At 49.8% G+C, this 57,671-nt stretch carries 54 protein-coding genes (2 of these 54 cut by a window edge); 28 read left to right on the top strand and 26 right to left on the bottom strand.

All coding sequences use genetic code 11. The features are described from left to right. Positions 1-223 carry the end of an alpha/beta fold hydrolase gene (locus tag O4H47_RS02730; protein ID WP_269392401.1) on the top strand. The gene continues 572 nt to the left of window position 1, outside the view, so only the last 223 of its 795 coding nucleotides appear in the window; the start codon falls outside the window, past its left edge; the stop codon is at positions 221-223. A gap of 11 nt (positions 224-234) precedes the next feature. Further along, positions 235-1,329 carry a Zn-dependent alcohol dehydrogenase gene (locus tag O4H47_RS02725; protein WP_269392400.1) on the top strand — a complete coding sequence of 365 codons (1,095 nt, stop codon included), beginning with the start codon at positions 235-237 and terminating at the stop codon, positions 1,327-1,329. On the opposite strand, the gene O4H47_RS02720 is transcribed toward O4H47_RS02725, so the two are convergent. Next, positions 1,326-1,997 (bottom strand): GntR family transcriptional regulator, encoded by a 672-nt coding sequence (locus tag O4H47_RS02720; RefSeq protein WP_269392399.1) that lies wholly within the window; start codon positions 1,995-1,997, stop codon positions 1,326-1,328. The two genes, O4H47_RS02725 and O4H47_RS02720, sit on opposite strands and share 4 nt — an antisense overlap. Before the next feature lie 231 nt (positions 1,998-2,228). Between O4H47_RS02720 and O4H47_RS02715 the strand changes: the two genes are divergently transcribed. The 5 genes from O4H47_RS02715 to O4H47_RS02695 all read left to right on the top strand — a co-directional run bounded on the left by O4H47_RS02715 (position 2,229) and on the right by O4H47_RS02695 (position 8,557). Further along, complete coding sequence (locus O4H47_RS02715) at positions 2,229-3,524, top strand: glutamine synthetase family protein (protein ID WP_269392398.1); 1,296 nt, start codon at positions 2,229-2,231, stop codon at positions 3,522-3,524. A 280-nt stretch (positions 3,525-3,804) separates the two neighbouring features. Continuing rightward, positions 3,805-5,700: an ABC transporter permease subunit gene (locus tag O4H47_RS02710; protein WP_269392397.1), complete on the top strand. Its 1,896-nt coding sequence runs from the start codon at positions 3,805-3,807 to the stop codon at positions 5,698-5,700. 21 nt (positions 5,701-5,721) lie between these two features. Beyond that, positions 5,722-6,882, top strand: a complete 1,161-nt coding sequence (locus tag O4H47_RS02705) for an ABC transporter substrate-binding protein (protein WP_269392396.1) — start codon at positions 5,722-5,724, stop codon at positions 6,880-6,882. 61 nt (positions 6,883-6,943) lie between these two features. Beyond that, on the top strand, positions 6,944-7,660 hold the full coding sequence (locus O4H47_RS02700) for an ABC transporter ATP-binding protein (protein ID WP_269392395.1): 717 nt from the start codon (positions 6,944-6,946) through the stop codon (positions 7,658-7,660). Between the two features lie 9 nt (positions 7,661-7,669). After that, positions 7,670-8,557 carry a branched-chain amino acid ABC transporter permease gene (locus O4H47_RS02695; protein ID WP_269392394.1) on the top strand — a complete coding sequence of 296 codons (888 nt, stop codon included), beginning with the start codon at positions 7,670-7,672 and terminating at the stop codon, positions 8,555-8,557. Between the two features lie 243 nt (positions 8,558-8,800). Here O4H47_RS02695 and O4H47_RS02690 read toward each other — a convergent pair whose 3' ends face one another. Genes O4H47_RS02690 through O4H47_RS02665 form a run of 6 tightly spaced genes read right to left on the bottom strand, consistent with a single transcriptional unit; the run spans position 8,801 to position 14,812 of the window. Then, on the bottom strand, positions 8,801-9,250 hold the full coding sequence (locus O4H47_RS02690) for a gamma-glutamylcyclotransferase family protein (RefSeq protein WP_269392393.1): 450 nt from the start codon (positions 9,248-9,250) through the stop codon (positions 8,801-8,803). A gap of 22 nt (positions 9,251-9,272) precedes the next feature. Beyond that, the gene (locus tag O4H47_RS02685) at positions 9,273-10,322 is read right to left on the bottom strand and encodes an ABC transporter ATP-binding protein (RefSeq protein ID WP_269392392.1); all 1,050 of its coding nucleotides are present in this window, start codon (positions 10,320-10,322) and stop codon (positions 9,273-9,275) included. A gap of 2 nt (positions 10,323-10,324) precedes the next feature. After that, on the bottom strand, positions 10,325-11,191 hold the full coding sequence (locus tag O4H47_RS02680; protein WP_269392391.1) for an ABC transporter permease: 867 nt from the start codon (positions 11,189-11,191) through the stop codon (positions 10,325-10,327). Between the two features lie 9 nt (positions 11,192-11,200). Continuing rightward, on the bottom strand, positions 11,201-12,172 hold the full coding sequence (locus O4H47_RS02675) for an ABC transporter permease (protein WP_269392390.1): 972 nt from the start codon (positions 12,170-12,172) through the stop codon (positions 11,201-11,203). Beyond that, the gene (locus tag O4H47_RS02670) at positions 12,172-13,176 is read right to left on the bottom strand and encodes an ABC transporter ATP-binding protein (RefSeq protein ID WP_269392389.1); all 1,005 of its coding nucleotides are present in this window, start codon (positions 13,174-13,176) and stop codon (positions 12,172-12,174) included. The genes O4H47_RS02675 and O4H47_RS02670 overlap by 1 nt, the downstream gene beginning before the upstream one ends. Before the next feature lie 25 nt (positions 13,177-13,201). Beyond that, positions 13,202-14,812, bottom strand: a complete 1,611-nt coding sequence (locus tag O4H47_RS02665) for an ABC transporter substrate-binding protein (protein ID WP_269392388.1) — start codon at positions 14,810-14,812, stop codon at positions 13,202-13,204. 156 nt (positions 14,813-14,968) lie between these two features. Between O4H47_RS02665 and O4H47_RS02660 the strand changes: the two genes are divergently transcribed. The 4 genes from O4H47_RS02660 to O4H47_RS02645 are packed head-to-tail and all read left to right on the top strand — an operon-like array spanning position 14,969 to position 17,768. Continuing rightward, positions 14,969-15,862 (top strand): LysR substrate-binding domain-containing protein, encoded by an 894-nt coding sequence (locus O4H47_RS02660; protein ID WP_269392387.1) that lies wholly within the window; start codon positions 14,969-14,971, stop codon positions 15,860-15,862. A 36-nt stretch (positions 15,863-15,898) separates the two neighbouring features. After that, entirely contained in the window at positions 15,899-16,741 is an 843-nt protein-coding gene (locus O4H47_RS02655) for an RHS repeat-associated core domain-containing protein (protein ID WP_269392386.1), read from the top strand. 36 nt (positions 16,742-16,777) lie between these two features. After that, positions 16,778-17,104 carry a hypothetical protein gene (locus O4H47_RS02650; protein WP_269392385.1) on the top strand — a complete coding sequence of 109 codons (327 nt, stop codon included), beginning with the start codon at positions 16,778-16,780 and terminating at the stop codon, positions 17,102-17,104. A gap of 10 nt (positions 17,105-17,114) precedes the next feature. Continuing rightward, positions 17,115-17,768 carry a hypothetical protein gene (locus tag O4H47_RS02645; RefSeq protein WP_269392384.1) on the top strand — a complete coding sequence of 218 codons (654 nt, stop codon included), beginning with the start codon at positions 17,115-17,117 and terminating at the stop codon, positions 17,766-17,768. A 189-nt stretch (positions 17,769-17,957) separates the two neighbouring features. Here the strand turns inward: O4H47_RS02645 and O4H47_RS02640 are convergent, their stop codons facing one another. The 13 genes from O4H47_RS02640 to O4H47_RS02580 form a co-directional block, all read right to left on the bottom strand. Beyond that, positions 17,958-22,139: a translocation/assembly module TamB domain-containing protein gene (locus O4H47_RS02640; protein WP_269392383.1), complete on the bottom strand. Its 4,182-nt coding sequence runs from the start codon at positions 22,137-22,139 to the stop codon at positions 17,958-17,960. Between the two features lie 49 nt (positions 22,140-22,188). Beyond that, complete coding sequence (locus tag O4H47_RS02635; protein WP_269392382.1) at positions 22,189-24,075, bottom strand: autotransporter assembly complex protein TamA; 1,887 nt, start codon at positions 24,073-24,075, stop codon at positions 22,189-22,191. A gap of 133 nt (positions 24,076-24,208) precedes the next feature. Then, on the bottom strand, positions 24,209-26,029 hold the full coding sequence (gene recQ / locus O4H47_RS02630; protein WP_269392381.1) for a DNA helicase RecQ: 1,821 nt from the start codon (positions 26,027-26,029) through the stop codon (positions 24,209-24,211). Positions 26,030-26,173: 144 nt separating this feature from the next. Further along, a complete protein-coding gene (locus tag O4H47_RS02625) occupies positions 26,174-27,412 on the bottom strand; it encodes an NAD(P)/FAD-dependent oxidoreductase (protein WP_269392380.1) in 1,239 nt (412 codons plus the stop codon). A 64-nt stretch (positions 27,413-27,476) separates the two neighbouring features. Next, positions 27,477-28,547 carry a c-type cytochrome gene (locus tag O4H47_RS02620; RefSeq protein ID WP_269392379.1) on the bottom strand — a complete coding sequence of 357 codons (1,071 nt, stop codon included), beginning with the start codon at positions 28,545-28,547 and terminating at the stop codon, positions 27,477-27,479. Beyond that, on the bottom strand, positions 28,531-29,811 hold the full coding sequence (gene soxC, locus O4H47_RS02615; protein ID WP_269392820.1) for a sulfite dehydrogenase: 1,281 nt from the start codon (positions 29,809-29,811) through the stop codon (positions 28,531-28,533). The genes O4H47_RS02620 and soxC overlap by 17 nt, the downstream gene beginning before the upstream one ends. Positions 29,812-29,928: 117 nt before the next feature. After that, positions 29,929-31,623 (bottom strand): thiosulfohydrolase SoxB, encoded by a 1,695-nt coding sequence (gene soxB / locus O4H47_RS02610; RefSeq protein ID WP_269392378.1) that lies wholly within the window; start codon positions 31,621-31,623, stop codon positions 29,929-29,931. A gap of 89 nt (positions 31,624-31,712) precedes the next feature. Then, on the bottom strand, positions 31,713-32,567 hold the full coding sequence (gene soxA, locus O4H47_RS02605; protein WP_269392377.1) for a sulfur oxidation c-type cytochrome SoxA: 855 nt from the start codon (positions 32,565-32,567) through the stop codon (positions 31,713-31,715). A gap of 48 nt (positions 32,568-32,615) precedes the next feature. Then, the gene (gene soxZ / locus O4H47_RS02600) at positions 32,616-32,939 is read right to left on the bottom strand and encodes a thiosulfate oxidation carrier complex protein SoxZ (protein ID WP_269392376.1); all 324 of its coding nucleotides are present in this window, start codon (positions 32,937-32,939) and stop codon (positions 32,616-32,618) included. A 25-nt stretch (positions 32,940-32,964) separates the two neighbouring features. Then, positions 32,965-33,420 carry a thiosulfate oxidation carrier protein SoxY gene (gene soxY / locus O4H47_RS02595; RefSeq protein ID WP_269392375.1) on the bottom strand — a complete coding sequence of 152 codons (456 nt, stop codon included), beginning with the start codon at positions 33,418-33,420 and terminating at the stop codon, positions 32,965-32,967. Between the two features lie 25 nt (positions 33,421-33,445). Further along, a complete protein-coding gene (gene soxX, locus O4H47_RS02590) occupies positions 33,446-33,907 on the bottom strand; it encodes a sulfur oxidation c-type cytochrome SoxX (protein ID WP_269392374.1) in 462 nt (153 codons plus the stop codon). Positions 33,908-34,050: 143 nt separating this feature from the next. Further along, entirely contained in the window at positions 34,051-34,629 is a 579-nt protein-coding gene (locus O4H47_RS02585) for a thioredoxin family protein (protein WP_269392373.1), read from the bottom strand. Positions 34,630-34,637: 8 nt separating this feature from the next. Further along, positions 34,638-35,372 (bottom strand): cytochrome c biogenesis CcdA family protein, encoded by a 735-nt coding sequence (locus O4H47_RS02580; RefSeq protein WP_269392372.1) that lies wholly within the window; start codon positions 35,370-35,372, stop codon positions 34,638-34,640. A 119-nt stretch (positions 35,373-35,491) separates the two neighbouring features. Between O4H47_RS02580 and O4H47_RS02575 the strand changes: the two genes are divergently transcribed. From O4H47_RS02575 to O4H47_RS02565, 3 genes are all read left to right on the top strand, one after another. Further along, entirely contained in the window at positions 35,492-35,851 is a 360-nt protein-coding gene (locus O4H47_RS02575; RefSeq protein WP_269392371.1) for a transcriptional regulator, read from the top strand. Between the two features lie 58 nt (positions 35,852-35,909). Further along, positions 35,910-36,257, top strand: a complete 348-nt coding sequence (locus O4H47_RS02570; protein ID WP_269392370.1) for an ArsR/SmtB family transcription factor — start codon at positions 35,910-35,912, stop codon at positions 36,255-36,257. A 101-nt stretch (positions 36,258-36,358) separates the two neighbouring features. After that, positions 36,359-37,420, top strand: a complete 1,062-nt coding sequence (locus O4H47_RS02565) for a YeeE/YedE family protein (RefSeq protein WP_269392369.1) — start codon at positions 36,359-36,361, stop codon at positions 37,418-37,420. Between the two features lie 5 nt (positions 37,421-37,425). On the opposite strand, the gene O4H47_RS02560 is transcribed toward O4H47_RS02565, so the two are convergent. Both O4H47_RS02560 and O4H47_RS02555 read right to left on the bottom strand, forming a co-directional pair. Further along, positions 37,426-38,343 carry an MBL fold metallo-hydrolase gene (locus O4H47_RS02560; protein WP_269392368.1) on the bottom strand — a complete coding sequence of 306 codons (918 nt, stop codon included), beginning with the start codon at positions 38,341-38,343 and terminating at the stop codon, positions 37,426-37,428. 150 nt (positions 38,344-38,493) lie between these two features. After that, the gene (locus tag O4H47_RS02555) at positions 38,494-38,757 is read right to left on the bottom strand and encodes a spike base protein, RCAP_Rcc01079 family (RefSeq protein ID WP_269392367.1); all 264 of its coding nucleotides are present in this window, start codon (positions 38,755-38,757) and stop codon (positions 38,494-38,496) included. 147 nt (positions 38,758-38,904) lie between these two features. Here O4H47_RS02555 and O4H47_RS02550 point away from each other — a divergent pair, with 147 nt between their 5' ends. Continuing rightward, positions 38,905-39,252 (top strand): YigZ family protein, encoded by a 348-nt coding sequence (locus O4H47_RS02550; RefSeq protein ID WP_269392366.1) that lies wholly within the window; start codon positions 38,905-38,907, stop codon positions 39,250-39,252. A gap of 2 nt (positions 39,253-39,254) precedes the next feature. Here O4H47_RS02550 and O4H47_RS02545 read toward each other — a convergent pair whose 3' ends face one another. Both O4H47_RS02545 and O4H47_RS02540 read right to left on the bottom strand, forming a co-directional pair. Next, complete coding sequence (locus O4H47_RS02545; RefSeq protein WP_269392365.1) at positions 39,255-40,760, bottom strand: ATP-binding protein; 1,506 nt, start codon at positions 40,758-40,760, stop codon at positions 39,255-39,257. After that, positions 40,753-41,490, bottom strand: a complete 738-nt coding sequence (locus O4H47_RS02540; protein ID WP_269392364.1) for a response regulator transcription factor — start codon at positions 41,488-41,490, stop codon at positions 40,753-40,755. Before O4H47_RS02540 ends, O4H47_RS02545 begins: the two co-directional genes overlap by 8 nt. Positions 41,491-41,717: 227 nt before the next feature. On the opposite strand from O4H47_RS02540, the gene O4H47_RS02535 reads away from it, so the two are divergent. The 8 genes from O4H47_RS02535 (at position 41,718) to O4H47_RS02500 (ending at position 50,909) form a co-directional block, all read left to right on the top strand. Further along, entirely contained in the window at positions 41,718-42,962 is a 1,245-nt protein-coding gene (locus O4H47_RS02535) for an ABC transporter substrate-binding protein (protein WP_269392363.1), read from the top strand. A 71-nt stretch (positions 42,963-43,033) separates the two neighbouring features. Continuing rightward, complete coding sequence (locus tag O4H47_RS02530; RefSeq protein ID WP_269392362.1) at positions 43,034-43,906, top strand: carbohydrate ABC transporter permease; 873 nt, start codon at positions 43,034-43,036, stop codon at positions 43,904-43,906. Position 43,907: 1 nt separating this feature from the next. Beyond that, positions 43,908-44,810: a carbohydrate ABC transporter permease gene (locus tag O4H47_RS02525; RefSeq protein WP_419719590.1), complete on the top strand. Its 903-nt coding sequence runs from the start codon at positions 43,908-43,910 to the stop codon at positions 44,808-44,810. A gap of 4 nt (positions 44,811-44,814) precedes the next feature. Then, positions 44,815-45,939, top strand: a complete 1,125-nt coding sequence (locus O4H47_RS02520) for an ABC transporter ATP-binding protein (protein WP_269392361.1) — start codon at positions 44,815-44,817, stop codon at positions 45,937-45,939. A 176-nt stretch (positions 45,940-46,115) separates the two neighbouring features. Beyond that, positions 46,116-46,835 carry an ABC transporter ATP-binding protein gene (locus O4H47_RS02515; protein ID WP_269392360.1) on the top strand — a complete coding sequence of 240 codons (720 nt, stop codon included), beginning with the start codon at positions 46,116-46,118 and terminating at the stop codon, positions 46,833-46,835. A gap of 2 nt (positions 46,836-46,837) precedes the next feature. Next, positions 46,838-49,204, top strand: coding sequence for an ABC transporter permease (locus tag O4H47_RS02510; protein ID WP_269392359.1), 2,367 nt, complete (start codon positions 46,838-46,840; stop codon positions 49,202-49,204). A 3-nt stretch (positions 49,205-49,207) separates the two neighbouring features. Continuing rightward, positions 49,208-50,431: an efflux RND transporter periplasmic adaptor subunit gene (locus O4H47_RS02505; protein ID WP_269392358.1), complete on the top strand. Its 1,224-nt coding sequence runs from the start codon at positions 49,208-49,210 to the stop codon at positions 50,429-50,431. A gap of 34 nt (positions 50,432-50,465) precedes the next feature. Then, positions 50,466-50,909 carry a YaiI/YqxD family protein gene (locus O4H47_RS02500; RefSeq protein WP_419719589.1) on the top strand — a complete coding sequence of 148 codons (444 nt, stop codon included), beginning with the start codon at positions 50,466-50,468 and terminating at the stop codon, positions 50,907-50,909. A 14-nt stretch (positions 50,910-50,923) separates the two neighbouring features. Here O4H47_RS02500 and O4H47_RS02495 read toward each other — a convergent pair whose 3' ends face one another. Both O4H47_RS02495 and O4H47_RS02490 read right to left on the bottom strand, forming a co-directional pair. After that, entirely contained in the window at positions 50,924-51,988 is a 1,065-nt protein-coding gene (locus O4H47_RS02495; RefSeq protein ID WP_269392356.1) for an ABC transporter ATP-binding protein, read from the bottom strand. A 26-nt stretch (positions 51,989-52,014) separates the two neighbouring features. Next, the gene (locus O4H47_RS02490) at positions 52,015-52,797 is read right to left on the bottom strand and encodes an IclR family transcriptional regulator (RefSeq protein ID WP_269392355.1); all 783 of its coding nucleotides are present in this window, start codon (positions 52,795-52,797) and stop codon (positions 52,015-52,017) included. Positions 52,798-52,925: 128 nt separating this feature from the next. Between O4H47_RS02490 and O4H47_RS02485 the strand changes: the two genes are divergently transcribed. The 5 genes from O4H47_RS02485 to O4H47_RS02465 all read left to right on the top strand — a co-directional run. After that, positions 52,926-54,164 carry an ABC transporter substrate-binding protein gene (locus O4H47_RS02485; RefSeq protein ID WP_269392354.1) on the top strand — a complete coding sequence of 413 codons (1,239 nt, stop codon included), beginning with the start codon at positions 52,926-52,928 and terminating at the stop codon, positions 54,162-54,164. 77 nt (positions 54,165-54,241) lie between these two features. After that, positions 54,242-55,129 (top strand): carbohydrate ABC transporter permease, encoded by an 888-nt coding sequence (locus tag O4H47_RS02480; protein WP_269392353.1) that lies wholly within the window; start codon positions 54,242-54,244, stop codon positions 55,127-55,129. Between the two features lies 1 nt (position 55,130). Then, positions 55,131-55,979, top strand: a complete 849-nt coding sequence (locus tag O4H47_RS02475) for a carbohydrate ABC transporter permease (RefSeq protein WP_269392352.1) — start codon at positions 55,131-55,133, stop codon at positions 55,977-55,979. 8 nt (positions 55,980-55,987) lie between these two features. Beyond that, positions 55,988-57,361: an alpha-glucosidase/alpha-galactosidase gene (locus O4H47_RS02470; RefSeq protein ID WP_269392351.1), complete on the top strand. Its 1,374-nt coding sequence runs from the start codon at positions 55,988-55,990 to the stop codon at positions 57,359-57,361. Beyond that, positions 57,358-57,671, top strand: the start of a protein-coding gene (locus O4H47_RS02465) for an IlvD/Edd family dehydratase (RefSeq protein WP_269392350.1). The gene runs 1,402 nt beyond the window's last position; the window shows 314 of its 1,716 coding nt (coding positions 1-314); its start codon is at positions 57,358-57,360; the stop codon falls past the right edge of the window. The genes O4H47_RS02470 and O4H47_RS02465 overlap by 4 nt, the downstream gene beginning before the upstream one ends.

Here is a 57,671-nt window from a genome sequence, read left to right as displayed (position 1 = left end):
GCACGACGCGCTAGCAAAGCTAAAGGCCATTAACGTGCCCTCGCTTGTTTTGGCAGGTGCGTTGGATGCCGAGACACCGCCGGCCTATGCCGAACGCATTGCCGCAGAGTTGCTCAACGCGCGAGCATCTATCATTCCAGACGCCGGACATATTGCCAATTTGGAGAATCCAACTGCTGTAAACGCACAACTTGAAACGTTTTGGCAAGAGCTAGAGAACTAGGGGGACACACTATGAAAGCTGCAATTTTTCGACAAGCGGGTCAGCCGTTAGAAATTGAAGAGATTACACTGTCCAATCCGGGGCATAATGAAGTGTTGGTTGAAGTTGCGGCAACAGGACTTTGCCACACAGACTTGCACTTCATGGACGGGCATTTGCCTGTGCCTGCGCCTGCTGTTCTTGGGCACGAAACCGCAGGCATTGTGCGCGCAGTAGGGGCTGGGGTGAGCTATTTGCAGCCCGGCGACCATGTTATTGGCTGTTTGTCCGCTTTTTGCGGATCTTGTCATCAGTGCCTTTCTGGACACCCTTCGATTTGTGAAGATCAAGCGTCCATCAACCGTGATGACAAAGAAGAGCCGCGCCTGATGCAGGCGGGCAGTTCTGTGCAACAGTTCATGAACCTATCAGCTTTCGCTGACCATATGTTGGTGCATGAACATGCGCTGGCCAAAATCGACAAAGCGATGCCATTAGACAAGGCCGCTTTGATTGGTTGTGGGGTCACAACGGGCATTGGTGCGGTTATGCGCACCGCAAAAGTTGAGCTTGGTTCGAGCGTTGTGGTTATTGGCTGTGGCGCGGTTGGCCTGAATGCAGTGCAAGGCGCGCGAATGGCCGGAGCACTCAATATTATCGCGATTGATATTAATGCCGATCGATTGGCGATGGCGAAGAAATTTGGCGCAACCCACGTCATAAACTCCAAAACTGCCTCGCCAGTGGATCAGGTTATACAGATAACGCTGGGCAAGGGGGCTGAATATGCATTTGAAGCCGTCGGTTCACCCCAATTGGCGCGCGACGCTTTTATGATGTTGCGCAAAAACGGCACATTGGTGTTGATCGGGCTTATGTCACAAGACGCAGAAGTGTCGTTGCCCTTCATGCAGTTTATCGCAGAGCGTCGAGTTATGGGATGCGATATGGGATCAAACCAGTTCCGAACCGATATGCAGCGGTTGGTGGCATTCTATTTGGACGGTCGTCTCAATCTTGATGATATGCTGACCGGACGGATTCCGTTGCATCAGATCAATGACGGCTTTGATGATATGCGCAAAGGGCAGGGCATCCGCACCATCATTGATTTTTCAATTGGTTAGGCCGCTTCTTCTGCCAATGCACCAAGTTGCAGATCCAGGCCGTCGTTGATATGTGCTCGCATAGCCATTTCAGCGGCGGCAGGGTCGCCAGCCTTTAGCGCATCACATAGAGCCTGGTGCTCGCCCAGAGACTTTTCCAGTTCATGTTCTTTGATCGTTGCGAACAAATGGAATGAAAACCCTCGGTTCCACATTTGGTCAAACATATCTAGCAAATAGCGATTGTTTGTTCTTTCAACAAAAGCGCGATGGATGTTTTTGTTGGCATCATAGAAATCTGCAGCTGTTTTCAAGTCGCGCGTTTCTTCAAGTGTTATTACAGCTTCAATCTGCTTAAACAGCTTTTCATCACCGCTTTCGGTCAAAAGCCGTGCTGCATATCCTTCAATAGCTGCGCGCGTGTGGTATATTTCATGTACTTCTTCAAGTTCAATCTGCCGGATTATGAAGCCGCCACGACCAGATAGCGTTAGAATGCCTTCTTGCTCTAATCGCAACAAAGCTTCGCGGATTGGTGTGCGGCTGATCTCAAGTTCTGCCGCCAGTTTTTCCTGAACCAGGCGCTGATCCGGCGAAATCTGACCCTCGTGGATGGCATTGATGATCTGTGTATACACTTCATCAGCAAGTCGAATTCTTGGAGCATTTATCTTTTTGAATGTTGCCATGTCTGCCGCCTTGCCAATTTCTTTGTATACAGTTGCCATACGACAAGCAGTTGCTCAAGACAACCGCATTCGAACCAACTTAAATTACGAATAACGAACAAAAAATAAGTTCAAATACTAATTACATGCATAAAACATAACATTATCTGTTCGAATTTGATATTATGAAACTCTTGCATACTGAATACAAAAATGCAAAATTTCTGGAAAGACAAAAGGGGAGAGAGACCTTTGGGGTTTTCAGATTATACTTTGCCAGAGGGAACGCACACTATTGTGTTGGGCGTTGGCGATGTTAACGGCTTTATGCGCGGCAAGCGCATTCCCGCAACGCAATGGGAGCGCACGTGCAACGATGGCAATGCCATTATCGCTGCGCTTTTTGCAATGGACATGACCAGTGATGTCTGGGACACGCCATATTGTAGTTTCGATAACGGCTATGTGGACATGCATATGTTCCCATCTCACGTGCCCGTGGCGTCACCTTGGGAAGAGGGCGTGGCAATTTGTATGGCGCGCGCTGAGGGGCTTGACCATAAGCCCGTGCCAATCGATCCACGCAATGCGCTTGTTGCTCAAGTCGAGCGGGCGGCCAAAATGGGCTATGAGGTTCAAGTCGGCACAGAGCTTGAGTTCTATTTGCTGGACCCAGAAACCGGGAAGCCGACATTTTCTGGCAACCAAGTCTATGGCATCAACCGCATGGCTGAAATGGAGCATGTTCTTGGTCCCATCCGCGAGCACTTGAACGCCCTTGGCATTCCTATTGAGCAGTCGAACCCAGAATATGCCGCAGGGCAAGTTGAGGTGAATATTCGGTATGGTGAGGCACTCAAAGCCGCCGATCGCGTTGTGCTTTTCCGTGCGATGGTCAAAGAACTTGCACTTAAGCATGGCTATCTTGCTACATTTATGGCCAAGCCGTACATCGATCAAAGTGGCAGCGGGTTTCATACGCACTATTCATTGTGGAGAGACGGCAAAAACCAATTCGCAACCAACAAAACGATCAACAAAACCGGTTTGGCATTCTTGGCAGGTTTGCAAACGCGAATGGCGGAAATGTCTTTGGTGACATCAATGACGCCAAACGCCTATCGTCGCCGTCAGCCCTATACATTTTGCCCCATGAACGCCAGCTGGGGATATGATAACCGCACGGTTGGATTGCGTGTGATTGATGGATCAGACACGGCAGTGCGTATTGAAAAGCGCGACGCTTCCGCCGACTGCAATCCATATTATTTGTTGGCATGTGAAATTGCGGCTGGTCTAGATGGAATTGAAGCTGGTCTGAAACCTGGTCCTCATATCGAGGGCAACGCATATGAAGATAGTGATGATGAGCCCTTGCCATTGTCCCTTGATGAGGCCGTTCGACGCGCAAAACAGTCTCAGTTTATGCAAGACGTGGTCGGCAAAGACCGGCTAGCCGTGATTGTAAAACAGGCGGAACGTGAAATTGAATTTGTGAATAAACAGGTTACGCAAGTGGAGACCGACCGCTATCTGCACAATTTCTAATGTTTTAGTTGTCAAATTCAAGCATAGAGCGATCTCAGGTATAAGTATCTGAGATCGTTTGTTTATATTTGGCAGTTCCATTGTCGCAATAGTCGGTCGGGTAAAATTAAGTTACGATACATAACAGTAAACTGCCAAAAATATCGCTTTTATTGCGACTTTCAAACAATTATCTTTGAATATGTACACAAGTGATGTGTAAACCGCCGGCCGACGTCGTTGAATGTTGGGGGCGGTGAATATTTGCATCAATTCAAACGATGCAAAGGGGGAGGATCGATTGAGCAGTATCGGTATGGCGCAAAGCGAAACTGCGCGCGCGTCGAAGTTTTCGGCGTTTTTTGACCAACGAACAAGGGTTTCTGTCTTCAGCGCAGTCTCGCTATTCTTGCTGGTGTGCGGGGTTCTAGCGCTGATTGCAGGGCTTGGCTTCGCCAGTGAACGTTTGTTGAAAATCGCCGCCATCAATATTATTGCAGGCGTTGGTCTTGGGCTGTTTTGCGGCTCAACGGGCATCCTTTCGCTTGGCCATGTCGTCTTCTTTGGCATCGGCGCCTATGTGTCCGCGTGGTTCACCATTCCATCCACGATAAAGCCAATTTTGCTACCACAGTTGCCCGCACCATTGTTAAATGTGGAATGGCCGTTGGTCGCGGCCATTGTGCCAGCTACGTGTGCTGCCGCAATTGTTGGGGTGCTAACAGGTTTTGTTATGCAGCGACTGCGCGAAACATCTGCCGTCATTGCAAGCTTTGGTTTCCTGGTCATCGCCTATTTGCTATTTATCGGCCTGAAGCCGCTTACCAACGGCAAGCAGTCACTATATGCTTTGCCAACCGAGCAGGTTACTTGGCCGCTGGTTCTTGGTTTGTTGGCGCTGGCGCTGATGATTGCGTTCGCCGTAAAATCGAGCCGCATCGGCCGCGCTGCAGAAAGTTTTAGAGAAAACGAACCAGCTGCGCGCTCAATCGGCATACGCTCGGAGCGACCAATTTTTGGTGTCTGGGTGGTTAGCGCTGCGATCATGGGGGCAGCTGGTGCATTGTTTGCCCATTCCGTTGGTGTGGTGTCGCCGTCTTCATTCTATCTCGACAAAACCTTTGCGCTTATCGTGTTGGTGATCGTTGGTGGCTATCGCTCGCTCACTGGTGCCGTTGTTGGCGCAATATTTGTTAGTTTTGCTGAAGAGATCTTCAAAAAGACTGAGGAATTCCTCAATGGGTATTCGGGCACTGAATTGGCGTTTGGCTTTATTATGCCAAACGTGTTTGGCCTAACAGCTCTGTCGTTTTCACTTTTGATCTTGCTGGTGCTCTATTATCGCCCAGAAGGGGTGGCGGGATACAAGGAGATCGCTGCGCACCAATGGTTCCAGCGTTTGTTCCCGAATGTATTTGCAGAGAAAACTGCCCATTCGAATAAGCCCAACTACCACGTTGATGAAACCGCGGTACTCACCACAACAAATCTGCAAAAATCCTATGGTGCTTTTTGTGCGATGGATAAAATCAATCTTGAAGTCAAAGCGGGCCAAATCGTTGGACTGATCGGTCCAAACGGTGCGGGGAAGAGCACATTCATTAACGTCATCACCGGCAATCTTTTTGCAACAGGTGGTTCAATTCAGCTCAACGGGAATGACGTAACGCTGGCGAGTGCCAGTGAATTGGCAAAAATTGGACTAGGCCGAACCTTTCAAAACATTAGAACGTTTGGTGCCATGAGCGCGCTTGAAAACGTCATAGCTGCGGTCAATGTTTCGCGCCCCGATATGTCTCGGGTAGAAGCAGAGCAATTGGCGCTCAATTGGTTAGCCTTTTTGGGGCTGGAAAATAAATATCAAGAGCAGGCCGATGGTTTGGCCTATGGCGATCAGCGACGTCTTGAGATCGCACGCGCTCTGGCTCTTGAACCACAGTTCCTTATTTTGGACGAGCCTGCTGCTGGCATGAACGACCAAGAAACCAAAGACCTTACAGACCTTTTGCAACAAATTGTGCAGCGCATCGGCTGCGGAATCTTGTTGGTTGAACATGACCTTCCAATGGTCATGGCGCTCTGTGATCAGATCTATGTGGTCAATAAGGGCGAACAAATTGCGAGCGGAACCCCTCAGGAGGTTCAGGCGGATCCGCACGTCATAGAAGCCTATATCGGCGAAGAAATGGACGACTAAACGTCCAAAGTGGAGGGAAGAATGATTAGGAAAATTCTATTAGCAACAGCAGTTGCTGCGCTCGGAACGATGCCTGCGATGTCAGAAGACTTTGTGATTGGTGCTGTGAACGCCAAAACCGGCTTTATGGCGTCATATGATGCGCCATTTATGCAAGGCGTTTCAATGTATCAAACTGAAGCAAATGCGCGCGGTGGGTTCTTGGGCAAATACCCAATTGAATTGATTGAGCGCGATGATGCTTCTGACGTTCAAAAATCAACCGTTTCAACCGCAGAAGTCATGGCGAGCGAAAAAATGCACGCCTTCATCACATCGGCTTTGGTGCCTTACGCGGTGTCCGCGGGCACACAAGCGTTACGCAAAGACATGTTGGCGGTTCACACGATTGCGTCTCAACCAACAATCCCCGCACGTTTGGGCGAAGGCTCGTTTCTTGTTATGATGTCCGACGCGCATATGGGGGGAGTTTACGCAAAGTTTGCCGCCCAGGATTTGAAAGCAAAAACCGCCTATCTGGTCACTTCTCAATTTGATCCTTACACAGACTACTTGCCACGTTACTTTGAGGAAAAGTTCGTCGAGGCAGGTGGTTCAGTTGTTGGGAATTCAGAGTTTGCATATGACCAACAAGAGTTCTCAACAATCATTGCATCAATTAAGGCACTTCCCGAAGAACCTGATGTGATCGTGGCCATGCCATTCGATAATGATTTTCCGGTTTTCATCAATCAACTGCGCGCCGCAGGGATCAAGTCAGCATACTTGGGGCCCGATGTGCTAGATCAACCGGCTGTTCGGGGCTTAGGTGAAGTTGTTGAAGGCGTCTACTACGTAACAATGGCCGCGCCATCTTCTAGCCCAGAAGCTGAAGCGTTTGTTGCAAATTACGCAGCAACCTATGGCAACGAGGATAGCGTTTATCCAGCAATGGTTGGCTACTCGTTTATGCGCATGCTTGAAAAAGCCATTGAGAGCGCCGGAACCATCGACCCGCTATCGGTCCGCAAAGCATTTGGTGAACTGGAAAATGTGAAAACCGAAATCGGTGAAGTCACATTCAAAGGTTTTGGGGCGCTTCCCAATCTGCCTGTGCATGTGATGCAAATCCAAGGCGGCGAGGGCGTTCACATCAAATCTATCAAATTAGAACCAAGTGAAATTCCATCACCTCGTTCATAATTTTGATTGCAAATACCGGGGTGTCGCTTTGTCAGCGTCACCCCACTTTGAAAGTGGATAGATGAAAAACACACTACTCAATGTTGATCAGTTGGAAGTGAGCTATGGGCCGGTGAAAGCCGTGCAAAACATCTCATTTCAAGTCAATGAAGGCGAGTTGGTGACCATCATTGGCGCGAATGGCGCGGGAAAAACATCCACGCTAAACGCCATTATGGGGTTAACGGACATTTCCGCTGGCAAGGTGGAATTCAATGGCAACGATTTGGCCAAATCCTCTGTAGAAGCAAAACCAAAACTGGGCATTGTCATGTCGCCTGAAGGGCGAAGGGTTTTTGCAGATTTGACAGTGAAAGAAAACCTGATCGCTGGTGGCATTACATTGCCAAAAGCTAAATGTGATGTGCGATTGGACGAAATGGTCAAACGCTTCCCTATTTTAGGCGAGCGGGTCAACCAAGAGGCTGGCACGCTCTCTGGTGGTGAGCAGCAAATGCTTGCCATAGCGCGCGCCCTAATGATTGGTCCCAAATTCCTCATACTTGATGAGCCTTCATTGGGTCTTGCACCAAAAATCGTTACCCAAGTATTCGAATTGATCAGTGAATTGCACCAAGAAGGCGTGACCATTTTGTTGGTGGAGCAAAACGTCAAAAAAAGCCTGGCGGTTGCCGACAGGGCCTATGTGATGGAACTGGGGCATATTGTGCGCGAAGGCAGAGCCGCAGACCTTTCGCAAGACAAAAAAATTCACGAAGCCTATTTGGGCGCGGCGTAGGAACTAACCATGGAACAATTAATCCAATTTGCTATATCCGTTTTGAGCCTTGGGGGAACCTACGCATTGCTGGCTTTGGGCCTTGCCACCGTATTTGGACTGCTTGGTTTTCTAAATTTTGCCCATGGCGATCTAATGACCGTTTGCGGCTATGGCTTGTTCTTTATGCTCGCGGCAGGTGTGCCATTTCCAGTAGCGGTCTTGTTCGCAGTCGCTCTAGCGGGGCTTGCGGCCGTTGCTATGGAGCGCATTGCCTTCAGGCCATTGCGTGGACGCAGCCCAATGTCGCTGCTCATCACCTCATTCGCTATCTCTTTGGCGCTGCACGTGAGTTTCCAGATTTTCATTAGCCCGAAATCCAAGCCAATTCCTATCCCTAGCTATTTTTCCGGCTACATGACCTTTGGAGATGTCTTCATTTCCAAAGCGCAAGTCATGTCCATCATCATCTCTTTTGCGACACTGTTTGGACTAAATGCATTCATCACCAAAACTCGGATTGGCATTGCGCTACGTGCTGCTGCATCGGATTTTACCGTTGCCAGATCAATGGGAATAAACGCCAATAAAATGATCATGTTGGCTTTTGGCTTGTCGGGCGTACTTGCTGGCGTCGCCGCCGTCATGTGGATTGCACAGCGCGGCGCTGTTTTTCCAGCGATGGGTCTAACCCCTATGGTCAAAGCGCTAATTGCAGTGATTATAGGTGGGTTATCTAACCCAAAGGGCGCTCTTTATGGCGGTTTCTTGCTGGGACTATTGGAAGCCAGTTTCCTCTATATTCTGCCCGATCAATATGTGATTTATCGCGACGCAGCGGTTCTGTTGACCCTGATTGCATTCTTGATGATGCGTCCAAATGGGATCATCGCAACAAATGCTGAACCAATGCGGTGATGTGGTGCGCGATCCGTTTTTTTGGAAAGTAAATTGCCAGAATTGAAAACACTCTTTGAGGAGCTCTCGTTTGGAAACAGAGCTCCTCTTCTTTTAGGTGTTTATGATATCAATCGCTTTGAAAGTGGAACCGTTCGGGCAGGGCGACTACTCTAATATTGCCACAGGCCGCCCAATCCATATTTGCGCCTGCCGCCGTGGCGACAGGCTTTTCAATTAATGTGTAGCCGCTAACTACCTATTTCAGCAAACGACTCTGTCGATCATGGCGTTCATAAATGTCTTATAGTCGATTGGAAAGTCAGCTGTTTCCAACCCTTTTAGGATTGGCGAGACGTATTTCTCTGTGGGTGCCCACTCATTCAGTTCACCTGGAATAATGTATGTGGACGAGGGCACTTTGTTGCCAGATGCATCTATCAACGTTATTGGGGTATGTACCCATTGTTTGGTCGAGACCTCGGCTGCATCGTCCATTTTGGCCATATCTTCGTCGGTCAATTCATATTGAATGCCATAGGTAACCGCGCCTTCTTTGGCGACGAGTGTGCAACCTGCAAGGCCTTCCCTAGAGCAATTTCCAAACGCCATTTCATAGCCGTCTAGCCGCATGTAGCCCACGTTCTTTGCGCTTGGGCACACGCCGCGCATGCTCTCTTCAACCAAAAGGGTGCCATAAGCAAAATAATGCATTTTAGTCTCTCCGTGTTTTCGATTATTCGTTTGTCTTTGTTTCGCTGAACCAAAAGTCTTGTTGGCTTAACCTGTCGCGAAAATCGTTCATCTCGTTTGCCCGATGACAGCGCACCAAGCGCTCGCCTTCTGCTTGGCCAACAGGTTCAAGGGAAGGCATGTCTTGCCAACACGCATCAATCGCCATTGGACATCGGGGGGCAAAACGACAGCCCTGAAATGGTTGTGACAGGTCAGGCGGCGCACCGGGGATGGATATGGGGTCGTGATCAAGCGTCAGGTCGGGGATCGCATATCTCAAGCCAGCGGTATAGGGATGCAATGGGGTGCGTGTGATGGACTTTGTATTCCCGGTCTCAACAATCATGCCTGCATACATCACCACAATGCGCTCGCAGCTTTCAACGACCAACGCCAAGTCGTGCGTGACCAAAACAATTGAAAAGCCTTGTTCAGCTTGTAGGCTGTAAAGGCGGTCAAAAATTTGGTCTTGGACGATCACATCCAGAGCAGTTGTTGGTTCGTCCGCCAGCACGATTTCAGGTTCAAGTGCCAGCGCCATGGCAATGACAGCACGTTGACGCATGCCGCCCGAAAACTGGTGCGGATAGTCATCCAATCGTTCCGATGACACGCCGACCAAATCGAACAATTCTTTCGCGCGTTCGCGAGCCTTTTCTTTGGGAATGTCTTTGTGTGATAGGATCGCCTCTTCAATCTGCGCGCCGATCTTGTGGACCGGATTGAGAGCATTAAGCGCGCTCTGCGTAATCATTGAGATACGCGCCCATCGTGCTTTTCGGCGCGTTTCACCGTCAGTGGTCAATAGGTCAGTTTTATCCAATAATATTTGGCCATTTGGGGTCCGCGCATTTTTGGGCAGCACCCCCATGATGGCTTTGAGCAAAGTCGATTTTCCACAGCCACTTTCTCCAACCAACCCAATTCGATCACCTTTGAAAAGATCCAAATTAATCTCTCGCAAAGCGGCAACAGGATGTTCGCCAGCGTTGTAATCTACGTCCAGGTCTTTGATGGAAAGCGCCGGGGTGAACTGATGTGTTTTGTCCATGATTAACCCGCCTGCTTTATGCGTGGATTGACAACTTCTTCATATGCGCGGCCAATGAAATAAACCGAGGTCACAAGCACCATGATGGCAATGCCGGGCGGCACCACCCACCAGGGTGCGCGATACATCATTTGCGATGCGTAGGCGTCGTAGATGATCGATCCCCAACTCACGACATTTGGATCACCAAAGCCCAAGAACCCAATGCTGGCCTCAGTAATGATTGCCCAAGCCAGTGCAAATGTGACGCCAACAAGCGCAAACGGCATGATGTTGGGGGCGATTTCTTTGTAAATAATGTCAAAATCACTCGCACCGGTGGTGCGCGCCGCCGCAATGAATTGGCGTTCGCGTAAGGAGAGCACTTCCGCCCGCACAATCCGTGCCGTTGAGCGCCACATCACAATCATCATCGCGAAAATGATGGTCCAAATGTTTTGCCCCGTTAAGGACAGCAAAACGATGATAAAGGGCAGGAATGGCAGCCCTAAGAAAATGTCAGTTATGCGCATGAGTATGCTGTCCACGCGGCCACCAAGGTAGCCCGCCAATAGCCCAACATTCACCCCAATCAGCACGGTGCCCAGAGCGGTCAAAACGCCAATGGTAAGCGCGGGGCGTGCGCCCCAAAGCATTTGGCTCATGACATCGCGGCCAAGCAAGGTTGTACCCAACCAGTGCTTCCACGTGGGCGGGGAAAGACGCACCAGCTTACCCGCTTCGTCATAGATGCGTTCGGTCGGCCCATAAGGGGCAACCAATGGCCCCAAGGTCGCAATGGCCACGCAAAGACAGAAGATGGATAAGCTGATGCGCCCAGCGGGAGAACTCCAAATAATGGCAAGGAAACGCGATATAGTGCGGAACATCTAGCTCTCCTACTTATAGGTGATACGGGGGTCTAAAATCCCGTACATGAGGTCGGCCAACAATGTGCCGCCAACTGTTAGAACAGCGATTAAAAGGAACGCGGCCTGCACCACGGGGTAGTCCGACCTCCCCACAGCTTCGACCATCAAGAGGCCGAGGCCGGGCCATGAAAAAACAGTCTCAATCACCACCGATCCAGCAACTGCCCAGCCCAATATCATTGGCAAAGTTGTGGCCAATGGCAGCATAGAATTGCGCATGGCGTGATGGTAAAGAATGCGATTTTCGGGCACGCCTTTCATGCGGGCCAACTCGATGTAATCCTCGCCAATTGTTGACAACATCGTTGAGCGCATGAGCAAAAACGGAAAGCAAAACTGGTAGGCCACATTGACCATGAACGGCAGGGCCAAGTGGTGCAGAAAATCGAGCGACAGATACATTTGCAGGTTTGCTTCAGGGAATTTTCCCGGTGAAACAATGTGCCCCACGGGGAACATATCAAGGCGGATGGAGAAAAACAGGATCGCCAACATACCCAACCAAAACACAGGCGTAGATTGTAATGCCGTTGCAAGCAGCACCAAAAAGCCTTCAACTTTGCTGCCACGTTTCCATGCAACCATGGCACCAGCAAATGCACCAATTGCGTAAGCAACAACCATAGATGGCAAGATCAAGACGAGCGTATTGATTAGTCGGTTGCCAATTTCCCCTGCGACAGGGCGCAAGGTGTGGAAGGAAATGCCAAAGTCAAAAACCAGCAAATTGCGCAGGTAAATGAAATATTGTTCGTGCAAAGGTCGATCGAGCCCGAACTGTGCTTTTAGTGCTTCTTGCGCCTTTGGGTAAAGTGCGGGGCTGATCACCGTGGCGGTTGGATCACCGGGCAGCATGCGGAACATGAAAAACATCACGCTGACCATTACAAAAAGGGTTAGAAGCGCATGCCAAATGCGCTTAATCAAAAACTGTCGCATCAACCGGCCTCCAGCGTTTGGGCATTTTCGAATGCGAAGTGGCACTCAGCACGGTGGTAGCCCCTGCAAAGACCTTCGGGAAAATCTGTAGCGCAAACCGGTTTCGCCACCGGGCAACGAGGGTGAAAACGGCAACCCGCGGGGATGGCGGCTGCGCTTGGTATCGCGCCAGAAATATTTGGCCGCTTGCGCACAACATCTGGGTTGGGATTTGGTGTGGCGGCCAATAGGGCCTGAGTGTAGGGATGCTCGGGGTTTGCAAAAACCTCACGACACGGACCGCTTTCAACAATCCGCCCTAAATACATAATCGCCAATTTGTCACAAACAGCAGGTACAGACGAGAGATCATGCGTAATATATATCAAGCCGATTTTTCGCTTTTGGACCAGCCGTTTAAGCAAACGCACTATGCCCCACTTGATCGAGACATCGAGCATGGAAATCGGCTCGTCAGCGACAATTAAATCTGGCTTGAGCACAAGCGCACGCGCAATGCACACACGTTGACGTTGCCCGCCGCTCAACTCATGCGGGAACTTCGCCAGATAGCGTTCTGGCGGCAGCAGTTCTGCCTCGCTCAACGCTTCAATTGCGCGCTCGCGTAGACCTTTTTTATCCAGCCCCGCCTTTTGATAAATCAACGGGCGGCTGACAATCTCTTCAACGGTGTGTTGTGGATTCAATGACCCATAGGGGTCTTGAAACACCATTTGCACTTGCCGGTGGAATGCGCGGCGATCGTCTTGGCGCAATTGTGCCATGTCGTCGCCACCGAACGAGATTTCGCCTTCGCTTGGCTCTTCCAGACCAACCAACAAGCGGGCAAGGGTTGATTTTCCGCAGCCACTTTCACCGACAAGGCCCAACACTTCGCCGGGCTGGACAGACAGATTTATCCCGTCTACGGCGCGAATTGATTGAGCTTGGGTCAGGCCCAAGAGCGTCGAAAGGCTCTCGCCAAGCACATAGCGCTTGGCGAGGTTTTTTACTTGAAGCATCATAATTGAACGACGATCCTAAAGGATGTTACTCAGGGAAATGCAACGCACCATCTGCGTCCCAGGTGAAACCAGCATCGGCAAGCATTTTTCGCGCTTTTTCGATGTCGTATTGTGGCAACTCAAGTGTTGCACTGTGCCAATACCCATTGATCGGAACAATTGAAGACGCGCTTCGCGTGGCGTCGCCACCAAGAACTTCCTCGATGATTTGATCATATGGAACCGCCCATGCCGCAGCTTGACGCAAGGCCTCATTCGAGAATACAGGCCCAGTTGTCTTGTAGCGCGCAGACATATAGCCGTTTGAATTTGTGCGATACAATTTGATGTTCGGCTCAGCCGCAAACTCTTCAACTACAGTTGGCACGAGGGGCTGCAAGGAAATGTCAATTTCGCCCTTTTTAAGTGCCGCACCAACAACTTCAGCCGATCCAAAAACCACATAGAGTAGGTCGGCGGCAGGCTTCATGAAATGGTCGTCACGTTTGGCCAAATAGAGCTCTTGACCCTCTTTCCAATATTTCAAACTATACGGCCCGCTGCCAACAGGATCTGTGTTGCGATATTCTTGCGGTTTGGAAATGCCTGTATCTTCAATCACACTGCCCCAAATATGTTCTGGCAACACGAACACTTGACCCAACGTATGCAAGATGAACGGCGCATAGGCCTCGGTGAGTTTGAAGCGGAGCGTGCCATCATCAAGAATGGTAACGCTCTCCAACCGTTCCAAATATTTCTTGTAGTAAGCCGCTTCCCATTCTTTGAAGTAATCATATGAGAACTTGACGTCAGCCGCGGTGACAGGCTTGCCGTCGGCAAATGTGTGCCCCTCGCGCAGTTTTACATCAATCGTTGTGTCGTCAACAACATTGTAGCTCTCTGCCAAGCGGTTGCGGGGCTTCCCATCCGCACCAAGTTCAATCAAACGATCATAGATTAAGCTGAGATTGATAAAATCTTCAGCCGTATTGGCCGCTAGCGGATTGAATGAAGCCTGGTCAATCGTTTGACCCATTTTCACAGCTTCACCTGTTTTTGACGTCATTTTGGTCAAGTTCCAAATGGAGCGTAATCCATCTGGTGCGGCTTCAAATCCTGGAATTTCTACATTCTCAGTATTAATGCCTGTGGTGGAAATTACCGCCGCAACCACCAACTCAGGTTGGGCGCGGTGCAACGCTGCCTGCAAATCATAAATCACGGCGCGGCGTTCTTCTGGATCATATAAGCCGAGCTGTTTTAGACCCAAACGATCCACTTCTGGATCAGAGAACTCGCCTACGTTCCAGTCGCCTGGGCTGGAGTTGGCAGAGTTAAACTGCGCGTTAGTGAAAAAATCCGGCTCCATGCGGTAAGGTGCGCCCGAGAGCACAGACAAAACGGCATCAAAGTCATGCTCTGAAAACCATTTGCCGAGCATTGGGTTGGGAAACGGTTGTGGGTTCAGATTAACCGTTAGTCCAAGCTCGCGCCAACCTTCTGCGACGTAATTGCTCGTTTCATAATAATGTTGATACTTGGCCGCTGGCCATGTCAGAAAATTGACGTCAGGCACTTTTTCGCCACCCGCAAGTGCGCTCAAAGATGTTGAGCAGAGCAATAGGGCAGCCAATGGTAAGAGTTGCTTTTTCATTTTTCCTCCCTTGCCGATCATTGTCGGCTGAAAAATCCCACATGCCTTTTGCTGGCGTATGGGTGAATTACAGATGGAATTTTGTGGTGAAAAAGGGCTTGTGTAAAACGAGTTAATGCGCAAACATCATTCCAAAATGGAATATAAGGGTAGAAAATGCGCCGTACGTTACCATCCATGAATTCGTTGGTTTGCTTTGAGGCAGTTTATCGTCTTGGCAGCATCACACAGGCGGCCGAAGAGTTGAACATGACGCAAAGCGCGGTGAGCCGGCGTATCCAATCTATGGAGGCACAACTTGGCCTTCAGCTTTTTAGACGCGAGCGAAAACGGCTGTTTCTTGAGCCTGCAGCAGAGCGTTATGGACAAGATATGTCGCAAATTCTCAGCGAAATCGAAGCCTCAACGGCTCGGTTTATTTCACACAATCAGTCGATCGGCTTGCTCACCGTTGCGGTGCCGCCAACCTTTGGATCACGTTGGTTGGTGCCAAAATTGAACGAGTTTATTGCCAGCCACCATGGACTGGACCTCAATCTGGTTTCAAAAATAAAGCCGTTCAATTTCGACACAGAAGATATTGATATTGCCATCCATTTTGGAATGAATGACTGGCAGGGCGCGCGGTTAGATTTCTTGATGCCTGAACATGTTATTCCCGTTTGTGCACCTAGTCTGATTGAAAAGCAGCGTCCCGCCGATATCAATGCAATTTTGGACTATCCTCTTGTTCACCACACAACCCGCCCGAAACTGTGGAATATGTGGTGCGATAACTTTGGCCTCGCCACAAATCGCATCAAATCGGGGCCTCGGTTTGAGCATTATGCCCATGTCATTCAAGCTGCGGTGAATGGGATTGGATTTGCCCTAATCCCTGATTTTTTGGTGCGCAAGGAGGTGCTGCGTGGGGACCTGGTGGTGCCCATACACGCGCGCATGAAATGTGAGGAAGCCTATTATTTTGCCTGCCCACATAAACTGCGGGGCGACAAACGAATTACAGCCTTCGCGAACTGGGTAAAGCAACAATGCGCGGTTGAGAAATAGTCTAGTTGACTTGTTTCAGGCACTTTTTGTCTGCTAATGCGGCGCAGATCGAAGTACCAACCCTTTGGTGGCATCAATGAAATCCTCGCCCAAACCTTCACCCCAGAGCGCACCAAAAGCTATATCGGTGAACGTCACGATGTTGAAACAGGTCTAACCTATCTCAATGCCCGTTACTACGACCCAGAACTGGCCCGCTTCATTCAACCCGACTGGTGGAACCCTGCTGACCCTGCGGTTGGCACCAACCGCTATGCATATTCGCTGAATGATCCGGTGAATAAGAGTGATCCGAGTGGGCATTTCTGTCAAGGTGAAGGATTTGGAGATTGTTTTAGAAATTTTGCAAATGCCATGTCGCCCGCCGCGATCGAAGCGCGTGCGATGGAGCAAGCCAGATCTGGGAACGTGTCTCAAAAACAAATGCTGGGACACGCCGGAGAGGCAATGAGGACCATTGGCACGGAATATCTAGCTAGCGGTGCGGATGTGGTGGAATTAGCAACTCCCGTAGGAGATGTGAAGGGGCTTGTAGATGCCAACTCGATTGCGGATTACGGCATCGTAGCCGCTGCGATTATGCCAGGTGGGAAGTTTGTAAAAGGAATATTGAAAAACCTACCGGTCGATCCTGACGATCTTTTGGGATTGGGGTATAAGGAGATTTCACATCCAGAGGCACGCAAACGCGGTCACAGAACTTTCGTAAATGGGAAAAATGGAGACGAATTAAGGTTTGACGCTGGCAAACCTGGAGAAAGCGGATTTGAGGGTATAGATCACTACCACCGAAAGAACCCCAATACAAAAATAAGAACGATCAATACCTTGATAAAAATGGTCGACCTTGTGCTCGCGGTTGTGGACCCTCGCATTTAATACCAGACGAATAATGGCTTGATTGAGAGGAGAAATATGTTTCACGAAGCAACAGTAGTAAAGTTTGGCATAGTTGGGCGTAAAACAACCATTCACTTGGAACTTGCAGGAAGTAGCGCCGAGGGTAACAAGTTTGTGACAATTTTTGTGTTGCAGACTTCTGAATTAAAAATTGATCAGGAAGTGCTAGAAACCGAAAATGACTTTGACCTTATGCACTTTGAAGATGGTGAGGTATTGTCATTTGAAACACGGTCTGATGGCATAGAGGTGCTGATTGAATGGAATGATTTCAATCGAAGGTGCAACACCACCCGGCTTTACAAAGTTGTGGGCTCATCTGTGGTGACCCACCTCAGTTGACCCAAGTGGCTTGGCCTATTGGAGCCAAAACTCTGAATGGGACATTCTCACCCAAAATGGGGCAGCAAGCTTTGATCAAGTACTGATCAATGGTGCGCAAAATGATGAGTTGGTTGTGCAAATGACCAACGAAACCTACACCTACACGCGTGATGCCGCAGGCCGCATTACCCGTATGGAACGGGATGTAGGTCCAGAGGATTGGACCTGCGCCTATAACGATATTGATCAACTGCTCAGCGCCACAAATGCCAAGCTGGACAAGGGCGGTTTAGACCAAAGTTTCACTTATGACTTTGGCGGCAATATGCTTTCAAACTCGGCTTTGGGCACCTACACCTATGGTGGTCAATATTGGGGCGCTGTACGGCCTCATGCTGTGCTTGAAGCGGGTCTTTACACATATACCTACGACGATAACGGCAACCAACTGACCAAGTCGGATGAAATGGGGCCAATGCGTACCATCACCTATGATGGCGAAAACCGTCCGATCTCGGTTGTTAATTACGCTGGCACGGTCAATTACACTTATGGACCAGACGGCGCTCGGTTAAAGAAAGTCGTCAATTTTGACTCAGGCATAGATACAACTTTGTATTTGGGATCACTCAGCATTTTCAGCAAAAGTTGCATGACTTTTGCGCTCGCGAAGATGCGGTGAAAAGAAGCGTGAAATTGACCCGTCTGGCACCTACACCATTCACATCCATTCAGATGCGAAACGGGTGGCCAATAGCACCTCAAGCACGCTGCAATATTTGCATCGCGATCATTTGGCGTCGGTTAAAGTGGTGCTCTTCGTGGCCACTGCAGCATGGGTCAGTGTTCTTTAGCGAGAACGGATGCGCGCCTAATAGTCTTGTTCGAAGAAAACACCGGCTTTGGTTTTGCCGTCTTCTGAAGTTTCGCCCCGCGCCGTTATATTGTCGGTGATATTTAAGTCGATTGTGACTTTGCCAGACCCTGCGCCAGCGCCTTTTTCAACATTGATGTAGGTGCGATCATTCAAATAGGCGCCAACGCCAACTGTTGTTTCACCCTTCTCATTGGTTTTGATGTCCACATCATCAAGGCCAGAAGCTGCGCGCAGCCGGTCAAGCAGTCCTGGGCCGGAGTTTGAGCCATTTAAGGTGCCAATTGCGTTGGCGAGTTGCACGAGTTGCAGCGCCGAAAGGTCGGACAGGGAGCGGCCAAAGAACAGTTTGGCGACAATCTGATCTTGGGGCAAACTCGGAGATGACCCAAAAGAGAACTCTGGTGCTGATGCAGGACCGCGCACAAATATTGAATAGGTGCTGCCACCATCGCGGGTGCTTGCCACAAAATCTAACGTTGGGTCCAATGGGCCAGCAAACACCAAACGCCCCGTGTCAAAGTCAAATCGTTTGGTCAAAATGTCCATGCGCCCTCGGCTCATGCTGATCGCACCCTTTGCAATGGGGGCGGCCGCCGTGCCTTCAATTTTGAGATTGCCACCCAATTCTGCATCCAGTCCTCTGCCGCGCACAAAAATCCTGTTGGGGGCATTCACCAAAATATTCAACGACATCGATGGACCTGCGCCACCAGTATTCGTTGGGTTGAGCGCTCTTGATTGCTCATTTATCGCTGCACTTGCATTTTTGTGCGTTACTGCCACGGGTGAAATCACATTTGGCAAGCTTTCAGGTATTGTGATGTCCGTTCGATCAACGCTGATCGTTCCCGTAATGCTGCCTGTTTCTGCCAATCGACCATTTAGTGACAAGTCCGCATCAAAAATCGTCGAAATCATGCTGCCATCATCGTACTCAGCATTTCGAACGCTAAGCGAAAGTTCGGACAATAATTTGTCAGCAGGACGCAAGGAAACATTGCCGCTGGCAGAAAGCTTGCCGTTCTTTCCCAAGCGACCGGTGAGTTGAGACAGATTGGCACTATCCCCGTTAAACATCAATGTGCCGGATAGATCTGTTACGCGAATGCGCGAAGCGATCTCTGTGAAACGCGCACCATACGTGCTGATTTGACCGTGAACATTTGGTTTTGCAAATGAACCTGTTGCTGTTGCATCGATATTTACCGAACCGCTTAACACAACACCAGACTGGGTGAGGGGGCGTGCGGCATAAGCGAAGGGAGCGACGCCTTTTACCGCAAAGTCTAAAGACTGCGCCTTTAGGTCTGTCGTGCCTGAAACTGCAATATCAAGCCCACCGCCTGAAACAGCTAGGCTGGTGCTTAGTTGGTTGTTTTTTAAATTGCCCGAGCCATTCACGTTCAGTGACACCAAGCCAGCTTCCCGAATTGGCGCACCAGAAAGGTTTCGCCCCTCAAAACGATATGCAACGTCTGGTGCAGCAATTGGTCCACTTACCTTTGCACTTGCATAAATCGTTCCGATCGGCGCAAAGCCAGTTTTGGCGATACCCTCAATCGCGGACATGGAAAGGTTGCTAACTTGCACATCCACATCAAACTGATCGGAAACCTTGCCGGAAATCGCCATTTGGCCACCCGACAGATTTATGCTCGGTGCGCTAAGAGTGGTCACTCCGCCATCAAGCATTGCAACAATAGGTTTGGACAATGAAATGGGTATCGAGCGATAATTAAGATCGAGCTGTTCGACGTTCAGCGCGAGTTTTTCATCTCGCGGGTCAACCACAGCAGAAACAGATAAAGGCTTTCCACTCAACTCAGAAGTGAGCGTTATCGGCCACACACCCAAGTTGCTTGAAACGTCGACCGCTGTATTGCTGAATGTTTCACCTGCGACGGATAAGGCACCGATTTGAACGTTGACCTTTGGCGCCATGTTGCCAAAAAGATCGCTTGCCGATGCTCGCATTTCTAAGTTCGTCAGTTTTGCGTCGTCGTAGTTCAGAGCGGGTGCGCTTATGTTTGCAACAACACCTTGTGCGCCATTTTCAACGAACAGTTCAACGCGTCCGTTTGCAGAGCCGTCTAATCCAGTCTGCAAGATCAGCGGTGCCAATTTGGCGAAATCAGAGAAACGCAAGTCCGCAAAACCCGCCATGAGCCCATTGTTGCCAACGGTAACTGCGCCCGAGATCTCGCCGCCGGGGACAACGATCTTGAGTGCGTCAATCTTGCGCGGGCCATCACTAGGCGAAACAATGTTTGCAGATGCCGTGATCGGTGCATCTTCATAAACCGCATCGAGTTGAACGGCGATAGCGTCTTGCAACGACCCACTGATCGTGCCGCTAAGCCCGTCAATTGGTCGCCCTGCAACAGCCAATTTATCCCCCAAAAGCTCTAAACTTATGCTGGGGGAACTTGTTGACCCGCTCGCGGCGGCAGTAAGTTCAAGTGCGCCAGCTAGCTCGGGGTTGAAATTGGCAAGATTTGCAAGAACCAGGTTGCCATCAAACTTAAGATCGGTTGCATTCAACGTTCCAGAGCCGCTAGCGTTCAGGTTTGCGCTTTTAACGCTGATGGCCTTTGCGTCAATTTGGCCGTCATTCGAAATACCGATTTCTGCTTCAATTATGCCTGTTTGATCGCCGAACAACTGACCCACTATTGAACTTTTATGCCCGGTGATGCTGGTTTTGCTCGCAAGCTGAGTGTTGCCGGCGGCAAGGTCGTGCCGCCCAATTGTAAGGCTTGAAAGTGCAGCGCTCTTTATGCTCAAACTTGTAATGTCGATAACTTGTTTGGCAAGCTTGACCTCACTCGCGATGGCAAGACCACCCGCGACAAGTTGATCAGCTGGTTCCGATCCTGTTGCCAGTTCGGCAACGTAAAGGTTCAGAACAGCGCCGCCGCGCATATTGGCAAGATCCAGATGCTCACTGGTCGCGTCCACGCGTGCATCAGCAAGCCTTATTTGCCCTTCCTCAAAGGACGCCATGTCACCGCTAAGGCTCAATGTGGCATCATTGACGGTCCCATTGATTTTGGATGTGAAATTGACCCGACCCAGTCGGGTGATAACGCCGGGTTGCCGCTCGAACGAAACGATTTCGCCCTCATTCCCAATTTCTATATTCGCCGTCATGTCGACACGATTTTGTGTAGGGCTGTATATCCCACGCGACTGCACTTGCGCCAACGCCGACTTGAGCGTTGCAGCATCAATCTGGATGTTGCCTGTGGCGTCTCTGCTCGCGTTCAACCTGATATCTGTGTTGCCCGCAACAAGTGGCAATATGGATTTGGGCAGAAGCGACGCCAATTGACCGCTCAATGTGGCATCGATGGATTGGCGTTCGCTTGTCAGCGCAACTATAGCTTCGCCCGAAACAACGGGCCTGTCATTAAAGGCAACGGCAAGTTTTGACGACCAGTTAGAAAGTGGTCCACTACCCGCAAGTGTGGCTTTTATCGCGGGTCGATCTGGGACGTTAAGCAAATTGGCGATCAAGCCGTCGCTATCTTCCGCAACTTCCAACGAAATGTCTGCGGCTTGTTTGGCTGGATCCACATTCCAAGTTGCTAAAACTGAACCATTGGCCGAGCTTTCTGCATTGTCTACTTGTTGGATTGCGAGGGTGCCACTGGTTCCCAGAGGAGTGTTGTTTGCCTGCGCGTGCCCACTCAATGAAAGCGTTGCCGGTTTTCCCGCTACAGCGGTTGCAAGACTGATGTTATTGATAGCGAACCCTGAAAGGTCCAACGATTTAAACGGCGCTGGCAAAAGCTGTGTTGGCCAAGCGAGCGGTTTAGATGGGGCTGAATTTTGGGGCGATAGGGGTAAGCGATCGATACTGACCGTCTCAATCCGCGCGTCGTCAACGATAATCTTGCCAAACATTAGATCAGTAAGGCGGTAATCAACTTTCAGACTGTTAGCTGTCGCCCAAACGCCGTCACGATCTGCTATTGCGAGTTGCTCGATTTCAATCCTGTTGCCTAAAACTGAGTTGAGCCCAATTATTTCGACTTTGAGGTCATTCGAACTGGCGATGCTGCCAATCAAGCCAGCCGTAATGTTCCGTCCACCACTGGTCCCCAGCAATGCGAACACAATTGCGCTGCCCAACAAAATGAGCGCAACAAGAAACAAAGCGAAACGCTTTATCATTGACAGAGATCTTTGCATTTATGGGCTATTCCGTCGTACCGCAATTGAATCAGAATGCCTGACCTATACCCAAATATAAGCCATATTGTGGTTGCCCTGGGATTTTATTTAGAGGAAACGCAATGTCTGCTCGAATAGGGCCAATGGGTGTGAGATAGCGCACACCTAGGCCGTAGCCGGTGTAAATAGACCCGCCTTGGCCGGGCATATTGGAAGTAAATGCACCGCCAGTGTCGACAAAGGCCACAACGCCGATATCATCGGTCACCTTATAGCGCGCTTCCACAGACGCCTCCATGAACGAGAGGCCACCCTGTGGTTTGCCGCCAGCGGTCAGCGGACCCGCCATTTGAAATCCGTAACCGCGAATGGACCCACTACCGCCAGAGAAAAACCGTCGATCAGTAGGCACGTTTGAAATATCGGTGCCAAATATTGTGCCAGCGCCAACACGTCCTGCCAAAACCAAGCGATTGTCTGGATCAACAGTATAGTAAGTGCTTGCATTAAAGGACGTTTTTACAAACGTCGCATGTGAGGGGTAAGCAAAGGTGGGCTCCGCCAACAAAGAGGCATACCAGCCGTTGGTCGGGTCCAATGTGCTGTCGCGTGTGTCGTAGGTCAGAGCAAATGGCGCATACAAGAAGGAGGTGTTGGTGGTGGTGATGCCATTGTCAACAACCGCATACTCAGTTGCTATGCCACCCTTTACCGTTAAGTCATCTCGCAGGTCGTTTGAAAGGCTAACTTCCAATTTGCCTGATTGCTTAGAAAACGCATTTGAGTTGATAATGTCGAATGATGTTTTGGCTTCAAAGCTTGTCGCCGGACCGATGGCGTTTGGCTTCACAAACACAAGACCCGTATGCGCATCTAAGTCGCTAATACCACCTTGCCCAATACGGCCAATAGATGCTTCAGCGCGCAAGCTTTCGGCATTGCCAAATAGGTTGCGATGTTTCCAAAAACCCTCAACACCAAATCCTTCAAAATTGCCAGCAGTAAGACCAATGCCTATTGTGCGCGGCTTGCGTTCGCTCACCTCGATATTGACTTCGACGCTGCCATCAGCGGATGGTTGTTCTGCAGTGCTGACCACCACACTGTCAAAAACGCCAACTTCTTGCAGACGGCGGGTTGCGCGCGAAACCAGATTAGGACTGTATAGCTGGCCAACCAAAATGTCAGCTTGCTCAGCAATAAAAGACGCGTTTACATCGGTGTTTCCAACAACGGTGATAGCGCCAAACGCTGCCTTATTGCCAGTTTCGAGTTGTATGGACACATCGAGCTTGTTGGTGGTGTGATCAGCCTCGATTGTACGGTCAATAATGCGCACAAAGGGGTAGCCTTCAGACTTCCACTTTTTGATCAGTTTGGCCTCAGCGCTTAGGATCAGAGACGATTTGGCCGTGGCGCCCTCAACAATGCCGAATTCAGCAAGGTCAATTGCACCTGCATTCGACTGAGCGAATGGGCGGCCAAACGTGAAGCTCGGGCCAGCTGAAACCTTGATTGCGACGTTTACAAATTTTCCTGATAGGTCGGTATCAAGCGAAATATTATCGATGTTTTGCCCGTTGACCTCGATATCAACAGTGCCCCCGTAATAAGCTTCACTGTAAAGCGCACCAAGAAGTCGTTTTTGGTCAATTCGAGCCCTTGTAACCAAACCCGTTGTGCCCGAAGCAGGTGTTGTTTGCTCCTTAATCAGGACCGAATTAGGCGTCAATAATTCATCTAGAACGGCATTGCCGGATTGGATGCTGGCCGAATAATTGACCGGATTTACCACGTCAGCAGCATTGGACGCGGTCACAGCTTCTTGCTTTTTAAATAGTCCAAAAAGGTCAAATGCTCGCGCAGGCGCAGTCGCGCAAAAGCTAATTGCGACGAGAAACGAGATACTGACCAGTTTTGAACCGTATATATGCACTGCGGTTGCTACTCCATACTTAAGCAAAATCGCGGGCCATCTTTACCCAAGTATAGCACACGACAAGTTAAGCCCCAATTAGATAATTATATCACCATGAGTTGGACATGCTAATGCAATTTTTCAACTGGTGCTATGCGCTTTGATCATGTCGCATTATGACGTCGAGCAGGGGTTTGCCGTATCGTTCCAATTTTGTTTCGCCGATACCGTTGATATTCAACATGGCCTCTAGCGAAGATGGCTTTTGTACGGCCAGTTCAATCAGCGTTTTATCGTGAAAAATCAAGTAGGCCGGCACTTTTTGCGTTTTTGCCATTTCGCCACGCGTGCTCTTAAGGTTTTCATAAAGCGCTTGATCAGTTGGCGATGCCAGAGAGGCAGGTCGTTTGCCGATGCTTTGCTTTAACCGCTCAGTCGTAAGGGTCTTTTGATGATGCCGCATTGGAAGATTTGGTTTTTCCTTGAGGAATATGCGCCCGTTGTCGGTGATCTGTAACCCGCCATGTCCTTCAGGAGTGGGCGCAAGAAGGTTGCTGGCAACAAGTTGGCGATAGATATTTTGCCATTCGGGTTTGGAGAGGTCAGTGCCTATTCCATAGGTTGAAATCTGATCATGTCGAAAATTGGCAATACGATCGTTGCTTTCGCCACGCAATACATCGATCAAATATGAAACTCCAAACATTTCGCCGGTGCGATAGACGCAAGAAATTGCCTTTTGCGCTGGAATTGACGCGTCAAAGGTTTCGGGAGGTTCTTCGCAATTATCGCAATAGTTGCAAGGTGAGCAATCGTCATCAAAATAGTTCAAAAGCACTTGCCGACGACAATTGGCCGTTTCACATAATCCCAACAAAGCGCCCAGTTTTTGGTGCTGAATTTGCTTTTGTTCCATTGGAGCGTCGGAATTATCAATCCACTGGCGCTGCATCGCGGCATCTTCCATGCCATAAATCATCAAAGCATTAGAGGGTAAACCATCGCGGCCCGCTCGGCCCGTTTCTTGATAATATGCTTCTATGTTTTTTGGGATATTCATATGCACAACAAAGCGCACATCTGGTTTGTCGATCCCCATGCCAAAAGCGATCGTGGCCACCATGACGACTTGCTCACCTTGTAGGAACTGTCGTTGGTTTTCAGCGCGCACCTCACTTGAAAGCCCCGCATGATAGGGGCGTGCATCAACACCTTGCTCGCACAGCCATGCGGCCATTTCTTCGACCTTTTTGCGCGATATACAATAGATAATGCCGGCGTCGTTTGGGTGTTTGTCCTGAATGAATTTCCAGACCTGCTTCCGCGGTGAATTGCGAAGAGCAATTGAGTAGTGAATGTTTGGTCGATCAAACCCACTAACAAATGTGCGCCCACTTTTCAGTGCCAACCGTTCCACTATGTCCTTGCGTGTCGGCGCGTCAGCTGTAGCTGTTAGCGCGATGCGCGGCACTTGTGGAAATCTGTCCGCGAGAAGACTAAGAGCTGCATAATCTGGTCGGAAATCGTGGCCCCATTGTGATACACAATGAGCTTCGTCAATCGCAAAAAGCGCTAGATTGCATTGATCAAGCAGGCGCAAAAAGTCGGGCATAAGAAGCCGCTCTGGTGCGACATAAAGCATGTCCAATTTGCCCGCTCGTGCCAGTTCACTTGTCGCGGACACCTCTGCAGCGCTCATCGTGGAGTTGATTGCGGCTGCTTTGATGTTCATGACTTCAAGGGCGGAAATCTGATCTTGCATCAAAGCAATCAGCGGAGAAACGACTATTGCCACGCCTTCTCGACACATTGCTGGGATCTGATAACAGAGGGACTTTCCGCTGCCCGTAGGCATAAGAACAAATGCATCGCCGCCGCCAATCACATGTTCAATAATTTCCTCTTGCGATCCCCTGAAGGCGTCGTAGCCATAATATTCATTCAGGATCGAAAGTGGATTTGATTGAGACATATTTGATCACATAGAGCTTGGAGGAAAGGTGATTTGGGTCCTTGTACACCAATGCCAAATTGCAATCTATTTGTTTTGGGCAACGATTACTGATGCCCATATTTGCCGCCTCTGAAACAGAGTGACTAGCAACTTTGCGCTCATCTATCCGAACATGTCTTGTGTAACCTCAGCATACCAATTCGTTGACTCATCAAACGTCGCTTTCCTGACATCGGCAGTTTCATCGTTCTGAGAAATAAAGCTTGATGTCCGTTCAATCCTTCCATCAACCGATTGATAGTCTGCGCCAACTTTTACCCCGTCATTTGGGGCGATCAGGCTCCAGCAGGTATTGCGAAACTTTGCGGGCAAGCGATCAGTGCCTAAAAGGTCTGCCCGTACGTTTGTCGCGCAAACCTTGGCTTGGCTATTTGCCGCGTAGCCTGATTTAGGCATGTCCCCAGCAATGCAGCTGTCGCCTATGACATAGATATTATTGTCAGCTTTTGATCGCATGGAGGAGGGGTCGATTTCACAAAACCCGCTCTCATTTGTCAGACCTGCAAGTTCCGCGATTTTACCAGCTTTTTGTGCTGGAATAATATTCAGCAAGTGGCCGCTAAAATCATCAAAATCGGTTTCGACTAAGCCCGCTGACGCATCAATGTTTGATATCCCGCCGTGAATATCCGGCCCTAGCCATTCAATCATTCCAGGGTAATATTGTTCCCAACCGGCTTGAAACAAGCCTTGCTTTGAAAACTTAGGCTTGGGGTCCAGAATGATAATATGGGTGTTCTTGTGGCCCTTTTGTTTGAGCAAATGCGCCATCATGGAAACCCGCTCATATGGACCAGGCGGGCATCGATAGGGATTTGTTGGGGGCACAATCAGGATTTGTTGACCGTCCTCAATTGCGTCCAATTTTGCCTTTAGCGCATGCGTTTGTTCGCCACCATGCCAAGCTGAAGGAGCGATATCCATATCTTTTGCCGTGTAGCCTGGGGTGGAAAGATAGTCAAAGTCAATGCCCGGCGAAACGACCAGCCGATCATAGGCGATAAGACCTCCTTGAGCCACACGCACAGTCCTATTGTCGCGATCCACCTCTACCGCGAAATCATGGATCATCGATATGCCATGTGATTGCGCAAGGGTTGCATAGTCAAATGTCAAAGAGTCAAAGCTGCGCAAGCCACCTAGATAGAAGTTAGAAAAGAAACAGGTCGTGTAATGCGTTTTCGGCTCAATTAATGTGACATCTATGGCACCATCTGCGTCTTGGGCAATGTGCCGGGCTGCTGTGGCACCGCCAGTGCCACCGCCAATCACAACCACCCTTGGTCGACCTATCGCTTGGACAATTGACGGCATCGCTAAGCCCGACGCCGCTGCGCCCATTAGAGCTCCAAATGTCCTCCTGCTTAAGCTCAATTCGTTGTCCTTCATTTTAAGGTTAGCTAGATCAGTTGCTTTGATCCGGCGTTACATCAAGCACTTGCGCACGCTTGGTAATTTCAACAGGGCCCGCCTTGCAGTCAACCATACATGGTTCCGCGCTTGCATTATACTGTGGCTCGTTCGCGCGATCATCCGCATAGAAATTGGCCGCATTTGGCATTTCTATTGAATTGAAGTTCTCGTTTGAAAGCTCAAACTCTTCATCCGTAACGATATCGTTCAAATAAAGCAGATACGCAGTGACTGCATAGACTTCATCGTCAGAAAGCACCGTTGCTTGGCCAAATGGCATAGCGCGCTGGACATAATCATAAACCGTTGAGAGATAAGGCCAATAAGAGCCAATGGTCTTCACTGGGCGCTCATTTTGCAGGCTGCCTTGACCGCCTGCCAGCACTGGCCAGCGCCCCGCGCCTTCGCCAAAATCACCATGACAAGATGCACAATATTCAACGTAGACCTCTTCGCCTTGCAAAACCGTTCCGCGCCCGTCAGGCAGGCCTTCACCGTCCGGTCTTACGTCGTGGTTCCATGCAGCGATTTCCGCTTCTGACGCCATGCGTCCAAGATGATAAGTCCCATGCGTCGGCAGTTCTGCATTTTTTAGGGGAGCCGCTTTTTCTACCGGCTCCGTTGTGGCGGTCTGATCGCTTGTTTCGGATGTGGTTGGCTCAGTATCACCAGTGGCAGAAAAAGTGCCAAGATAGGCGAGCAAATTGTCGATGTCTTTTTGCTTTTTTATCCCTGCAAAAGACATTTTTGTGCCTTTTACGAATGACTTTGGTTTGCTCAAGAAAGCAGCGAGACTTTCTTGGTCCCATTGGGTGCCTTCTTCACCTTTCGCAATCATTGCTTTGGAATATTTAAAGCCATCGATTGAGCCGGCAACTCGTCCAAAAAGGTCGTTCAGTTGCGGCCCAATTTTGTTTTTTGCACCTTCACCCACTGCGTGGCAGGCCTTGCACTTTTTAAACACTTTTTCGCCCTGATCCACGTCGCCGTTGGCCAGTGCAGCGCTGCCGCTCAGAGTTGCGGCGACAAGTGCCAGAGCAATGGTTTTAAGAAACTTCGACATTCTCTGTCACTCCATCTTTGGCCACATACCAGGTTTGAATGCCGTTATTGTGATAGATCGAATTCACACCGCGCACGGCGCGCAACGCATCCTTTGTGGGTTGCACATTGTTTTCCTCGTCGATTGCCCGCGATTGCAGGTAGAGCGGTTCGCCATTCCAATCGATGTCGAGGTAAAAACGATGTACTGAGCGCGTAAAACTGGGTCCGTCAATCCGCGCTGGTTGCCAGTTGCGTCCACCGTCTATCGAAACATCGACGCGGGATACTTTACCCGCACCAGACCACGCTAAACCAGAAATCACCAAGCGGCCCTTGCCATGCAGCACGGGTGCTTGCGGACTTGGGCTGGTGATCACTGATTTTACATCCATCTGCCACGTGAAGCGCCGGGCGCGCCCATCGGGCATGAGGTCAGTGTATTTTGAAGTCTCTTCGCGTTGTTGCCAAGGCATGTCGCCAACTTCAATACGGCGAAGCCACTTGATCCACATATTGCCTTCCCAGCCGGGCACAACAAGACGCATCGGATAACCTTGCTCGGGGCGCAATGCTTCACCATTCATTTTGAAGGCGATCAGACAATCGTCTAGCGCCTTTTCCATGGGGATTGATCGGGTCATCGCCGAAGCGTCACCGCCTTCGACCAGCAGCCATTTTGCGGTTGGTTTAATGCCAGCCTCGTTAAGCACGTCGCGTAGCTTGACGCCCGTATACATCACGTTGTGGATCATGCCGTGTGTAAACTGAACCCCATTGAGCTGCGCTCCGCGCCACTCCATACCCGAGTTCGCTGCGCATTCAAGAAAATGAACTCTGTTCTCGCGCGGGAAACGTTTCAAGTCTTCAAGGGTGAACACCAGTGGCGTATCCACAAGCCCGTGGATCATCAATCTGTGGGCTGCTGGGTCAATTTCTGCAATACCGCCGTGGTGTCGTTCAAAGCACACCCCGTTGGGGGTTATGATGCCGTCAAGTTCGTGCAGCGGCGTGAAGCTGACAGAACTGACTGGATCAGCGGTTAGCCATTCAACATTTCGACGAATGACATGCGCTTCATGAGAGGAGGGGGTGCCATAAGGTCGTGTGCCAACGCCGTCTCCAAGATCAGTGCGCCAGTCTTGCTTTTGCAAAATCACATCTTCGCCGCTGGCCGATGCAGGCGTTGCACTTATCGCGCCTATTGCCGCTGCTCCGCCCACCAGAACGCTGTTTTTCAGAAATGATCGCCGCCCAGCGTTCAATTGAATCTGTGCATTCGCCATCGATTTGGCTTTTGCTTTCTCATTCACCTTTGAACACCTTTCTAAATGTATATGGTTTTTCATATGTATTTGAGCAGAGGAATCCCTCAAAGTCAAAGAACAATTTAACCTGTTGAATTAGTTGCTGATTACGTTCACAGATCGATTGGGTTCAAGCGCCACTACTGGATTCTTTTTGAGATGATCTTCAACCACATCCCAAATTGCCGGCCCTTCAACATCTTCACTAATTGATGCCCATCCCGCCACTGTGTAGTTTTGCTCTGGGTTTATGCTCTCGCCGGTTTCCAACATGGTCATGTTGGAAATGCGGTTGCCGATCGTCTTGTTTGGATCAATGGTATATCCCATGCCGCCAACACGAACCATATCACCGCCTTGCTGGTAGTAAGGGTCAGTGTTGAACAGATTGTCCGCCACATCTTCTAGAATATCATGGATGGTTTTGCCGCTCATTTCGCTGCGGTATGCTGAAGGGTAGGTCATCGCACATGCATTGTGCAGGTCTTCTACAGTGATGTCCTGTCCCGGTAATATGCTGGTGCCCCACCTGAAACCGGGAGATAGCGAAATCTCCGCCTCACGTTCTTCAAGTAGTGCTTGGCAAATAAGATCGTCAAATGTGCCGTTAAAATTGCCGCGCCTGTACAAAAGACTGTCGGTTTTGCCAATAACCCGTGCCAACTCGTCTTCGTACGGTGCCCGCACTTTGTCCACCAGTGCCGTCATATCCGCATCTGGTGTGATCACGTCAGAGAACACAGGTACCAGACGGTACTTAAATCCCTTGATCTCGCCTTCGCGCACATCAAGGTCTAGTCGAGAGACAAATTTGCCGTGCGATCCGGTAGCCACCAACAGCGTTCCATTTACCAACAAAGGCTCGGGCAGGGCGTCATGTGTATGTCCGCACAAGATCACATCGATACCGCTGACCCGTTTCGCGAGCGCGCGATCAACATCAAATCCATTGTGGGACAGCAATACAATCAGCTCAGCACCAGCATCACGCGCCGCTTGAACATTACGAACAATGTCCTCCTCGCGAATGCCAAATGACCAATTCGGGAACATCCAACGCGGATTGGCAATGGGCGTGTAGGGGAACGCTTGTCCAACTACGCCAATTTTTACGCCACCGCGTTCAAAAATCTTAAAAGCTTCAAAAGCTGGTTCATTCCACTCAGCATCATAAATGTTTGATCCAAGGAAGGAAAACGGAAGCTCATCAACGATTTCGGTGACCCGATCAGCACCATAAGTAAATTCCCAGTGCCCGGTCATCGCATCAGGTTTTAGGGCGTTCATCACCTCAATCATGTCCGCGCCTTGCGTCATGTTAGACGTGTAACTGCCTTGCCAGGTGTCGCCACCGTCTAGCAAAAGTGTGTTCGCGTCGCGCTCTGCGCGGATTGATTTTACGATGCGCGCAATTCGGTCCATACCACCCATTTTGCCGTAACCTTGCGCGAGCCCAACAAAGTCGTCAGACGTAAGCGCATAGGCGTCAGCGGAGCCGGGTTCAATATTGTAGAGGTCGAGAAAGTCTTTGCCTGTGACGTGCGGTGGTTGACCATTGACATCACCGACACCCAAATTGATTGAAGGTTCACGGAAATACACAGGCTTTAATTGAGCATGCAAGTCTGTGATGTGCACAAGTGTCACATTGCCGTAACCGTCCATGTCCAACAAGTCGGCTTCTGACAGTTCTTGACGGGCGGCCGCACGCGCCCACTGACCTGACATGCCAATGCCGCCAATTGCAGACGTTGCAACAGCAGCCATCAAAAACTCACGACGTGAAAGCATAATCAACCTCTTTCATGACCTTCTCAAAGCGGCCAAAATAAAAATGGGGCCGCACAGGTTAAAAAACGTGCGGCCCCAGCTTGTTTGAATTAATTGCGAACAGACGGAGTTTCCACTGCAAGCCCGGCACCGCGAGAAGCCACATAAGCTTCTAGTGCGATGAATTCATCAGATCCGCGCTTAAATGGTGTTGCTCGGATATTCTCCATACACCCCTTAAACCTGCGGTGGATTGAACCCAAACCAGCCCATTTTAAGCGGTAAACGGGGAAGCCATTGACCTGGCCCTGACTGAGATGGTCCGACCGAATTTGATTGCCATAATTGTCTTCGTGGCAATTCGAGCAGGACATATTGAGCTGACCAACACGAGTGTAGTAAAGGTCTTTTCCTTTTTCGATCCACTCTGCCATTGGCCCATCTGTCTGAACATTGACCGGCATGCCGCGGGATTGAAGGCTGACGAGCGCGGTCATATTGACCATTTCTTTTTGCTCCCAACCCCAGGCTTCAGCACCCATTCTGTCGGTGCGACAGCGGTTGATCAGATTTTCCATTGTTGCAGGTTTATTTGTGGCTTCATCCCATTTGGGCAGTGTCGTGCGAAGCCCTGCAAGGCTGGATGGGTCGCTGTGACAAGAAGCACAAGACTTACCTTCGCTCCCCTCAGCTGTGTCCCAGCTTTCAATAGCGTCATCAACCGCTACAAAACCCGGATTCTCAAAATCATCCATCTGTAGCGATTGTGTTTCTGGTGAGCGAAAACGCCAACCAGAGTAAATGCGATCCAACGGTGAATCATCCGGCGCGGCCACATCTGTAATAATGACCTCGCCATCAATGATCAGTTGATTGTTGTCTGGATCGGCATGTGCAGGCGCGACTATCATCGCCATCAGTGCACTCAAGCCAAGCGCAGCAACTATCCCCCCTCGATTGATCATAAGTCTCCTCCTCTAAGCAACTCCAAAGAGTTCTATGCTGGCTGTTGGTTACTCGACCGCAATCTCATTGCTGGAAGAATATTGTGTTCCATCATCATCTAGCCAAACAAAATTGAATGTTCCGCTTTCCATCACTTTCACATTGAACTCAATGAAAGGGTTCGCAGCGATACCAGGTTCCAAGTCTGCTGAAAAAACGGTCGTTCCGTTGAAGTCAGCAGTGAACTTGTTGATGATTTTGCGTGGAATTAGATTGCCGTCTTTGCCTTTGCGTTGACCACTTTCCATTGCATGACTGATGAGAGTCTTAATGGTTATGATATCGCCAGCTGCGGCCTTCTTGGGCACTTTTACGCGTGGTTTTGAAGCCATGTTTGTTCTCCTTTATCGCAGCTGACTAGCCGCCGCATCCGCCAATGGTGACTTTGACAAGTTTCTTGTCCATCACGACAGAACCATCACTCATTTTCGCAATCGCGATGACGTTCTGTGTTTTCGCCAAACGCATCCTAGTCGTCGCCGCTGCGACGCCGCTCATTGGCGTGAAATGGAGCGTGGCCACACCCGGATTTGGATTGCCTTCTGCCAAAATCATAACGGATTGAACATAGTCATCCGCGGTCATTGGGCTTTCAACTTCAATTGAAATGGGCACTGTGTTCCCGTTCTCAGCAATTTCAGGTGCTGTAAGGGTGATTTTGCCACTCTCAACAGTTGCACCATTTGCAAAGGCATCAATCGCCGCTTGTGTTTTTGCCTCGTCAGCAAATGCAATGTTTGCTTTGAAACCTGTCAAAACAACAGCGCCAAGGCCGGCGCCTAACGCCAGCACTTTGCGTCTGGAAATGTTCATTCGTGTCTCCTTGTTCATGCTGGTGTTATTCCTCTTTAAGCGTCATCAAATAGGCAAGAACGTCTTCAACCTGTTGTGCCTGAAGGATTGTCTTGCCTGCGAAACTCTCAGCAACGCGCACACCCAAATTCAAGCTGTAAAAAGACGGCATAATGGAATCTGGGTTCATGGCAGTTTTGACATCAACCAATATGGCCCGCAGTTCGCCCTCACTCCAACGATCAGCAACTCCATCTAGTGGAGGGCCGACTTCACCATGGAATGGCTGTTCTGGAATTTCTGAATTTTGGTGGCAGGCGAGGCAATTGCCAAGCTTGCGATTAATCATAATGTCGCGGCCAGCGGCTGCGTCGCCTGCCTGTCCGCTCAGCGAGCCTTCGACTGCTGCATCTACAATCTTAACCTCATTTGGTCCAACTGTGTCTGCTAGCGCTATCGCTGTGCTACACAATATCGCTGCTGTTGCAGCGACAATCAGTTTTCTCATGCCAGTCCCCCTCCCAGAGATGGATCGTCTGATCTCATTAGCTTCAACACAAGCTTAAGTCCAAACAACCTCACAATCAATATATTAATTCAAATGTTCATATGTTTCATATCTAAGGCTATGAATATAAACGATAAAGAGTGTCAAAGTCGCCCGGCTTCTCTTAGTTCTGCAATCACACGCGCATGGTATTTTTGGAAGTGTTCGTCACCTTCATAACCACGTTCTTTGACCCATTTGAACATATTCAAGAATGTCCATTTGCCAAAAGCGCCAGGCATTGTGGCAACCGCTGCTCGTGAAACACTCGTTTGTTCGGCTGGAACGACATCGGGTAGAAACACCATGGTTGGTGTAAAGACATAGCCCCATTTGCGGGCAGCTGACTTTTCGGTCAACACCTCGCCATCAAGGTCCGTCACTTCTTCATCGCCAAACATATTGTACTGAACCACAACGTAGTTTTCTTTGATGTAGTCAGCGACTTCAGGATCTGACAGCAGTTCCTCATGCATTTTGGCGCAATAGATGCAGCCGCGTTGTTCGAAGATTAGAACGAGCCGCTTTCCATCGGCGGCCGCAGTTTCAATATCTTCAGCAATGTCGCGGAATGTGAGTGCAAACCAGTCCTGCTTGTGCAATCCGTCGTCACCAATTTTTCCTGCTTGCGCCGCGCTTGAAAGAACAACAAAAGCAAGCAAAAATGTCAAAATCCGTAGCATATCATCTCCTATCCTACTGTCCCAAACGCTGGAAACGTGTCGAGCAGCCATTGTGCAATAGCGCTCATGCTCCCGGTTAGAAACAGTATCCCTGTAACGATCAACAATAGGCCCATTGCGATCTCAATCTTGCGCATATGTTTTTTCAGCCGACCAGCGAGCTTGATAAAGCGTGCAGCAAATGCCCCGGCCAAAATAAAGGGTGCGCCGATGCCAACCGAATAGGCCAAAAGCAAGCTCATGCCGCGCCATGCCGTGTCTTCGGTTCCCGCGACAAACAAAATCGTCGCCAAAACTGGACCAACGCAGGGCGTCCAACCAAACGCAAAGGCAAGCCCCATCACGTATGCGCCAAGAAGACCAACGGGTTTTGCATTCACTTGAACCCGCGCTTCGCGGTACAGCATGGAAAGTCGCAATATGCCAACAAAATGCAGGCCCATTAGAATAATGATGATGCCCGCGATGCTCGACAGAACGCCGTAATATTGGGCTATCGTCTGCCCAATGATGTTGGCTGTAGCGCCAAGTGCGATGAAGACTGTCGAGAAGCCCAGAACGAATGCGATTGAGGCAAAAAGAATTTGTTTTGCCGCACTGTCATCCATTTCCTCGTCGCTGAGTTGCTCAAAACTCACGCCCGCCAAATAGGCCAAATAAGGCGGCACAATTGGCAACACACATGGGGAGAAAAACGACAAGACACCCGCGATCAGTGCGCCCCATAAACTGACGTCCAACATGTCCATCCCCATTACATATCATTTTTAATATCTTTTGGCACTCTAGCTGAATTATATTTGAATTTCACTATATATTTTTCTGGGCTATAGTTCTCAGTACACAACGATCGAGGCAAGCTGTGAAATTGTTATTTTTCAAAACCTTATTTGCGCTATCAATCATAACTCAGGTGTTGATAAGTGCCGCAAATGCGCAACAATTGCTTATGTTGGAACAAGAGGGTTGCGCCTATTGCGAGCAATGGCACGAGGAAATTGGCGACATTTATCCCAAGACTTGGGAGGGCAAACGGTTTCCGTTGCGCAGAGTGGATATTCACGAAGTTTGGCCCGCAGATCTCGCCCAGATTCGACCGGAAGTTTTTACGCCCACCTTTGTTCTTATTGATAAAGGTCAAGAGGTGGGCCGTCTAAGAGGATACAGTGGAGACGAGTTTTTTTGGTTCCTCATTGATGAACTGATCGAAAAACTTGAATAATTGCCCGTTATTTGACATTTAGACGGGGAACAATCCAAATAATACGAATGTGATCATCATGGCCTTGCCCACACTCAGCGAAAAATCTTCCCCCGAAGAACTGCGCAAGTTGATAGAACAGGCCCGCAAAGCAAGTGATTTGCTTAAAGCGCTATCACATGAGTCACGCATGTTGATATTGTGTATTCTTTCTGATGGCGAGAAATCAGTTTCCGACCTTGAGCGGATAATGTCGATGCCTCAGGCATCTGTGTCCCAATTATTGGCGCGTTTGCGTTTCGACAAGTTGGTGAATACACGGCGCGAGGGTCGCACCATCTATTATTCTATTGCCAGTGAAGAAGTCTCTGCCATTATCGCACAGCTTTACGAATTGTTTTGCGCGGACGATAAAGAAGAAAAGTAGTCTCCCTTCGGATAGCCAAACAGTTCTCCACAGTTCCAGTATATATTGTCTTTTTCTCATATATCGTCCTATTGTGCCCTTGGGGATCTAAGGAGGGATGAATGTTGGAATCGCTATATGCGTTGCCACTCGCGGGTGTTTTGGTTGGACTGGCATTAGGTTACGTGGCGCGCGTAAACGCTTTTTGCACACTGTCTGCTTTTGAAAAAGCTTGGTATTTGGACGACTTTGACGGACTGCGGACCTGGGCTTTGGCGGCACTGATTGCTGCAGCTTTAACCCAATTCCTGATAGCGATTGGGGTCGTTGATCTATCTTCTAGTTTCTATCTAACAACAGACTTTGCACTCGGCGCATATACTCTTGGTGGTGGGTTATTTGGTGTGGGCATGGCACTTGTCGGCACATGCGGCTTTGGCGCGTTAATCAGGTTGGGTGGCGGCAGTCTAAAAGGCTTTGTGGCGTTCCTTGTGATTGGCATTGTCGCCCTTGCCACAAGTCGCGGTGCTCTTTCTCCTGTCCGCACCTTCATAGAAGACAATGCCAGTCTGGACCTTAGTTTTGCCGCGAACCAATCCATTCCAACGCTCCTGTCGAGCTTTCTGGGGGCTTGGACCCACCTGATTATTGTCTTGATCATCCTTGCGCTCGCGGCATTTTGGATCTTCAAATCGCAATCCTATCGCCGTAACTCTAAAGCGATGCTGACGGGCGCGCTGATAGGTGTCGCAATTTTTATAGGCTGGGGAGTGACCTACTATTTCCAACAGGTCTCTTTTGATCCAATTCAGCTTGAATCAGCTAGTTTTGTGTTGCCACTGGGCGACGGAATATTGCAATTCGTCGCCAATACAGGCGTCGGACCTGACTATGGGGTGGGGTTGGTTCTTGGCACAATCGTTGGTGCGTCTATTGGGGCTGTGCGGCAAAAATCAGTGCACTGGGAAGCATGTGATGATGCCCGTGAATTGGGGCGTCACATCTTGGGCGCTGCTCTAATGGGCTTTGGCGGCGTTTTAGCGCTCGGTTGCACAATCGGTCAGGGGCTCAGCGCAGCCTCACTGCTCACGTTCAGTGCACCGATTGTCATTTGTTCGATCGCGATCGGCGCTCGAATTGGCTTAGCTTACTTGCTCGGTGATCGCGCATTCATGTTTTCTTGATTGGATTAAGCTGCAACAAATTTATATGCGTTTTTGTGACGCTCGGCATAACCAACGCCCGCATTGTTGAGATGATATCCAATCAATTGGGTCTTTTCACTTGCGAGTCTGTCGAGCAATTTCTGCCTTGTTGCAATTCCAGCAATGGGATCATGATCTGATCCAGTTGGCCAATCCGGTCTTTCAAACGAGATGATGGGGTGTGTGAGTGCGTCACCTATAATCATGGTGGACGTGGTTCCTTGATGCACGTTGAATGATGCGTGCCCAATTGTGTGTCCACTCGTATCTACCGCTTCGACACCGGGCAGAATTTCATCACCAAACTGGAAGAACGAGAACATATCTGCCAATTCGCTCAACCTGTTTTTGGCCCCAACAGCGAACGATTGGCGTTCTGGGTTCATCTTGGAAATTGTGTCCTCCGCCATCCAAAAGTCGAATTCAGATTGGGCAATGTGCATGTTCGCATTGGGGAAAATGACTTCGTCAAAATCGTCTATAATACCCCACAGGTGATCTGGGTGGGCATGGGTAAAAACAACGTCAGTTACCCGTTCCGGATCAAATCCCGCTTCCAAAAAGGCGTCAAAGAAACCGCCTAGCGTTGGCATGAAGTTGGTGCCGCCACCCACATCAAAGACAACAAGCCCAGCTTGGGTTTCTAGCACGGTGACGTTACAAGGCGGTGAAACCTGATCAAGTGGTAAGTTATTGGTAAGCAACAATTGCTCACGCTCGGCCTCAGGGACGTCGCCAAAAACAAACCCCATCGGCAACTTCATAAAGCCGTCGTTGATGATGTGTAATTTTGACGTGCCCTGATCAATGCTTGTCACTTGTTGCGCGCGTGCTAAGCTAGGAAAGCCAGCGATCGCGCCAACAGCTATGCCCAATTTGACGAATTTGCGTCTCGTTATCATTTTCCACCCCTAAATTACATATTAAAAATCATATGTAATTTAAGCCGAACGCACAAGCAAAATTGCTCACTATCAACTCAGTCGGCCGTCAATGGCGGCTTTGGCGTGCATTTTGTCCATTATGAGTCGGCGAAAGGGGGGGGCAATCCGCTATACAATACCGACGAGTGAAACAGCCGTTGTGCCCGTCGCCAACACCGCACGAGCCCGCACGGGCAAAATGGTGCCAGCAGAAATTCCTTCAAAAGTTACGTTCGTTCCTGAGGGTGTTTTCAGAGTTATCTGACCCGGCCCACCGGCATAAATTGCGCGGATGAGTTCGGGAAAATCGGTAACGTCACTCGGTGTGATTGTGAATGCGTCCAGGGCAGGGGCATCAAAACTTGGCGCACGGCCTTCAAAGCGATCTTGCATGAGTTCTTTCCTGTTCATTGTTGTTTAGAAACAGAATAGCTTTTCCAAAGGTTGCGGGGATAAATTTTCACTGAAATCCAAATTCTGATGCGTTCACGAACAACACGCTGACTTGCCAATCGTGCTTGTTTTCCCTAAACATCCAAAATGCTTACACTGGAAAACATTGTTACCGACCGTGGCTCGAAATACGCAGTTTCCGGCGGACCATGCCACTCGGCTAAGGAGGCAAAAGCTTTTCTTAAAGAGCTGAAACGCGCCAAAAAATATGCGAAAGCGACCCACAACACATGGGGATTGATCTGCGCGGATGGGGCGATTAAGAACGACGATGGTGAAAGTGGCGCAGGCATGATTATCTTGCGCATGCTGGAGCGCGAAGAAGTACAAAATCAAATTGTCGTGGTTACGCGCTGGTACGGGGGTAAACACCTCGGCGGCGATCGTTTTCGGCACGTTCAAACGGCAGTTCGAGCCTATCTGGATAGACTTTGAAACTAAATCCAGCGCGGTAATTCCATAATGACGTCAAGACCGTCTGAGCGCTGTTCAAAACGCAATATGCCGCCATGGTTTTTGACCACGGAGTCTGTAATGGTGAGGCCTAGGCCAGCGCCGCGTTGAAGTGTTGCGTTATCACCCCTTACAAAGGGTTCGAGCAATTTTTCCGGGTCGTCAAACGTGGTATGGGAGCCATTATCAGAAACGACAATTTTGAATTCCTCAGCAGTGGCGCTAAGCGTAACGTGAGCGCTCTCACCATATTTAAGCGCATTTTCGATCAAGTTTGTCAGGGCCCGGCGAATGGCATTTGGTCGACATTTACACAAAACCCGTTGATGGTCGCGAATGAGCACTCTTGTACTTTCGCTAGATTGGCTGAATACATTCCCCAATCGCTCAAAATTCACCTGTTGGGGCGCCGATAGGGTTACGGGTTTGCCAAGATCTTCATAATCATCAACTATCGATTCAACCAATGAACGCATCGAAATCTTGCGTGGTGTTTCAAGGTCCATCTCGTGGCGTGTATAGCTTAAAACGCCATCTATCATGTCGGTCATTTGATCAATGTCGCGGTCTAACTTCTCACGCAGGACTTTGTCTTCAATCAATGCCGTGCGCAGTTTAAGGCGCGTTGCTGGTGTGCCCAAATCGTGGGAAATACCTGACAGCAGCAATGCCCGTTTTTCCAGCCTTTGCCGCTCACTGGCGAAAAAGGTATTCACGGCCGAAGTAAGGCTTTTGACCTCGTTTGCGCCTCGCTCTGGGATTTCCTCAATGGAGCCGCTTGTGGCGGCTTTTCGTACGTCCGCTGCCAAGCGTTCCAACATCTGCGAGAACCCATTTGCAACGCTGAATAGAATTCCTAGTGTCAGTCCGGCCAACAACAAAGCGGGAAGCCGCAAATCTGAGGGCCTTGCGCTGCAAGACCAAATTACGGGCGCGTTTAACCTCAGCCAGCTGTCCTGATCCAGCTCGACAAACATTGTTGCGTCTGAGCAAAGCTTTGCTATGCCGCGTGACAGCTCGCCAAACTGAAAGGCGAGGCCGTTGTTTGTGGTTTGGATGGACGCCACCGAATAGCGGAATTGCGGCGAGTACACGCGAACTGCAATGCGATCACCAGCCGACGTGATTGCCGCACTGGGGGGGTGTAGCGTCAAGCTGGTTTCATAAACCGCATTAGATGGCACACCAAAATACAACTGGGTGACATTTTCACTGGTTATTCGTTTGGGCTGGGTAATTTGATAAACGAAAATGTCTGAATCAACTGGTCTGCTAGGTTGTGAGCGTAGTTCGGACACCGTGCCGAACAATGCGACACCCGCATTGAACGCGCGATCCAAATGTGTTTGCCAAGAGCTATTGGACCGCTCCCACATTAGTGCTGATGTCAGCCCACATACAAACGCAAAACCCAACATGGTGATCGATATTGTTGTTGCCGAAAACAGCCAACTCGACCAATTCGTTTGCGTGCACCGCTCTTCAATCATCAGCGTTTACTGCACAGCAGAGTTGATACCCCGTGCCCCGCATTGTTTTGATCAACTTGGGCGCTTTTGCACTCACCTCAATCTTTTGGCGCAGTCGCCCCACCAACACATCAATTGCCCTGCTTTGTTGAGCGTCCAGCTCTTTGTTTTCAGTTTCTTCCCCATTTAATGCGCTGGCAATCTCTTCTCTGGTCAAAGGAATTTGTGGGTTGGCAAGCAACACCTTCAGCAGGGCTGTTTCGCGCTTTGAGAGAATAGTTTCCACCCCATCCGATCCAATCAACTCCTCACGGTCACCGTGAAACGTCCACTTTTCAAACCGATAGGTTCTAGCGTCTCGCCGGTAAGCGAGCGACGAGGCGCGGTGGGTGCGCCTAAAAACAGCCCGCACACGTGCGAGCAAAAGCCCGGGATTAAAAGGTTTCGCGATATAGTCGTCTCCACCCATTTGGTATCCCGTGAGGCGATGGTGATCGGCTGAAAGGGCAGATAAAAATATGATCGGCACAGCATTGTCCGCGCGTAGCTTTTTGCACACATCAAATCCAGATTCCTCACCTAACATGACGTCAAGGAAAACCAAATCGACGCGACGTTGTGCAACAATACTCATTGCAGCTTGGGTGGTGTGTGCGCTCTCCACCGCATAGCCTTCCCGCGTGAGGTATTGCTTGAGCATAGCGCACACATCAGGATCGTCATCAATTACAAGAATGCGGCGAATAGCCATGTATGCTCCCGGGTGTTACGCGATTTGCGCAGATATTGAGTAACAAACTGTAACAAGCCAAGCCCCAATGTAACAGGGCGTAACATTTGGGTTGAATATTAGCTGATCTGGCCCAAGGTGTGTACGAATCCTTATTGCACTTTGTCCTGGATAATTCTCTTTTCATTTCAACTTCGCTGACAGGGGTTAGCGGGGTACAATTCAATTTCTCTCGGGAGGGGAATGTAATGAAAAAATCAGTTCTTTTGACCAGTGCTTTGGCACTTAGCTTGACGGCAACAGCTGCAATGGCTGAGCCAAAAGCCGAAGTGCTTCACTGGTGGACTTCAGGCGGCGAAGCCGCTTCTGTTAAAGTGTTGAAAGACGAATTCGCCGCAAATGGCGGTGTTTGGACTGACATGCCAGTTGCTGGTGGCGGTGGCGATGCTGCAATGACAGCATTGCGTGCACGTGTTCTTTCAGGCAACGCACCAACTGCAGTGCAGCTCAAAGGCCCTTCAATTCAAGAATGGTACGAAGAAGGCGCAATCGGCAATATTGATGACGTCGCTAAAGCTGAGGGATGGGATGAACTCCTACCAGCAGCCATTGCGGACCACATGAAGTGTGATGGCGCATATTGTGCTGCACCGGTGAACGTGCACCGGATCGACTGGATTTGGGGCAACTCAAAGGTCCTAGCTGACGCGGGCATTGACGCCCCAACAACTTGGGATGAGTTCAACGCAGCAGCTGAAAAACTCAAAGGCATGGGCATCACGCCATTGGCCCACGGTGGTCAAGCCTGGCAAGATGCAACTGTGTTTGAAGCTGTTGCAGTTGGTCTTGGTGGACCAGAATTCTTCCGTAAGGCTTTCGTTGAGCTTGATATGGACACGCTAAAATCTGACCAAATGAAAGCTGTTTTTGACCAGATGCGCACAATGCGCGGCTATGTTGATGACAACTTCTCAGGTCGCGATTGGAACCTTGCCACAGCAATGGTCATCAATGGCGAAGCCGCTTTCCAAATCATGGGCGACTGGGCAAAGGGTGAATTCATTGCAGCGGGCAAAGTTCCAGGCAAAGACTTCACATGTACTTCTCCTTCTGGCGGTGCATACCTTTACAACGTAGACAGCTTTGCGTTCTTCAATGTTGATGGCGATGACGCTGTAGCGGGCCAAAAATTGCTTGCTAAATTGGTTATGGGCGGCAACTTCCAAAAAGTCTTCAACTTGAACAAAGGTTCTGTTCCAGCGCGTTTGGACGTTTCTATGGATGAGTTTGAATTCTGTGGTCGCCAGTCAAATGCAGATTTGAACACAGCGATTGATCAAGGTTTCTTGCTACCAAGCTATGCGCACGGCATGGCGATCCGTGGTGCACAAGCTGGTGCGATCACTGATGTTGTTACAGCACACTTCAACTCAGATATGAGTTCAGAAGACGCAGTTGCAGCATTGGCCCAAGCAGTGGCAAACTCACTGTAATCTAGTTCACAACAAACCGCTCATCCACGCGACTTCTAAGTGTCGCGTGGATGGTCTCTTGGAGCAATCTAATGACCGAATGGCTTGAAAAACACGTGCCCAAGATGGTGCTAGCCCCAAGCTTCATAGCAATTTTCGTCTTTGTTTATGGGTTTATCGGATGGACCGCTTATGTGTCCTTCACCCGCTCAAAGCTTTTGCCAAAATATGACCTAAAAGGCACCATCCAATATGAACGGCTAGCAGACTCTCCCCGTTTTGAGGTCGCGCTAACAAATCTTGCCATTTTCGGCATTTTGTTCATCCTTTTTGCCACAGTTATTGGTTTGGCACTGGCCATTTTGCTGGATCAAAAGATCCGCACTGAAGGCCCCTTACGCACCATTTATCTGTATCCAATGGCGCTCAGCTTCATTGTTACAGGTACCGCATGGAAGTGGATTTTGAACCCAGGCCTTGGCATTGAATCTGTCATGCATGATTTGGGTTGGACTGACTTCGCCTTCAATTGGCTCGTTGATCCAAAACTAGCGATTTACACGATCGTGATCGCCGGGGTTTGGCAGTCGTCTGGTTTTGTCATGGCGCTCTTCCTGGCAGGGTTGCGCTCAGTAGATAACGAAGTCATCCGTGCCGCAATGGTGGATGGTGTTTCCACACCACGCATCTATATGAGCATCATCATTCCGTCGATGGCACCGATTTTCCTATCCGCTTTTATCGTTTTGTCTCACCTCGCTATTAAGAGCTTCGATCTAGTTATCGCTCTAACAGGCGGTGGGCCGGGCTATGCTACCGATATGCCGGCAACATTCATGTATGCCATGGCGTTCTCTCGCGGCGATATTGGCCAAGCTGCATCTTCAGCAACAGTCATGATGATCATTGTTACTGCGATCATCGTTCCATATCTCTATTCAGAACTGAGACCACGCCATGACTGATATGTCGATGAATAACGCTCAGTCAGAAAAAAGCGCCGCGCGCGTTAGACTTGCCCAACGTATCGCTTTGCGGTTTGGTCTATACGCCTTGCTTATCGTGTTCGCACTTTATTATCTGATGCCACTTTTTGTGATGGTCACAACCTCATTGAAAAGTCTTGATGAAATCCGCACAGGTTCTTTGCTTTCGCTTCCCCGAGAACTAGATTTCTCGTCCTGGGCCACTGCTTGGTCCAGCGCATGTACGGGCATTCAATGTGAAGGCTTGCGCCCCTTTTTCTGGAACTCTGTGCTCTTGTCTGTTCCAGCTGTCTTTTTGTCCACTTTGTTGGGTGCAGTAAACGGTTATGTGCTCGCTCAATGGCGCTTTAAGGGCTCCAACGTGTTGTTCGCGCTCATGTTGTTTGGCTGCTTCATTCCCTTCCAAGTGGTGATTTTGCCAATGGCGATGACCCTCGGTGTGCTCAAGATTGCTGGCACAATCGGCGGCCTTGTGTTTGTTCACGTGGTCTATGGTATCGGGTTCACAACTTTGTTCTTCCGAAACTATTACGTCACTGTGCCACAAGAGTTGGTGAAGGCTGCAAAAGTTGATGGGGCAGGGTTCTTTAGGATCTTTTTCTCGATCTTCCTGCCGATCTCGCCACCGATTATTGTTGTGACGGTCATTTGGCAGTTCACCCAAATTTGGAATGATTTCCTTTTCGGTGTGTCATTTAGCCAAGCAGGCACGCAACCAATTACCGTAGCGCTGAACAACATCGTGAACTCAACAACTGGCGTCAAAGAATACAACGTCGACATGGCCGCAGCCATCATTGCTGCCCTACCAACACTCTTTGTGTACGTCGTTGCCGGAAAATATTTTATCCGCGGTTTAACCGCCGGTTCTGTGAAGGGATAATCAGATGACAGAAACCACACAACAGATTTTGTCGATCGAGAATCTCGATAAAGCATACGGCACGGTCAAAATCTTAAAAAACATCAATGTCTCCATCGAACCAGGCGAATTCTTGGTTTTGGTCGGCCCCTCGGGTTGCGGTAAATCAACACTGTTGAACTGCATTGCTGGACTTGAAGAGTCGACTGCGGGCGATATCAACATCGGTGGGCGCTCGATGATCGGCGTTTCGCCAAAAGACCGCGACATCGCAATGGTGTTTCAGTCCTACGCACTTTATCCAACCATGACGGTTGGCAAAAACATCACCTTCGGGATGAAAGTGCGCGGCATTCCAGAAGAAGAGCAACAAGCAAAGCTTGCTGAGGTTGCCGGGCTTTTGCAAATCGATCATTTGCTCGATCGCAAACCCTCACAACTTTCAGGTGGTCAACGCCAGCGGGTTGCGATGGGCCGGGCACTAGTCCGTGATCCGCAGCTGTTCTTGTTTGATGAACCATTGTCGAACTTGGATGCCAAGCTGCGTGTCGAAATGCGTACAGAAATCAAACGTTTGCACCAAACACTTGGCGCATCCATTGTCTATGTGACGCACGATCAAATCGAAGCTATGACATTGGCTACAAAGATCGTGGTCATGAAAGATGGTGTAATCCAACAAGTTGGCACCCCGAATGAAATCTACAATCATCCGGCAAATATGTTTGTTGCGGATTTTATGGGGTCACCTTCTATGAACCTCATTCCCGCACAAGCTACCTCTTCAGGTGACGGGACCAAGATTTCCATTGCTCGAACGGGTGGCGAATACCTGACCCTTAGTTTTGACCGCGAAATCGCGGGCATGAATGGAAGTGGCGCAAAAGAAGTGATTTTGGGACTTCGACCCGAAAATATCACGGATCCACTTTCCATCGTTGCGCAAAATGGTCAGCTTGCAGATTGTCACATTGATGTGGTCGAACCCGCCGGGTCCGATACATTCGTGGTGACAAGCTTGGGTGGCAAACAAGTCACTGCCCGTTTGCGGGCTGACGCTGAAGTTGTCGCAGGTCAAAATGCATCACTTGCCTTTGACTTGTCCAAAGCGTCAGTGTTTGAACCCGAAAGTGGTGCGCGCATAGCCTAAAACCAAACGTCATCTCCCAAGACGTATGGCCGAGCGGGTTCCTCCAACCTGCTCGGCTTTTTTGGGTTCATACATAACGGATTGCGCACAAAAGGAAGTCCGATATTTGATTTCCATCAATTGTGCAGCGATACTTCTCCCCTAATCTGGCACAATGCAATCGGATGGGGATGAATATGCATAAATTGAACGGCGATACAGCTTTTCGCACCCAAGGTCTTACAAAGACTTATGGCGAAGGCGCTGCTGCCGTGCATGCATTGCGTGGGGTTGATATTGCCATTCCGACCGGCGAAATGGTGGTGCTTTTGGGGCCATCAGGCAGTGGCAAATCCACTCTGCTTAACATATTGGGTGGGCTGGATGATGCCACCAATGGTACCGCTCACTTTTTTGACCGTGAACTAACCACAATGGGTGAGCGTGCGCTCACACTTTACCGACGTGAACATGTTGGATTTGTATTTCAGTTCTACAATTTAATGCCCAGCCTGACCGCCAAAGAAAACGTCGAACTGGTCACAGAAATTGCAGATGACCCGATGGACGCAGAACATGCGCTGTCTTTGGTCGGCTTGACCGAACGGATCAACCACTTTCCCGCTCAACTTTCAGGTGGAGAACAACAGCGAGTTGCGATCGCTCGTGCGGTGGCCAAGCAACCAACGGTGATGTTTTGCGATGAACCCACTGGCGCGCTGGACAGCAAAACAGGGCGATCAGTTCTAAATGTTTTGCAAACCGTCAACCAAGAACTTGGCACCACCGTGATGATTGTGACCCATGCCGCGGCAACAGCGGCTATGGCAGATAGGGTCATCCATTTTGCCGATGGCGGCGTTCGTGAAGTTATTGAAAACACAACCAAGCTCACCGCCGATGAGATCGAGTGGTAGGAATGCTTTCAGCTCTCGACAAAAAACTGCTCAGAGACCTTGGTCGCATGAAAATGCAGGCGATAGCCATTGGGTTGGTGATCGCTGTTGGCGTTGTGGTGCTGGTAATGATGGATGGCTTGTTTCATTCGCTTAGTCAGACAAAAGACACCTATTATGATCGTTATCGCCTTGCCCAAGCCTATGCACCTGCGGTGAGGGCACCCAAATACCTTCTCAACAACCTTGCCGCCATCCCCGGTGTCGATAGTGTGATGGGTCGTATGCGAGGCGGCGGACTGATCGATTTGCCACAAGAAGATGTGCCCATAAGTGCGGCGGTCCTGTCATTGCCTGACCATGGCGTGCCACGCCTAAATGACATCTATTTGGCCGAGGGAAATCAGTTGGATCCCAGCAGGGAAAATCAGGCCATTCTGCTGCGCTCGTTCGCAAATGCGCATGGCATTTCGCCCGGCGACACGATTTCAGCAACCATCAATGGTGCTCGAAGGAAATTAGAGATTGCCGGACTGGCCCAATCCCCAGAGTTTTTGATCTCCATGGCGCCGGGGGAACTTGCTCCTGACGATAAGCGGTTTGCCGTCCTTTGGATGAGCGAAACCAGTTTGGGCGCAGCATTTGATCTTAGAGGCGCTTTCTCTGAAGCGCTGTTTTCGCTCACACGCGACGCAAAATTGCCTCAAGTATTGGACCGAGTTGATCAGGTGTTGGCAAACTATGGTGGCACCGGTGCTTACGGCATCGAAGATCAAGCTTCCAATCGCTTCTTGACCGAAGAAATCAAAGGCCTGGCCACGCAGAGTAAAATCCTGCCACCGATATTTTTAGCAATCGCCGCTTTTTTGCTCAACATCGTGATTTCAAGGATGATCCAGTCGGAGCGTGAACAAATCGGCCTACTTAAAGCTTTTGGCTACTCTTCTTTTGAAGTGAGTGCCCATTACTTCAAATTTGTTCTAGCAATCGCCATTGGTGGGGCTTTGGTTGGCTGTCTGATTGGCGTTATGGTTGGGCGCAGCTACGCGGACCTATTCCAGCAGTACTATAAGTTCCCATTTCTTGTTTTTCGTGTGGACCCGCAGGCTTTCATCATCGGCATTCTCGTTAGCGTTTTCACCGCCTCGGCCGGCGCTTTGTTCGTTTTGAGAAATGTTTTTGCCCTGACACCCGCCGTTGCCATGCGCCCGCCCGCACCCGCTGATTATTCAACAGCGGGGGGCTTTCTGGCGGTGGTCAATCGCCTGTTTGATCAACCAACGCGCATGGTGTTGCGTCGGGTCGCGCGCCATCCGGGGCGCGCATTTGGCGCAGCACTTGGGGTCGGCGCCGGCATGGGGCTATCCGCCGCCTCGATCGGTTTGATGATGACGTTCACCACCGTTGTCGATCAAACATTTGACTATGTGGATCGTTCAGACATGACGGTTGTTTTTGCCGCATTGCGATCTGACAAAACGCTATATGAACTGAACGCTCTTGAAGGGGTTGCACAAGTTGAACCGTTCCGGGTGGTCCCTGTGATTATGCGCAATGGATTGCATTCACATAAAGGGGCTTTGACGGGGCTGATTGCCAATCCGCAACAATTCCGCGCCGTTGATAAGAACTTGAATCCTATCAGATTACGCGACGATGGCATTATTATCGCCAAGTCCTTGGCGAAGAAGTTGGCAATTGCGCCCGGGCAAACGATGACAATTGAGGTGCAAGAGGGTGAACGACCCATCCTATCCATGCCCATAGTGGGTATTGCAGAAACCTTGTCCGGTGCGCCCGCCTATTTGCAAATTGGAGCCCTAAATCGCGCATTGAAACAGCCAAACCAGATCAGTGGTGCTTATTTGCAAATCGACGAAAAATATCAGTCCGAATTATATGAATCGCTCAAGGCAATGCCATTCATCGCTGGCGCGAGTTTAAAATCTACTTCGCGAGAAGCGTTTGAAACACTTATGGATCAAAGCGCTGGTTCCATGCGCTATGTGATGAGCTTTATTGCAGCGATCATCACATTTGGCATCGTTTACAACAGTGCACGCATTGCATTCGCAGAACGCGCACGTGACCTAGCTAGTTTACGTGTAATCGGTTTTACAAAAGGCGAAACCGCCTTCGTTTTGCTTGGTGAACTTGCCATTATGGTCATTTTGGCCGTTCCGATTGGCATTGCTTTTGGCATCGGATTGAACGTTGCAATCGTTGAAGGTTTTTCGACTGACCTCTATCAAATTCCAAACCAACTTCAGCCCGAAGCTTTTGGTACAGCAGGAATTGCTGTGCTGGTGTCTTCGATATTTTCTGGCTGGATGGTAAAACGCAATATGGACGGGCTCAATCTCGTCTCAGCCCTTAAAACCAGGGAGTAGGACATGGCAAAAAGAACGTCTCGCAATTGGATTATCTTGGTGGTGATCATCGGTGTGGTTGGTGCGCTAACCTATGCATTTTGGCCAAAACCTATATCTGTCGATCTGGGAGTGGTCGAACGCGCGCCTATGGTTGTCACCATCGATGAGGATGCGAAAACCCGTGTGCAAGATGTCTATACGGTTTCAACGCCTGTGGCTGGACGATTGCAGCGCGTTGAAGTTGAGCCGGGCGATATGGTGATTGGCGGCACATCGATCGTCGCCAGTATGTTGCCAACAAATCCTGCGGCGCTAGACGTTCGCTCCCGAGAACAGGCGCTGGCTACAACAAAAGCTGCAGAAGCTGCTTTGCAATTGGCGCGTGCCGAACACGAACGGGCCGTGGCTGATAAAGAATTGTCCGAAATAGACTTGCAACGAACCACTCAACTGTTTGAAAAAGAAGTCGTTTCTCGTGCTACCCTTGACCGTGCGCAAAGCGTTGCACGTTCGGCGGCTGCGGTTTTGGACACAACGGCGGCAGCCATTTCGATGCGCGGGGCCGATTTGGAAATTGCTCGCGCTCAGCTGATCAGTTTTGACGATCAAGGCAATCCTTCAGTTAGCCGTGGCGCAGCTTCTATACCACTTCGCGCACCTGTTTCCGGCCGTGTGCTGCAGGTTAAGCAAGTCAGTGAAACAACTCTGCCCGCAGGGACACCCATTTTAGAGATTGGCGATATTTCCAATGGCATGGAGATTATCGTCGAACTCCTTTCTAGCGACGCGGTCAAAGTGGGTGTTGGCGATAGAGTGATTGTTGACAATTGGGGCGGCCCCAAACAACTGGGCGGCACTGTAACCCGAGTGGACCCTTGGGGTTACACAAAATACTCTGCGCTTGGCGTAGAGGAGCAAAGGGTAGGGGCGATCATTGAATTTACTGACCCGTGGGAACAGCGACAAAGCCTAGGGCATGGGTTCCGAGTGGAAGTTAAGATTGTGGTGTGGGAAGATCAAAACGCCCTGGTTGTGCCGTCCAGCGCTTTGTTCCGGGAAGCCAACGACTGGGCGGTATTTACCGTTGAAGATGGCAAAGCCAGCAAACGCAACGTCAAAATTGGGCAAAACAACGGCCTGCAAGCTCAAGTGCTTGAGGGGCTGGCTGAACAAGAAGTGATCGTTCTGTACCCTGGCGCCAACTTAGTGGAAGGCGCAGCGGTTGAGCAAAGAATTGTGCAATAGGGAACTGGCCAACACCTGATCGAATGGATAAAAGATCGCCATGACAAAAATCTATGTTGACGGCGATGCTTGCCCAGTGAAAGACGAAATCATCCGGGTAGCCGAGCGCTACGGCGTGCCTGTGGTTATCGTGTCAAACGGCGGGCTACGCCCGTCTCGAGATCCGATGATCCAACATGTTATCGTGCCCCACGGCGCCGATGTGGCGGATGATTGGATTGCAGAGAACATTGGTGATGGTGATGTTGCTGTGACAGCAGATATCCCATTGGCCCAACGCTGCCTTGACAAGAAGGCAAGGGTACTTGGGCCAACGGGCAAACCATTTACGGACGAAAACATCGGTATGGCAATTGCCATGCGGGGGTTGAAGCAGGACCTGCGCGAAAGCGGTGAAATCAAAGGTTACAACCCCGGTTTCACGAAAGCAGACCGGTCCAACTTTTTGCAAGCGCTGGACCGGTTTCTGGCGAACTAGATCTAACGTAAAACCTAGCGCAAGCGCTTTTCAGTTTTTGCGTCAAACAGCATCATGTTTTCCGGATCAAATGCCACACTAACTTTGCTGCCCAAAGCGGGCGCTTCAACTTCAGCGCTTGCTTCAACGATTATTCGTTCGCCATTTGTCGCGTTGAGATAGATATATGTTACCCCGCCCAAATGCTCGACCAAATCTACGATTAGTCCGTCGCCATTAGGGTCGATTGTCAAATGCTGAGGTCGGACGCCAACGGTTACAGCACCGCCCATCGCTGGCAGAGACACAGATGTGTTGATGCTGCCATTGCCAAATGCAGCACAATCAACAGATCCGTCTTTGGCAAAGCCTTCAACAAAATTCATGCCCGGCGAACCAATGAAGCCGGCAACAAATTTGTTATCTGGGTTCTTATAGAGCTGCATGGGCGAACCCACCTGTTCCACATTGCCCGCGCGCAACACCACAATTTTGTCAGCCAAGGTCATGGCTTCCACCTGATCGTGTGTCACATAAATCATGGTGGCGCCAATTTCTTTGTGCAACCGGGCTAGTTCAACCCGCATCTCCACACGCAATTCAGCGTCCAAATTTGAAAGCGGTTCGTCAAACAAAAACACTTCAGGCCCACGCACAATTGCGCGGCCAATCGCAACCCGTTGACGTTGCCCGCCAGAAAGCGCCTTGGGTTTGCGACCAAGATAGTCGTCCAATTTGAGAATTTGTGATGCTTCGTTGACTTTTCTTTTTACTTCAGCCTTTGGAACCCCATTCATTTTGAGCCCAAAGCCCATGTTTTCAGCGACAGTCATATGTGGATAAAGTGCGTAGGTTTGAAAAACCATCGCAACGCCACGATCTGCGGGGTCCGCTGTTGTTACATCGCGATCCCCGATTTGGATCGTGCCTGATGTGGTTTCTTCTAGCCCTGCGATCATGCGCAACAGGGTGGACTTGCCACAACCTGATGGGCCAACAAAAACGCAGAACTCGCCATGTTCTACTTCTAAATCAACGCCATGAATAACCTGTACGGTTTCGTACTTTTTGATGGCATTAGAAATTTTTACACCAGACATAAATCCTCCCGATGGATCTTGATTGGTTAGTGGTTTGGAAACTGCCAATTCTCAGAGGCAGTTGCGATTTCTTTTGCAGCGGCTTTCATTTGCGGCGCAAAATTCTTTAGTTCGTCAAGGGTGGTGCGGTTGGTGGAGCTGGTGATTGAAAGACCACCTAAAACGCGGCCAGAATTGGCCAGAATCGGCACGGCAACACAAATAATGCTAGGCTCATGTTCTTCTTTGTCGAACGACACACCCGTTTTGCGAATGCTCAACAGCTCTTGTGAAAGCTTCTCGCAATCGGTGATCGTGTTTTCTGTGAAAGCATAAAACGCCTGCTGCGCAAGGGCTTTGGCGCGTTGTTCGTCGTCAAGAAAGGCCAGCATTGCTTTGCCGACGCCAGTGCAATAGCCCGGCCCTACTTTTCCTGCCTGAGAGAACATTTCAATCGGTCGGTTGGCATCACGTTTGTCCACATAAAGCACTTGCCCGTTATCAAGCTGTGCTAAGTGAATAGTTTGGCCAAGCTCTTCTGACAGTCGGTCAATAGCTGGCTTTGCGATAGGGGCGAGCGAAGACTGCTGCCATGCAGCATGCGCTAAACGCACAAGCCTTACACCTGGCGCATATGTTTGATGGTCCGGATTATAGTCCAGCATCCCTTGATTGGTGAGCGTTTGCATCAATCGATACAAAGTCGCCTTTGGGTGTTTTGACTGCGCCAATAGGTCATTGAACCGCACTGGGCGGCCAAAGGCCGCCACATCATCCAATATTTCCAATGCTTTGCCGACTGTGCCGTCTTTGTTTGATTGGCTGCTCATTTTGTTCCCCGTCATTTTTTTATGACTTTTACTCAACGACCCTGTTGACAACAATAGGATTAACGAACAATAATTTCAATAGTTAAAACTAAGTTTCATATGTTGGAACCAATCGGGAGGTAAAACCAATGAAACATCTACTAGGACGCGGTGTATCCGTGATGCTTGCAGCGGCGCTTATGTCGACAACAGCATTCGCAGGTGAGCTAGTCATCAACACGGATACTTCGGATCCGGCCCCTAAAGCGGCATTTCAAGCGGTCATTGACGGCTTTAAGGCTGAAAACCCAGATGTAACCGTTACGTGGAACTTGTTTGACCACGAGGGTTACAAAACATCGATCCGCAATTTCTTGACGGCTGATGCACCTGATTTGGCGAACTGGTATGCGGGCAATCGCATGTTGCCATACGTAAATGCAGGGCTTTTTGAAGCTGTTGACGACGTTTGGGAAGAAAACGGTCTAAATGAAACTTTGGCATCCGCTGCCGGTTCCATGACCATTGATGGTAAAAAATGGGGTGTTCCATACACTTATTATCAGTGGGGCGTTTACTACCGCAAAGATATCTTTGAAGCGAACAACATCGCTGTTCCAACAAATTGGGAAGAGTTCAAAGCTGCGGGCGCAACTCTCAATGCGGCAGGTATCACACCAATTACAATCGGCACCAAATACCTTTGGACTGCTGGCGGTGTGTTTGACTATTTGAACCTGCGCACAAACGGTTATGATTTCCATATGGCACTCACAAAAGGTGAAGTGGCTTGGACTGATGAGCGTGTTCGCGCAACTATGGCCAATTGGAAAGAATTGCTTGATGCAAACTTCTTCCTTGAGAACCACGCAGCATATTCATGGCAAGAAGCACTTGCACCAATGGTGCAGGGTGATGCGGCCATGTATGTTATGGGTAACTTCGCGGTTGCACCCTTGCGTGAAGCAGGTTTGACAGATGATCAAATCGGGTTCTTCCAATTCCCAGTGATCAACCCAGATGTACCTTTGGCAGAAGAAGCGCCAACGGACACCGTGCACATTCCATCAAACGCAAAAAACAAAGAAGATGCGAAGAAATTCCTCGCCTATCTTGCCCGTGCGGACGTTCAAACCGAAATCAACAAGACCCTAGGTCAGTTGCCAGTGAACAACCAATCTCAAGTTGGCGACGACAAGTTCTTGCAAGCGGGCAACAAAATGCTTTCTTCAACAACTGGCGGAATCGCGCAATTCTTCGACCGTGATGCACCAGCGGAAATGGCAAAAGCGGGCATGGAAGGTTTCCAAGAGTTCATGGTGAAACCTGAACGTTTGGACGCAATCCTAGAGCGTCTCGAAAAAGTACGCGGACGCGTATATAAATAAGCTTAGATGCTAATCATTTCCCGCGCGCCATAGGTGCGCGGGAACCTCAGCTCACCCCATTTACTGGACGTGTCGCCATGCAAGCTTTCTGGAAGAAAAACCAACAATCTATTGCCCCTTGGCTGTTTTTATTGCCCGGCATTGCGATGTTTCTACTCTACGTCGTTTACCCAATCTTTGGGTCCATTCAGATCAGCTTTTTCGATTGGGACGGCTTGGGCGAAAAAACCTGGGTGGGCATGGGCAACTATGTTGAACTGCTCGATGATGAAGCGTTCTATACCTCGCTGAAAAACAACATCCTGTGGCTAGTGCTGTACCTTTTGGCCATTCCAGCGGGCCTGTTTGTTGCGCTGTTCCTCAATCAAACAGTGCGCGGCATTCGAATTTATAAGTCTTTGTTTTTCTTCCCTTTCGTGATTTCTCAAGTGGTGGTCGGCCTTGTTTTTTCTTGGTTTTACGATCCAAACTTTGGTCTCTTGAACGTTGCGCTTGGCGCGATTGGGCTTGAACCCATTGCTGTCCTTGCTGACGAACGTTTTGTGACCTACGGCATCATCGTCGCTGGCCTTTGGCCACAAACCGCCTATTGCATGATCCTGTATTTAACCGGTTTAAATGCTGTTGACCCTGAACAGATTGAAGCCGCGCGGCTAGACAATGCGAAGGGCTGGAAAATGCTCTGGTACATCATTTTGCCTCAACTGCGTCCGGCGACATTTATCGCGATGGTCGTAACCATCATTGGGGCGCTGCGCTCTTTCGATTTGGTTTCCATCATGACTGATGGTGGCCCATGGGGATCATCTCGCGTGCTTGCCTTCTTTATGTACGAGCAAGCCTTCTCAGAATATGGCTTCCGCATGGGCTATGGCGCAGCAATTGCTGTGGTGCTGTTCATGATCATGATGGTTTATATTTCCGGGTTCTTATACAAAATGTACCGCGACGAGAGAGGGCACTAAGATGTTTCCAACACCCGTTGAAAAAACCTCTGCGAAAGTGCGCATCGGCTATCAAGTGGCTCTGCCCATCGCGTTGATTTTGTGGCTTTTGCCGCTTATTGCGGTGGCGCTAACTTCCATCCGATCGGCAGGCGATATTAACGCGGGCAACTATTGGGGATGGCCGTCTTCGTTCAACCTCGTTGAAAACTACACGGCGATCTTCACCAACACGCCAATTGGGCAATATCTGCTCAATAGCTTCAAGGTAACCATTCCCACGGTAATCGGTGCTGTCGCTCTGTCGTGCATGACCGGCTTTGCCCTCGCTGTTTATAAGTTCAAAAGCAGCCTGCCGATTTTCTTTCTGTTTGTCGCTGGAAACTTCGTGCCGTTCCAAATTTTGATGGTGCCGGTGCGTGATTTGACACTGCACATGGGCGTCTACAACACCTGGCAGGGGCTGGCCTTGTTCCATATTGCGTTCCAAACCGGGTTCTGCACTTTGTTTATGCGCAATTTCATCAAGGCGTTGCCGTTCGAGCTAATCGAGGCGGCGCGTGTAGAAGGCGTCTCAGAAATTCGTATCTTTTGGTATGTGGTTCTACCCCTGATGAAACCGGCGATCGCAGCACTTGCTGTGCTGATTTTTACGTTCATCTGGAACGACTATTTCTGGGCAACGGTGTTGACGCAAGGTGCTGACAATCAACCCATCACCGCCGGCCTATACTCCCTCAACGGCCAATGGGTTTCCTCCTGGCACCTTGTGTCTGCAGGCTCAATTGTGGCGGCACTGCCACCGGTTGCCATGTTCTTTTTGATGCAAAAACACTTCATCGCTGGCTTGACGCTCGGCGCTGTTAAGTAGGACTTACCATGACGAAAAAAATTGCCTTCATTGGTGCGGGCTCCACCATTTTCATGAAAAATATCATTGGTGACGCCTTGCATTATGCTGCCCTCAGCGATGCGCATATCGCTCTGATGGATATCGACCAAACACGATTGGATGAATCTGCGCTGGTGGCCAACAAGATGATTTCATCTTTGGGCGTAAGTGCAACCGTTACGACCCACACAAACCAACGTGAAGCGCTGATGGATGCAGATTTTGTGGTCGTCGCGTTCCAGATCGGCGGCTATGATCCTTGTACCATTACGGATTTTGAGATCCCCAAAAAGCACGGCTTGCGCCAAACAATTGCTGACACGCTTGGCATTGGCGGCATCATGCGTGGATTGCGCACTGTGCCTCATCTATGGGCGATTTGCGAGGATATGCGTATTGTTTGCCCGGATGCGTTGATGCTCAATTATGTAAACCCGATGGCGATCAATATGTGGGCGATTGCGGCAAAATATCCCGACATTAAACATGTGGGGCTCTGCCATTCGGTGCAAGGCACGGCAAAGGAATTGGCCACAGATTTGGGCATTGACCCTGAAAGCTTGCGCTATCGTTGTGCAGGCATCAACCACATGGCCTACTTCCTCAATTTTGAGCAACGCCAGCCAAACGGAACCTATGAAGACCTTTACCCTGCATTGCGTAAGGGCTACGCCAATGGTTCGCTAAAACCAAAGACAAATCCTGATCAGCCACGGTGCCCGAACCTAGTTCGCTACGAAATGCTCAATCGCGTCGGCTACTTCGTGACCGAGAGTTCAGAGCATTTTGCTGAATACACCCCGTACTTCATCAAGAATGGCCGTGATGATCTTATCGAGCGATTTGGCATTCCGCTGGACGAATATCCCAAACGTTGCGTGGAGCAGGTTGAGGGCTGGAAAGCCCAAGCCGAAGCGTTCAAAAATGCGGACAAGATTGAGGTGTGTAAATCACACGAATATGCCGCCACCATTATGAATGCTATCGCCACGGGGGAACCCGCGGTGATCTACGGCAATGTGGCAAATGATGGCTTTATTCCCCAATTGCCAGACGGCTGTGCGGTTGAAGTGCCATGTCTGGTGGACGCCAACGGCATCCAACCAACCGTTGTAACCGACATTCCTCCACAGCTGATTGCGCTGATGCGCACCAATATCAATGTGCAGGAATTGACGGTTGCCGCTTTAATCAATCAAGATATTGACCATATTTATCATGCAGCCATGTTGGACCCGCACACAGCGGCAGAGCTTGATTTAGATACTATTTGGGCCATGACATCTGAATTGCTTGAAGCCCATGCAAACTGGCTACCAACTTGGATTGCTGAACAGTTTAAAAAGAAAGATTCCGCGTGACCGATAAAAAGAACCGTCGCAGCCAAGCTTGGTATGGCAAACTCGATAAAGACGGCTTTATCCATCGCTCTTGGATGAAAAATCAAGGCTTTCCAGATCACGTGTTTGATGGTCGTCCGATCATTGGCATTTGCAATACCTGGTCCGAACTAACCCCCTGCAATTCGGGATTGCGGGTGTTGGCTGAGGCGGTGAAACGCGGCGTTTGGGAGGCTGGTGGCTTCCCCGTCGAGTTTCCCGTCATGAGCCTTGGCGAAACGCAAATGAAGCCAACGGCCATGTTGTTCCGCAACTTGTTGGCGATGGATGT

Origin of the sequence: Maritalea porphyrae (assembly GCF_027213965.1) — a bacterium.
Taxonomy (GTDB): Bacteria; Pseudomonadota; Alphaproteobacteria; order Rhizobiales; family Devosiaceae; genus Maritalea; species Maritalea porphyrae_A.
The sequence above is the reverse complement of the archived record's forward strand: the minus strand, read 5'-3'. Positions and strand labels throughout refer to the sequence as shown.

What these genes read in the sequence shown, in the direction of transcription:
- O4H47_RS02525 (WP_419719590.1), top strand. Translation starts at nt 43,908, where the DNA reads ATGTCGATGAATAACGCTCAGTCAGAAAAAAGCGCCGCGCGCGTTAGA.
- O4H47_RS02625 (WP_269392380.1), bottom strand. Translation starts at nt 27,412, where the DNA reads ATGGGCGCAGCGGCGTCGGGCTTAGCGATGCCGTCAATTGTCCAAGCG.
- O4H47_RS02540 (WP_269392364.1), bottom strand. Translation starts at nt 41,490, where the DNA reads ATGGCTATTCGCCGCATTCTTGTAATTGATGACGATCCTGATGTGTGC.
- O4H47_RS02655 (WP_269392386.1), top strand. Translation starts at nt 15,899, where the DNA reads ATGCGGCGCAGATCGAAGTACCAACCCTTTGGTGGCATCAATGAAATC.
- O4H47_RS02555 (WP_269392367.1), bottom strand. Translation starts at nt 38,757, where the DNA reads ATGCAAGATCGCTTTGAAGGCCGTGCGCCAAGTTTTGATGCCCCTGCC.
- O4H47_RS02545 (WP_269392365.1), bottom strand. Translation starts at nt 40,760, where the DNA reads ATGATTGAAGAGCGGTGCACGCAAACGAATTGGTCGAGTTGGCTGTTT.
- O4H47_RS02520 (WP_269392361.1), top strand. Translation starts at nt 44,815, where the DNA reads ATGACAGAAACCACACAACAGATTTTGTCGATCGAGAATCTCGATAAA.
- soxY (WP_269392375.1), bottom strand. Translation starts at nt 33,420, where the DNA reads ATGAACATTTCCAGACGCAAAGTGCTGGCGTTAGGCGCCGGCCTTGGC.
- O4H47_RS02560 (WP_269392368.1), bottom strand. Translation starts at nt 38,343, where the DNA reads ATGATAACGAGACGCAAATTCGTCAAATTGGGCATAGCTGTTGGCGCG.
- O4H47_RS02690 (WP_269392393.1), bottom strand. Translation starts at nt 9,250, where the DNA reads ATGCATTATTTTGCTTATGGCACCCTTTTGGTTGAAGAGAGCATGCGC.
- O4H47_RS02565 (WP_269392369.1), top strand. Translation starts at nt 36,359, where the DNA reads ATGTTGGAATCGCTATATGCGTTGCCACTCGCGGGTGTTTTGGTTGGA.
- O4H47_RS02580 (WP_269392372.1), bottom strand. Translation starts at nt 35,372, where the DNA reads ATGTTGGACGTCAGTTTATGGGGCGCACTGATCGCGGGTGTCTTGTCG.
- O4H47_RS02720 (WP_269392399.1), bottom strand. Translation starts at nt 1,997, where the DNA reads ATGGCAACATTCAAAAAGATAAATGCTCCAAGAATTCGACTTGCTGAT.
- O4H47_RS02665 (WP_269392388.1), bottom strand. Translation starts at nt 14,812, where the DNA reads ATGAAAAAGCAACTCTTACCATTGGCTGCCCTATTGCTCTGCTCAACA.
- O4H47_RS02660 (WP_269392387.1), top strand. Translation starts at nt 14,969, where the DNA reads ATGCGCCGTACGTTACCATCCATGAATTCGTTGGTTTGCTTTGAGGCA.
- O4H47_RS02705 (WP_269392396.1), top strand. Translation starts at nt 5,722, where the DNA reads ATGATTAGGAAAATTCTATTAGCAACAGCAGTTGCTGCGCTCGGAACG.
- O4H47_RS02685 (WP_269392392.1), bottom strand. Translation starts at nt 10,322, where the DNA reads ATGGACAAAACACATCAGTTCACCCCGGCGCTTTCCATCAAAGACCTG.
- O4H47_RS02620 (WP_269392379.1), bottom strand. Translation starts at nt 28,547, where the DNA reads ATGTCGAAGTTTCTTAAAACCATTGCTCTGGCACTTGTCGCCGCAACT.
- O4H47_RS02670 (WP_269392389.1), bottom strand. Translation starts at nt 13,176, where the DNA reads ATGATGCTTCAAGTAAAAAACCTCGCCAAGCGCTATGTGCTTGGCGAG.
- O4H47_RS02680 (WP_269392391.1), bottom strand. Translation starts at nt 11,191, where the DNA reads ATGTTCCGCACTATATCGCGTTTCCTTGCCATTATTTGGAGTTCTCCC.
- O4H47_RS02725 (WP_269392400.1), top strand. Translation starts at nt 235, where the DNA reads ATGAAAGCTGCAATTTTTCGACAAGCGGGTCAGCCGTTAGAAATTGAA.
- O4H47_RS02495 (WP_269392356.1), bottom strand. Translation starts at nt 51,988, where the DNA reads ATGTCTGGTGTAAAAATTTCTAATGCCATCAAAAAGTACGAAACCGTA.
- O4H47_RS02510 (WP_269392359.1), top strand. Translation starts at nt 46,838, where the DNA reads ATGCTTTCAGCTCTCGACAAAAAACTGCTCAGAGACCTTGGTCGCATG.
- O4H47_RS02490 (WP_269392355.1), bottom strand. Translation starts at nt 52,797, where the DNA reads ATGAGCAGCCAATCAAACAAAGACGGCACAGTCGGCAAAGCATTGGAA.
- soxA (WP_269392377.1), bottom strand. Translation starts at nt 32,567, where the DNA reads ATGATCAATCGAGGGGGGATAGTTGCTGCGCTTGGCTTGAGTGCACTG.
- soxC (WP_269392820.1), bottom strand. Translation starts at nt 29,811, where the DNA reads ATGGCGAATGCACAGATTCAATTGAACGCTGGGCGGCGATCATTTCTG.
- O4H47_RS02505 (WP_269392358.1), top strand. Translation starts at nt 49,208, where the DNA reads ATGGCAAAAAGAACGTCTCGCAATTGGATTATCTTGGTGGTGATCATC.
- O4H47_RS02530 (WP_269392362.1), top strand. Translation starts at nt 43,034, where the DNA reads ATGACCGAATGGCTTGAAAAACACGTGCCCAAGATGGTGCTAGCCCCA.
- O4H47_RS02550 (WP_269392366.1), top strand. Translation starts at nt 38,905, where the DNA reads ATGCTTACACTGGAAAACATTGTTACCGACCGTGGCTCGAAATACGCA.
- O4H47_RS02480 (WP_269392353.1), top strand. Translation starts at nt 54,242, where the DNA reads ATGCAAGCTTTCTGGAAGAAAAACCAACAATCTATTGCCCCTTGGCTG.
- O4H47_RS02515 (WP_269392360.1), top strand. Translation starts at nt 46,116, where the DNA reads ATGCATAAATTGAACGGCGATACAGCTTTTCGCACCCAAGGTCTTACA.
- recQ (WP_269392381.1), bottom strand. Translation starts at nt 26,029, where the DNA reads ATGTCTCAATCAAATCCACTTTCGATCCTGAATGAATATTATGGCTAC.
- O4H47_RS02475 (WP_269392352.1), top strand. Translation starts at nt 55,131, where the DNA reads ATGTTTCCAACACCCGTTGAAAAAACCTCTGCGAAAGTGCGCATCGGC.
- O4H47_RS02650 (WP_269392385.1), top strand. Translation starts at nt 16,778, where the DNA reads ATGTTTCACGAAGCAACAGTAGTAAAGTTTGGCATAGTTGGGCGTAAA.
- soxX (WP_269392374.1), bottom strand. Translation starts at nt 33,907, where the DNA reads ATGAGAAAACTGATTGTCGCTGCAACAGCAGCGATATTGTGTAGCACA.
- O4H47_RS02535 (WP_269392363.1), top strand. Translation starts at nt 41,718, where the DNA reads ATGAAAAAATCAGTTCTTTTGACCAGTGCTTTGGCACTTAGCTTGACG.
- O4H47_RS02700 (WP_269392395.1), top strand. Translation starts at nt 6,944, where the DNA reads ATGAAAAACACACTACTCAATGTTGATCAGTTGGAAGTGAGCTATGGG.
- O4H47_RS02695 (WP_269392394.1), top strand. Translation starts at nt 7,670, where the DNA reads ATGGAACAATTAATCCAATTTGCTATATCCGTTTTGAGCCTTGGGGGA.
- O4H47_RS02485 (WP_269392354.1), top strand. Translation starts at nt 52,926, where the DNA reads ATGAAACATCTACTAGGACGCGGTGTATCCGTGATGCTTGCAGCGGCG.
- soxZ (WP_269392376.1), bottom strand. Translation starts at nt 32,939, where the DNA reads ATGGCTTCAAAACCACGCGTAAAAGTGCCCAAGAAGGCCGCAGCTGGC.
- O4H47_RS02470 (WP_269392351.1), top strand. Translation starts at nt 55,988, where the DNA reads ATGACGAAAAAAATTGCCTTCATTGGTGCGGGCTCCACCATTTTCATG.
- O4H47_RS02640 (WP_269392383.1), bottom strand. Translation starts at nt 22,139, where the DNA reads ATGATAAAGCGTTTCGCTTTGTTTCTTGTTGCGCTCATTTTGTTGGGC.
- O4H47_RS02585 (WP_269392373.1), bottom strand. Translation starts at nt 34,629, where the DNA reads ATGCTACGGATTTTGACATTTTTGCTTGCTTTTGTTGTTCTTTCAAGC.
- O4H47_RS02675 (WP_269392390.1), bottom strand. Translation starts at nt 12,172, where the DNA reads ATGCGACAGTTTTTGATTAAGCGCATTTGGCATGCGCTTCTAACCCTT.
- soxB (WP_269392378.1), bottom strand. Translation starts at nt 31,623, where the DNA reads ATGCTTTCACGTCGTGAGTTTTTGATGGCTGCTGTTGCAACGTCTGCA.
- O4H47_RS02570 (WP_269392370.1), top strand. Translation starts at nt 35,910, where the DNA reads ATGGCCTTGCCCACACTCAGCGAAAAATCTTCCCCCGAAGAACTGCGC.